The organism is Streptomyces sp. DT190 (genome assembly GCF_049846985.1).
GTDB lineage: Bacteria > Actinomycetota > Actinomycetes > Streptomycetales > Streptomycetaceae > Streptomyces.
Window position 1 is genome coordinate 457,103 of the sequence record NZ_JBNCNM010000001.1, and the last position, 57,671, is coordinate 514,773.

Consider the following 57,671-nt stretch of genomic DNA (forward strand, 5'->3'; position numbering starts at 1 on the left):
GGAGATCAATCGGGACGGTCACTTCGCTCCGGACAGTGCTCCGGCTCAGCAGCCCCGCGTCATTGTGCACAGCAGAGGCGGACTTTCCCAGGTGTCGGCACGCCAGGCCCGTGAACTGCACCGCTCGGAGGAGCTTCGTCGAGACCTGGTGATGGCCAGGAACGACAAAGCGGTCAGACTGGTGGCTGCCCTGCTGAAAGAGGGGGAGGAAGTCATTCCCCGGCTGTCTCGGGCCCAAAGCGCCAAGCTACGTGCCGAGATGATCGATGCGCGGAACTGGCTCCGGAGTCGCCTGGAAAAGAAGGGGGCGAAGCGAAGCCGGAAGGCGAAGGCCGAGCAATCAGCGAAGGCCTCGACTCGCGGCCGGGTCAGGAGTGGGAAGAAGCGGCAGAAGAGCCCGATGAACGGCGCCCGGCCTCTTCCCGGCCATGGCCAGTAGGCGATCGAGCCGAAGCGTGGGCGTGCGAAGGCTCGCTGTACTTGGGTCGCGCCCAGTGATGGTCGGGTGGAGTTGGAAGCGATGCAGGCCAGTCCTGGTGAGTGGTCTCGCGGGCAGGCCAACCAGGGGCCGCCCATGGTGACGCCGTGACAGCAGCGCAGGGCGACCGAAGAGCCCCGTACCTCCGCTGTCAGCGTCGTAACCTATCGTTCCCACCATGGCACTCACGGACATCACCGCTTCCAACGTCGCCCAGGCGATCGAAGAGTTCGACAGACTGGGGCGCGACGCCTTTCTCGAACAACACGCCTTCGGACGTGCCCGCCGCTATTTCCTGCAGCACAACGGCAAGTTCTACGATTCGAAGGCGATCTTGGGCGTTGCCCACGGCTACGCGGCCGGACACGAGGTGCTGGACTCCAGTGAATTCTCCGGGGGAGAAGGCCATGCCGTCTCGCTGCTTCGACAACTGGGCTTCACCGTGATCGACCGTCCCGCGAATGGATTTTGAGACGCCAGTACATTCCGGCTTGAGGTCAACGAACACCTCCCGGTGTGCCGTCCTTTTCGATGCCGGCGGCGTTCGAACCGATCGCGCTAGCTCTCCAGACGGACCGGCATCAGCATTGAGAACGTCAGCTCGTCGTCGACCCGGCGGATCGCGAGCGGTGCCGTGGGAGCGCCCAGTTCCAGGATCAGCTCATCCCTGGCGCCTGCGGCGAGCGCGTGCAGCAGGAACTCGCGGTTCACCGCCACGTTGTCCTGGTCGTCGTCACCGTCATCGCACACGATCACCGTCCCGTTCTCCGTCACCCGGAGCACGCTGAGGTCGCGCGGCTCGTCGTGCTCACGCGTTTCGCTCGCGCGCACGGGGCCGGTCCGCAACGCCTCGGCGAAGGCCGACGCATCGATGCGGGCCCGGCGACCGGCCGGCAGGTGGACGAGACGACGGTAGTCGGGGAAGTCGCTGCCCAGGCTCTGGCCCCCTGCCTGCCGGTCTGCGGTCTCCAGCCTCACACGTTCACCGTCCACCAAGACCTGGACGGATCCGTCGCCGGTCAGCAGCGCCCGCATCGCGTCGGCGAGCGGAAGCGGCACAACGACCTGTGCCCGAGGGCCGCCGTGCCCGAGCATGGGTGCCTGTGCGACGGCCATCCGGTATCGGTCGGTGGCCACGAGGTGAAGGCTCTCGCCCTCGATGTCGAACAGGATCCCGCCGAGCATCGGCAGCTCCGGATCGGTACTGGCCGCGAATCGGACCGAGTCCAGGGCGGCAGCCAGTTCCGATGAGGGGACGGACAGCTGAACGGTGGCGGTGCTGAAAGAGGTCATGGTGTTCTCCCGGTGGTCGATCAGTGTTCGGAGCGTGGAGAACTCGCTGCGGGCCTCGACCAGGCCCCGTTCGAGTCGGCGGAGGTGCGCCTGAAGGAGCCCGCGCACCAGGTCCGGGTCCGCGTTGGACCAGCCGGCCAGTACCAGACGGATGTCCGCCAGGGGCATGCCGGCCCGGCGTAGACAGGCCAGCAGCCGGGCCTCTTCCAGCTGCCCGGGCTCGTACCAGCGGTAGCCGCTGACCGGGTCCACCCAAGCGGGGACCAGCACGCCGGCGTTGTCGTAGAACCGGAGCGCACTGACGCTCAATCCGCTGTCCCGGGCCATTTCCCCGATGCTGCGCATCTCGCTCTCCACACCTGGAACTCTGAGCCCTCGACAAGGTTGAGGGTCAACCCGGGGCTGCGCCCGAAGTCCCGCCTCGGGCAGGGCAGGCCGTCTGTGTGGTGGCCGTACCCTGCATTCACCTGTGCGGCCACCAGAGCCTGGCATGCGTTGCCGGCGGCCATGTCCGCCCAGAACTCGACCCGCTGTTGGTCCCGCTTCAGGTAGTCCGTCCAGACGTACATCGTCGAAGGCGCCACACGTCGAGCGCCGGGCGCGGCACCGCCGCCTAAGCTGGCCGATCAGATTCCGGAGAAGCCAGGGGCCCAGGTGAGTCGCAGGCCGACAATGCCCGCAAGTGCCGCCCAGCGGGCATCAGAAGGGGGCTTCTCCAGCACAAGGATCGGGCGTATGAGGGTGCTGGGGAACGCGGTCCGTAGCTGGTGGGTGTAGTCGAGGATCTGTCCGATGCCCAAGCGGATCTGTTGGTCTTCCCGTGCCCCGGTCAGGCTCTTGATCTCGGCGACGAACACCTCATCACCGCGTGACCAACCGGCGTCGAACTCCGGAGCGCCCGGAGCGTACGTACATGCTTCGATGTCTTGGCGCGACAGGTGGGCGATAAGCGCGCCCATTGTCGCCTCGTGCGCGGTCGTCGCCTTGTCGAGACGGGTGAGGTCCAGCGTGAGATCACCGGACAGTCGTCGGCCCGTCTGTCTCACTTGGAGGGGGGCGGCCGAATGCGGCCCTCGGTTGTGGCAGCTGCGACGGGGCGAACGCGTCCGGCGCCCGCCCTTCTCAACTCCAGGCACGGCGCGGGACGCCCCTTGAGCAGCTTCGAGAAGCCGTTTGCGTCCACGACGCAGACGTGCCGTCCCCGGCTGCGCTCGGCCTCGACGTCCACGAGCGTACTGCTGTAGGCGCGACGGTCGTCGGTCACGACCTTGCTGGCCAGATCGCCGTAGACAACCAGGGTGACCTTCCGTGAGAAGTCCGTCTTGGGGATCGCTCCGTGTTGTCCTGATCTCTTGGCACAGTCTGTTCTGACCGTCCACGCGCCGTCGACGAGAACGTGGCCTGTGAAGCAGATCCTCTGGCCATTGAGCCCGCGAACTGTTCCTGGGCAGGGTCGGTCTGGCAAAGCTGCCCCCTCCCTCAGTCGTCGTTCGGCGGCAGCCAGCCGATGTGCCGCAGCACGGGCACGATCCGGAAGCAGCCGAAGGCGACCACCGGTGTCTCGTCATCCGCGGCGGGAAAGAACAAGGCGTGCTGAAGGGACTTCTCGTTCTGTGGGTCGTCCATGTCCACCGGAGGCAGATCGGGGCGGTCGAACGCGCTTTCCAGTCTGACCTCCTCTCGGGCGGTCAGCTCTCTGAGATGACGCAGTCCCACTTGGTCCGCCAGGTCTGCTGTCGTCAGCGACTTCTTGATCCGTGGCCTGTCATGCGTGTCGACGTACGTGGGGAACACCATGACGCGTAGTTCCCCATGCTTCGCGCCGGTGGAGATTCCCGAGCGCAGCCTGTTGTGCAGGTTGGAGAGGGCGGCGGGCATTTCCGGGACGACCGTGGGCTTGTAGAGCACCAGGTCCCGCTCGCCGTTCACCCAATGGTTGTCGTGCACCGTCAGCGTGGGTTGCCCGGGGAGCCGTAACTCCCACTCGATAGCGCTCGCTCGGGTCATCACGCCGGAACAAGTCGTGCCTGTCTTGTCTCTGCGTGTTCCGTCGTTGCCAATTAGTACCAGGTCGGTCAAAAGCTGCACGAGTCGTCTCCCCCTTTTTTTGACATGTCCAACCGCATTCAGTCCCGCCGCGCCAGATCCAGCGCCGCCACCCCCACGAACCAGTCCAGCACCTCGCAGATCGCCTCACCGTGCTCCGCGAAGACACTCACCGGGAAAGACGGACGCAGTTCCAGCTTGGCCTCGGGCAGGTCGATGCCGTCGATCTTGTTGAGGCGGTTCAGCAACTCCCGGCGCTGTTCCGTGTCGTCGAAAGGGGTGCGGGACTTCAGGTACTGGAAGACCACCTCGACCGTGCCGCTCACGGGATAGATTCCGATAGGCCAGAGCAGGTGCGGGCTACGGCTCGTCCCGGCGTCCAGCATCGGGAAGCAACTGGTCTCCTCGTACCGGCCGTAGTTGACGTAACCGCCCTGCCGGCGCCAGAAGTCGAGGGCCGCCCTGACACCGGGATACGCGTCCGGCCAATGCTCCTGCAATTGCGCCCGGAAGCGCTCGGCCGCCGCCGAGTCCTCTCCCTCGGGGAGCGGATCGTGCGAGACCTGTTGAGCGACGTCCTTGCCCAGCAAGGTGGCCAGTTCCGCGGCGGTCAGACGTTGCGAGCGGTGTGCCCGACCCCACGAGTCGAAGCGCACTCCTTCGCTGGTAAGAAGCTCCTGCGGCGGCTGCCGGTCTTCGCCGTCCGCCCAGCGGAAGGATGGTGAGATCTTGCCCTCCGCGGTGAGGACACGGTAGGCACCGATCACCGTCGGGTTGGCACCCAGGTAGGCGCCAACAGCCACAGGGTGGCTGCCGATCAGCTCGGCGACGTCGCCGTAGGTCGTCCATGTGCCGCTCGGCATCGCCACCAGCGCGGCCCGCAGCTCGGCCCAGCCCGGAGACTCCTCACCGGCCGGCTTGACCCCGCCGATCGGACCGGGCCACAGCTCCACCGCGCGCTCGGCCAGACGGTCCGCCCGCGCCAGGATCTCCGCCTTGCCCCAGCGCTGCGCCGAGGCGATCTCCAGGTTCATGCGCAGGGCGCTGGAGTCGAGGATCTGCTGCTTGCGTTCGAAGGGGTGATTGGACAGCTTGGCGTTGTCGCCGGTCAGCGTCAGGTTGCCGAGTGTGTGCACCAGCAGGTCGTACAGTTCCTGCGGAGTCTGGTTCGGCTCGGTCTCCTCGGCGAGCAGGTCGAACCACGCCGGAGCGGGGCGCTGCGGGAGTACGTGCTCCACACTGAGAGAGGCCTTGGCGAAGTCCACGGGCTCGGAGGCACGGTAACTCTCCTCCAAGCGGCGCAGGATGTAGCTGCGCTGAGGAGGACGCCCGCTCCAGTAGAACGGCTTGGTGCGGATCGCCTCGCGCAGTTCCTCGTCGCTCGGCCAGCGACGGCGCCGGCCGGACAGGAACCGCCGTACCGCCTCGGCGGCCGGTCGATCGGTCTCCAACTCCTTCGGTGCCTCCATGAAGATCCGGTTGAGGCCGGTCGTCGGCGTCTGGCAGATCAGGCGTCGTACCAAGTAGGACTCGACGTAGCCCAGCGCTTGCGCCACGTCGTCGGACGTCGTCCTGCCCGCCGCGACAAGGTCCAACAGGTGCAGGGCAAGCGGGTAGTGCGTCTGGCCACCCCAGGAAGCAAGGCGCTCCAAGACCGCGCGGAGGGCGGGGGACTGCTCGCGTGCGGGGTCGACAATGCGGAGAAACCTCCCGGCCCGCTCAGCCAGCTGCTCGATCTCGTGCTGCAGAGCGTCCTCGTCACCGGCCAGCGGCTGGAGCCGTTTCTGCTGCTCGCGGTAGATCTCGCTCTGCTTGGTCTTGTAGTGGCCGCGCACCACCAGGTCGAGCCAGACCAGCAGTTCGAGGTTCTTCGGGCCGAGGCTCTGCTGCATGGGCAGCCACAGTTCCTGGTAGATCCGCTCGCCTCGCCTGGGCAGCAGCATGAACACGTAGTTGCGCAACAGGTCGCTTTGACTGAGCCCGACACCCGTGTTGTTGATCGACTCGAAGATCCGGTAGACGTTGTCACCGGACTCGGCGGTGATCTCCACGATGGACAGCAGATCCTTGAGGACCGTCTCGACTGTGGCGGCCCACCGCTCGTCGCCCGTCTCGTGGCCCTCGGCCAGCGCACCGCGGAAGAATCGGTAGGCAGCCCCGATGTTGTCGCCGCCGCCGGCGTCGGCCCGGGACTGGACACAGGCGGTGTACGCCTCACGGTCCGCTTGCGTTGGCAGCAACCGGTAGTGGTCCGCACCTTCGTGGAACTCGTTGACCAATATCTGGCGGTGCACCCGGTCGACCCCGCGCGCGTCACCGGACTCCTTCAGATGGTCGCGCAGCGCCGCGAAAGCCAGCATCAGCGTGGTCAGCCGCTGCTGCCCGTCCACCACCAGCCACCGCTGTACCCCGCCCGCCTGGATCTGGCCAGGTGCGAGCACCACCGAGCCGAGGAAATGCGGAGCGGCCGTCTCACCGGCCAGATGCTGCTCGACGAGTTCCCCGACGTCTTCCCAGAGCCGCTGGAGCTGCTCCCTGCCCCAGCTGTACGTGCGCTGGTAGAGCGGCACCTGGAACTGCTTGTCTCCTTGGACGAGCTTGAGGAAGGTGATTTCCTGGGCGCGCATGCGCCTCCTTTCCTACGGCCATCCCTGCCGGGGTGCACAGGCCCGGCCCGTTCATGTGTGGTGTTTTCGGGCCAAGGGGCGGCTGTCCGTTGAATCTATGCCTGTTCAGGCCTTGTTGTCCGCCGATGTCAGGACTGACCGACTGGAGATGCGCGGCATCGTCTCGTTGGGGGAGCGCCGCAGCAACTTGATGCTGCGGCCCTCCACCCACGCGTTCCATGCCTTGAGGTAGTAGAGCAGATGCTCGCGCGAGTCGTCGCGGCGCCGATGTGCGTTGCCCAGGGCCAGGTTGAGCATGGTGTTGCGCAACGTGAGACGCGGGTCGCCCGGCTCCAGGCGTGCGCCGGTGACGACCCCCTCCTCCCAGGCAGACTGGTCGATGTCGGGCCGGGCCTCGGTGGTGACGTACCAGCCGATCGTCGCCGCTGTGACCGTGATGCGGCACCCGCGGTTCAACGCGATGCCGTGCTGCAGGGCGTCCCGAATGCCGGGGTGTTTGCCGAGCAGATCCAGGAGCTGGTCGTTGCTCGTGACCGACGATCCCCCGCTCCACGAGGAGTTGGGAACGTTGCGGTAGAGGTGCAGTCCCCGCAGGGCGGCCGCCAGATGGGTCGCGTTGGTCTCGCCCGCGAGGGCGAGCGTGTCGCGGCCGGTGCGCTTTCGGCCTGTGTCCATCACGGTGAACGCCGTGCGCGGCACACCGTGCGTGACGGTCAGTTGTACGGTGACGCCCGCCTTGACGATGGCCGCCAGGCGGTGCTGTCCGTCGATGAGAACGCCGTCCTCGTCGAAGGCGATGCCTTGATGAGTCAACTGCCATTCACCGCGCTGGATCTGTCCGGCCAACTGCTGCACCGTGCTCTTGCTGAGCGGCCGGTTGCTGGTGTTGCGGGTGAGCCACTCCGTCGCCAACTGGGGCGAGACGTCGACCACTTGCATGTGCATGCGCGATTACCTTCCTCCAGGAACGGCGCCTCGGTTACTGCATGGGTGACGCCATGAGGATCCTGCCGTGTGGTTGTGAACTTAGTCAATGGTTTTCCATCGATGGGTTTGGGCTTGACGGTAATACCTGAGGCCTCGTCGAGACGCTGCCTGATCACTCATCAGGGGTGTTGTGTGCCTGTTGGGCCCCGGAGTGGGGGTGAGTGTCGGAGCTTGCTGATAGGCTCGCCGCGTGTGCTCAGTTCACACTCAAGTCAGCGCGTCGGGGGGCGCCTTGTGGCCGACTTGGGGTGGCCGGGCGATGTCACTGAACGGGGCACAAGATGGCCCCTCAGCACCAGTGGGGTGGGGCGTGTGAGTCAGGATGAGAACAGGCTGAGCGGCGGTTGGCGGCCGGTGGGTTCCGTTTACCAATACGACGACGGCCTGTACGTACGGGTGGACGATGTCATGCCGTACGAACTGGCCGACGCCGACGACAGCCATGGTTACCGGCCGGGCGACGACCTGGTGCGCTGCACCCTGCATCTGAGCAACGGCACCGGGCGGCCCGTCGACATGGACGGGATCACGTTGCTGGTGCGCGGCGGGCCGTTCGGCAAGACGGGCCGTCAAGTGCGGGACTATCGAAGTGACGTGCTCGACGACGAGTTGGAGGGCACCTTGCGCACGGGACGCAGGGCCTCCGCGACGTGGGCCTACAGCATTCCGGCCGGCACCGCCGGTGATCTGGACATCGAGGTCCGTTTCCGGGGCGCGCACGACCGGGAGAGCGTCACCTTCACCACCGCGGCGACCACCGTGCCGGCCTACCTTGGCACCGGAGCAGTGTCCTTGTTCGTGGACGAGGGCTCGGCGGCCCAGCCCGTGGGTGACCTGGGCTGTCTGGTCGAGGGAGCCGGGCAGCACCACACCGGCCGTGCCACGCTCGACGCCGTCCCTGCCCAGTCGGCCGTTCCCCGGCGCCAGGCCACGCAGTCACACGCTCCGCAGCTGTCCGCCGACGAGCTCGACGCCACACGCGTGCGGCAGATCTTCCGGTTCCTCGCCGAGGCGGAAGAGTCGAAGACGCGCCCCGTGCGCACGCTCGACGGAGCGGCCGGTACCGTGTGGTTCGACGAACTGCCGGACGACGACGGCGTCGACGTGGTGATCGACGGTGTACTCGGCACCGACGAACCGGCCTGGCTGACCGTCGCCCGCCCCGAACGCGAGGACGCGCCACACCTCAAAGCCGTGCTCGCCCCCTGGGTCGACGAGAGCCGCATCCGCGACTTCAAGCAGACCCACGCCCCGCACCTGAGGCGGCGCATCGATCCCGAGTTTCCCGACTGGTCGCAGGGCATCCCGCTCGACAAGACCTACCACGAGCTGGACGATCACCCTCAGCGGCAGAAGATCGAGAAGCTGTACTCCGCGTGGGAACAGGAATGGCTTGCCTGGGCGGAGCGGCGCCGCGCGATAGACCCCCTCGTCAGGCTGTACGACCGGTTGCACAAGATGCACGAGGACGCCGCCAACCTCGGTGAGGCCTACGAACTCGTGCTTGGCCTGGGACGACTGACCTGGCAGACGCCCTCGGGGCAGCGGGTCGAACGGCACCTCGTCACCCACCGGGCCACTCTCCGGCTCGACCCGTCCACCGGCACGCTCACCGCCGCCCCGGACCCGACCGGTGCTGGCCTTGAACTCGAAGAGGGCATGCTCGAAGGAGCCCAGCACGTGCCGGGCCCCGTGCGGGAGAAGATCGTCGAGGTGCTGGAAGGTGCCTCGGACGTGACGGATCCCGCACACCTCGACGCCGTGCACACTGCCCTGCGCAGCTGGGTCAACGCCGCACACAGCGCCGGAAACTACGCACCGACCGTGGAGCGCGCCAAGCCGCGCAGCCTCGACATCCCGCAGGTGGGACTCACCCCCGCACTCGTCCTGCGTGAGCGCAGCCGCCGCTCAACCATGGACGCGCTCAAGGCCATCGCCCGGCAAATCGACGCGGGCACCCCACCCACCGAACTGCTCGGCTACATCGCCGGCCGGGGCGGTGCGCTCACCGCGGCTGATCTAGCGGCGGCGGAGGACGACGGCACGGCCAACGAGAGCGACGAGATGTACTTCGCGCTGCCCGCGAACGAGGAACAGCGCACGATCGCCGAACGTCTGCGCGCCAACCGGCTCGTCGTCGTCCAGGGCCCTCCCGGCACCGGCAAGACGCACACCATCGCCAACCTGGTCACAGACCTGCTCGCCCAGGGTAAGCGGGTCCTCATCACCAGCCAGACACCACGCGCCCTGCGCGTGCTGCGGGACAAGCTGCCGGAGTCCATCCGCGACTTGTGTGTGAGCCGAACCGAGGACGGCGCCGCGGCCCAGCGGGAGCTGGAGGCGTCCGTGCACAGGATCCTCAGCGAGTACGCAGGTTACGACGAGAAGGCCTCCAGGAAGGCGATCAAGGCCCTACAGGCACGCCTCGCCAAGGCCCGCGCTGCCCAGCAGGCCACGCTGCGCGACCTCGCGGTGCTGCGCGAGCAGGAGACCCACCGCTTCGAGGCGGAGATCGGCGACTACAGCGGCAGCCTCCAGGAGAACGCCGAGCGCCTCACCGCGGAGGCGGAACGACACGACTGGCTCGGCCCGGTCCCACAGGAGCAGCCCACCCTGGATGCAGGCGAGGCTCTACGGCTGCTGCACACCACCCGTGCGTACACCCCACATCACCAGGCCTTGGCCGCCGAAGTGCCTGGACCCTCCGCACTGCCGGGCCCCGGTGACTTCGAGGAGGCCGTGCGGGTCGTACGGTCGGCCGAGGAGGCGCACGCCGCCGCGCACCAGGATCCCCTGTGCGCTGAGTACGACACGGCCGTCAGGAGCCTGAGCGAGACTGAACAGCAGCGGCTCTCCTCCACCCTCGACGCTTTCTCCGCCGCACGCGCCCGTGCCGCCTCCCTCACCGCGCCGGCGGGCGACTGGGCAACAGCGCTCCTGAATCAGGTGACCGAGGGTCAAGACTGGCAGGCACGCAGCCGCCGGGCCGCTGTCACCGAGGCCCTGGCAGCCGTCGACGCCTCGCTCGCCACGCTGGGTACGGCCATGGTCAGCGGCCTGGAGCAGTACGACCCGGCCACAGCGCTCGCCCAGGCCACCGTCCTGCTCGACGGACTCGGTCAGGGGCAGAAGCTGCGCGGGCCCCTCGGCATGCGCTCCAAGCTGGCGAAAACGGTCGGCGCCTTCGCGGATGCCGTACGGGTCGACGGACGGACCCCGGAGGACGTCGCGACGGCGGCCGTCATCCTCGCCCGCGTTCAGCTGGAACTGCGTCTGGCGCAGGTGGAGTCCGAGTGGGGCACACCCATCGCCGCCTGGCAGGGGCACGGGCCGCGCCTCGCACGGCTGCGTCAGGACGCGGAGGTGCTCGACGCGCTGCTCGCCGTCGCCGCCGCGCGCACTGAGGTGCTGACCGCCGCGGCCACCTCGCCGGCACTCGCCGTCGCCACCTGGCATGACGCGTCCGTCGAGACCGCCGTACGCACTCTGCTGCGCGCGGCGACCACGCTGCGCGCGGCCGAACAGTCCCGCAAGGTCATCGCGGACACAGAGGACCTGCTGCGGGCCTGGAGCGACCGGCCCGGTGTCGCACCCGCGGTCGTCCGCGCTGGCGAGGCCGTGCGCGGCCGGGATCCCGACGGCTACCGCTCGTTCAGTGACGAGATGGCCGAGGTGCGTGAGGCCGCCCGGCTGCGGGCCGAACAGGACGCGGCGCTCACCCGTGTCCGCGAGACCTTCCCGGCCCTCGCCGAGCGCATCACCGGCACACATGAGGACACCGCCTGGGACACCAGACTGCCCGCGCTCGCCGAGGCCTGGGCCTGGTCCGCGTGGCGCGAACGCATGGAACGGCTGACCGACCCCGAGGCCGAGCGCACCCTGCGCAGGAGGCTGACCGAGGCCGACGACGAAGCCCGCATCATGCTCGCGCGACTCGCCGCCGCCCGTGCCTGGCACCGCTGCCTCGGCCTGCTCACCGGCGACCAGTCCCGGGCGCTCAGCGCCTACCAACAGGCCGCCCGGCGCATCAAGGGCAAGTACCAGCACCGCTACCGGCGCGACGCACAGGCCGCCCTGCGCAAGGCGCAGACGGCGGTGCCGGCCTGGATCATGCCGCTGCACCAGGTCGCCGAGACGGTGCCGATGGACCGGCCCGGCATGTTCGACGTCGTCATCGTCGACGAGGCCAGCCAGTCGGGCCTGGAGGCCATGCTGCTGAGCTGGCTCGCCGACCGGATGGTCGTCGTAGGTGACAGCAAGCAGGTCAGCCCGTCCAACGTCGGACTCAAGCAGGACGAGTACTTCCACCTCAGAGATCGTCTGCTCACCGCGCTGGAGCCGGACGTCCGCAGCCTGTTCGGTCCGGAGTCCAGCTTCTTCGACCTCACCGAAGCGCTGTCGGCGGGCCGCGGCACGCTCATGCTCAAGGAGCACTTCCGGTGCATGCCGGAGATCATCTCCTTCTCCAACGACCTCTGCTACGACCGTGATCTGCTGCCCCTGCGGCAGTACGGTGCCGACCGGCTGCCCCCGGTCCGCACAGTGTACGTCGAGCACGGCGAAGCCATCGGCGCCAACTCCCGGCTGACCAACGCCGTCGAGGCCGAGGCCCTCGTCGACGCGATCGTGCGCTGTTGTGCCGACCCCGCCTACGACGGGAAGACCATGGGCGTCATCAGCCTCCGCGCCAGCAAGGGGCATCTGACGGAGCTGGAGAACCTGCTCGCCGAGCGTCTCGACTACGAGCAGCGAGAGGAGCGGCGCATCCGGGTCGGCGATGCCGAGGACTTCCAGGGCGACGAGCGGCACGTCATGTTCGTCTCGTCCGTCAACTCGCCGTCCACCGCCGCCGGATCCGTCCCGGGCGGCTTCAACGGCAAGACTTACGAACAGCGGATCAACGTGGCTGCATCACGCGCTCAGGATCAGGTATGGGTGTTCCACAGTGCGCGCGTCGAGCAGTTCCATGAGAACGACCTGCGACGGCGGTGGCTCGACCACCTCACCCGGCCCGCGGAGGACGTAACCACCGCGGTCGAGGGTGGGGTCCTGCCCGACGTCAGGCACGAAGCGTTCGACAGTCTGTTCCAGCAAAAGGTGTATTTGGAACTGACGGTGCGGGGCTATCGGGTCCGTCCGGGATACAAGGTGGGCCGCTACACCATTGACCTGGTCGTCGAGGGCGGGACGCGCCGCCTCGCGGTCGCCTGCGACGGCGACGCCTTCGCCGAGGGCGAGGACGCCTCCACCGCCGCGGCCAGACAGCGTGACCTGGAACGCGTCGACTGGACGTTCGTCCGGATCCGGGGCAGCCGCTTCCACCTCGACCGTGAGCAGGCGCTGGCGCCGCTCTGGGCCGAGCTGGAACGCCTGGGCATCGAGCCGGTGCGGGCCGAGGTCGAGGACGCGGGCACCGCAGGCGACACCGAGCGCACCGGTACGGAGCCGGCCGCCGAAGGCGTGGCGACCGAGCGGCGGAGCGAAGAGGGCGCGGAAGCGGGCGGGGCGGAAACGGTGACCGCGACCGCCGCCGTCCCCGTCGGGGTGACCGCGCCGAGACCCGCCGATCCGCGTGAGTCGCTGCGTGGTCCTGCCACGAACGCGCCGCCCGCTGCAGGGAACCAGCGCACGGTCCCCTCGGGCGCAAGCGGGGGACGCACCGACGACCAGAGCCGGGCCGCCTCCCGGCCCTCCGCCCGCCCCGCCCGGTCGGCCCAGCCCGAGGTGGCGCCGACCGCGGAAGTGTGGAGTTCCATGCCGGTCCGGGAGATCCCTGCCGCGGCTTTCCAGCGGCTGGTCCGTGAGGTACAGCAACTGCAGGTGGTCCTCGACGCTCCCGACGAGATCCCCGACGTGGCCGATGCGGCACAGGTCGTGTTCCTCAGAAAGAGCCAGGCCGACCAGCGTGACCGGCGCACGAAGCGCCTCGCCTTCCTGCGGACGTTCCTCGACGCCGTCGGTGTCGGGCGGGAACCGGTCGTCCCGGACGTCGTGATCCCGGGCTCCCTGCTGGTCCTGGAGTTCGACGGCGAGACCGACGAGGACACCCTGTACACCGTCGCCGAACTGCCCGCCGAGGAGGCGGACATCGTCTCGCCGTCGTCTCCCCTCGGGCATGCGTTGATGTGGCAGCCCGCCGGACGCGAGATCTCGTACGACGCGTCCCAGAGCAAGAAGCGCACGGTCGTCGTCCGGGGGATCCGGGTCTGAGCACGGCAGCCTGCCCTGTCGCCCGTACCGTACGGGCGACAGGGCAGGCCGCCGTGTGTCTCAGCCGGCGACCGGGTCCAGCAGGCGGCTGCGCTCTCCGCTCCAGGAGATCGCCAGCGCGTCACGGGCTCGCGTGCAGGCCACGAAAAGCAGACAGTGCTCGGCCAGCAGATCCGAACGGTGCTGTACGGCGTCCTCGTCGGCGGGCGTCACCTGCGGAGCGAAGGGAAGGACGTTCGACGTCACGCCCACGACGGCCACGCAGCGGAACTCCAGTCCCTTCATCGCGTGCATCGTCGCCACGCGCACGCCCGACACCTCCGGCCCAGGGTCGTCCTTGACCGCGACGGCTGGGACGCCCTCCCGGCGCAGGCGGGCTATGACGGCGTCGACCAGCGTGTTGAACCGGGCGCACACCGCCACGTCGGAGGGCTTGACCCCGTCCTGGTCCACCCAGATCCGGATCTGTTCCACCAGTGCGCGCAGCTCGTCGTCCTGGCTGGCGTGGCCCCGGGCCACCGGAACCCGGCCGTGCAGCTCGGACCGGTAGCCGCGCAGCGAGTCGCGGCCGCCCTCATCGTCGTCGTCCTCACCGAGCCGACCCACTGGCTGACCGTCCAGAAGCGATGCCGACCAGCGCAGGATCTCCTCCGTACTGCGGTAGTTGACGCGTAGCCGGGTCGTGCGCCCCCGCACGTTGATGCCCAGCGAGCGAAGCGAGACCCGGGAGTCGTAGATGCGCTGGTGGGGGTCGCCGACGAGGAACATGTCGTCGGCCTGTTCGGCGACGCAGGCGCGCAGCACCCGCCACTGGGCCGGGTGCAGGTCCTGCGCCTCGTCCACCACGACGTGACGGTAGCGCGGCCCCTGCTCGGACAGGATCCGGGCGGCCTGGTCGCACAGCATCGTGTATGTCGCCGAATCACGGGAGGCGAGGTCTCCCGTGAACCGTTCCATGACCCGCCACAGCCGTGCCCGCTGCACCCTTCCCACCTGCGTGCCACGTCCCCTGCGCACACACCGTAGGTACTCCTCGGGCGTCCGCAACCCCTGCGCGAGGACGACGTTGCGGAACTCCTGGGAGAGGAAGCGCTCCGACCAGGGCAGGTCCTCGCGCGCGGCGGCACGGGTCCAGGCGCTCTTCTCGGAAGCCGCCGACAACGGCTTCGGTGAGCTGCCCCGCGCCTCCCGTATGACCCGGGCGGCCAGCGAGTCCACCGTCGTGACATCGACCCGGTCGAGCAGGTGGGCGTCGGCGTCGCCGATCAGGAGGGCCAGACTGTCCCGCAGGGCGGCCGCCATGGCGTTGGTGAAGGTGGTGAGCAGGATCCGGTCGCCCTCGCGCCCTGTGCGCAGCAGATGCCGCACCCTGTGCAGCGCGACGACGGTCTTGCCGGTACCGGGACCACCCGTCACCTGGGCGGGTCCGTTAAAGCCGGGATGGTAGGCGTACCGGCGCTGCGCGGGGTGCAGGAAGACGCGCCAGCGGGTGAAGTCCTCGGTGAGGATCCGCTCCAGCTCACCGGGACCGGTGACTTCCACCATGTGGTTGGGCGTGTTGAGGATCGCCTCACTGAGGGTGACGGCCGGCCGGTCCTCGGCCGTGCGTACCGTCTGCCCGCGTGGAGCGATCAACTGTTCCCAAACGTCCTCGGGTGAGTAGTCGGCCGCCAGGTACTCCAGCACCTCGTACTGGTCGGCCGGCATCATGGGCGGCGCCATGACCGTCAGGTCCTCGGCCGTGACGCACACGCGCGCCAGCCGCAGGACCTGCTCGTCGATGCCCAGGTCGCGCAGCACGGTGTCGGAGTGCCGGGCGAAGAGACGGGCCGGGGTCTCGACCGCCTTCGTCTCGAAGTAGGTCTCCATCTGTTCGAGGGCCTCGACGTTGCGGACCTCCAGGCCGCCGGTGGCGCCATTGACCGAGTAGGCGCGCTTGCAGGCCCAGCTGATCGCCTCGTCGTGCGGAGCGACCCGCAGCAGCGTGTACAGCTCGCTCCCGTCGTCCGGTGCGAGGAGAACCCCCCGGTAGAACCTGGTGATCCGGATGGTGCGGATGCGGGGGTCGCGCGCCCTTTCGAGCTTCTCCAGATGCAGTCCCTTGCTGGCGTGCAGCTGAGGCACGGTCAGGCTTCGGAACATCTGGATGGCGTCGTTGACCTCTTTCTGGACCGGTCTCTGCAGAGAAATCAGGTCCGCGACGAAGTCGTCGGAGAGGGCGAGACGGGGCATGGGCGTCCTCGGGTCGGGGGCGACGGCGGGCGAGACCAGACTAGATACAGATCCGGACGCTGGGCGATGGAGATCAGAAGAATCGTTGTGTGAACTCAGTCAACGCTCTATATTTTTGATGTCTGTCACCCCATCGGCGCACGCCCGTGCTCCAACGGACCTGTCCGAAAGGACCACCGTATGCCGGCCCAGCCTGCCCAGGCCGCTGTCCCGCACCCCCTCGACGAAGTTCCTCAGACCTTCCGCGCAGGGGACTCCCACAAGGTCCGGGACGCGCTCGTGACCTACATCCGCAGGGATCTGCTGGGCCCCTGGGACGGTGAGACCGAAACCCTGCCGAGCGCCTCGTCAGGGCCGCGCGACCGGTACCTCGTCGGTATGCTCGGCCCACGCCCCGAGGCCGTCACCACGGATCGGATCGCCCGTGCGGCAGCACAGAGCGCGGACGGCGAGTCGGGGGACGAGCAGGAAGGTGACGACAGCGACCTGGAGGACCGGCTGAGCCCGCAGGCCGCCGGGCACATCTGGGCGTCGTCGATGGGACTGTCCTTCACTGTCCCGGCCTCCGTCGGCACACTCAGCGCCACCGTCCGCTGGGGGCGCTACACGCAGTCGGACGAAGCCACCGACCGGGGGACGACCCGGAGGGTCTGGTCGCGTGAGCCCGTCGAACATCTGGTGGATATCGACGTCACGGGCGCGGCCGACCGGGCCGTCGAACTCGACGGCAAAGCCGTCGTTCTCGACGTGCAGGTACGCCGGCACACCAGCCGCACGGGCGCCGAGGACCTGCGCATAGTCGAGCTGGCCCTGGTGAACCGACAGCCGGACAGCCGTGAAGCACGAGACGCCCACTGGCTCTTCCAAACCGAGATCGACGTCACCGCCTTTCCCGACGACCAGGCAGCGGTCTTCCTGCCGGTCGACGATCCCCTCGACCCGGCGAGCACCGGCAGCGCGCCCGAGGACCCCGAAGAGCGGCGGCTGCGCCTCCTGTACCGGGACAGCCTCAGCCACGCCAAGGGCCGCAACGTGGCCGTCCACGCACACGTCCGCGACGGGGAACGCAACGCCCACCGCCTGATCACGGTCTGGCTCCCCGAGTACGACGTGCGGGCCACCACCGCGCCGACAGTCGAGGAACAGGACCTGCTCCAAGGGCTGGAGCTGGGCATGGACGAACTGGCCGCGCTCGCCGTGCCCGGCCGCCGGACCGAACTCAGCGCGGCCCTCGCGCCGCTGGCCGACGGGTACGGCACCTGGCTGGAACAGCAGCGCCATGCCGCCCGCTCGCTCCCCGACGACCTGCGCGCATCGGCCGAAGTCGCGATCGACCAGGCGCTCGAGGTCTGTGACCGCATCACCCTCGGCATCGACCGGCTCGTGGCCGACGACACGGCCCTCTCCGCCTTCAGGTTCGCCAACCGGGCCATGGCCCTGCAGCGGCGCAACACCGCCATCGCGGCGGCTCGCGCCGGTCGCGAGAACGACCCCCTCTCTTACCGGGAGGCCCGCGAGGAGGTCTACGGCAAGGGCAAGGCGGCAGCCAGCTGGCGTCCGTTCCAGCTCGCCTTCGTCCTGCTGAACATCGCCTCCCTCACTCAGCCCGGACACCCGCACCGCGGCACCGGCCGCAAAGCCCTCGTCGACCTGCTGTTCTTCCCGACCGGCGGTGGCAAGACCGAGGCCTACCTGGGCCTTGCCGCCTACACCTTTGCGCTCAGGCGCCTCCAGGGGACGATCGGCTCGGGAGCGGAGGCCCGCAGCGGCGAGGCCGGGGTGGGCGTGCTCATGCGCTACACCCTGCGGCTGCTGACCGCCCAGCAGTTCCAGCGGGCCGCCGCCTTGGTGAGTGCCTGTGAGGTCTTGCGCCGCGAGGAGTTCAAGCGGGACCGGCGATGGGGCGCAACTCCGTTCCGTATCGGGCTCTGGGTGGGCACCTCCGTCTCGCCGAACTGGTTCGAGGAGGCGAAGGAACAGATCGCCGAGGCCAAGGAGAGCGCCAGCGACAAGCACGCCCGCGTCCTTCAGGTCCTCACCTGCCCCTGGTGCGGCAGCGGACTGACCGCCCGCTCCCACATGGAGTACGACGAAGCGCGCCGCCGGATCCTGCTGTACTGCCCGCGCGGGGAGGGAGAGGACCGCTGCCCGTTCTCCCGCCGCGAAGCCTTGGGCGAGGGCATCCCCGTACTCACCGTCGACGAGGAGATCTACAGGCTGGCGCCCTCACTGCTGATCGCCACGGTCGACAAGTTCGCCCAGCTCCCGTGGAACGGCTACGCGGGCCTGCTGTTCGGCCGGGTCACCGAGCTCTGCCCCCGCCACGGTTACCGTCACGACGACCTGGACGCCAAGACCGGCTGCGGGGGCCGGCACAACGCACGGGGCGAACTGCCCGGCGTCACAGCCCAGCCCGTCACGCGGCTGCGTCCCCCTGACCTCATCATCCAGGACGAGCTGCATCTGATCTCCGGAGCACTCGGCACCACCGTGGGGCTCTTCGAGGCCGCCGTCGACCAGCTGTGCACCTGGAGTTTCACTGACGCCCACGGACAGCGCCAGGAAACGGGCCCCAAGATCGTCGCATCCACCGCGACCACCAAGCGGGCCGCCGACCAGGTGCGCGGTGTCTTCGGCCGCGAGGTCGCCGTCTTCCCGCCCCAGGTACTGGACGTCGGCGACACGTTCTTCTCCCGCCAGGTGGAACTGAGCCGGGAGAACCCAGGCCGCCGCTACCTCGGTGTATGCGCGCACGGAACACGACTGAAGGCCGCCGAGATCCGCGTCGCGGAGATCCTGCTGCTCGCCGGACAGCAGCTCTTCGACGACTACGGCAGGCCGGCTGATCCGTACATGACCCTCGTCGGCTACTTCAACGCGACCCGCGAACTCGCCGGCATGCGGCGGTACATGGATGACGACATCACCACCCGTGTGCGGGCCAACGGCAGCCGCAAGGGACAGGACACGCTGTCGGACCGCATCGTGAGCCGAGCGGGGATGCTCAACATCCAGGAGCTGACCTCACGCATCTCCTCCGCGGACATCGGGGCTGCCCTGAAGCGGCTGGAGATCGAGTTCGACCCCGAGCGTGACACCTCGGTGCGACGGCGTGCCTTCATTCGCGAGTACGCGGCTGCCATGAAGGAGAAGCGAGAGCCCCGCGCCTCCATGACTCCGACCGTCCGGCAGGCCGTCGACGTCGTCCTCGCCACCTCCATGCTGCAGGTCGGCGTCGACGTCTCCCGCTTCGGCTTGATGCTGGTCGTCGGCCAGCCGAAGAACACCGCCGAGTACATTCAGGCGTCCTCCCGGGTGGGCCGCGACGCCGCGCGCCCGGGCCTGGTGGTGACCCTCTACAACTGGTCGCGCCCTCGCGACCTCGCGCACTACGAGGACTTCGAGCACTATCACGCGACGTTCTACCGCCAGGTGGAAGCCCTCTCCGTCACCCCGTACACCCGCCGCGCGCTCGACCGCGGAGTTGCCGCGACCTACGTCGCCGCGCTGCGGCACGCCGCCTATGACACCTCCCGCAACCTCGACGCCCACCACGTCGACCTCGACGGACCGCTGGCCCGGGACGTGGAACGGCGGCTTCTGGAACGCGCCGAACGGGTCGGAGGCGACCGGCCCCGCCAGTACCTGAGCGAACGCCTCGACCGGCTGAAGGACGAATGGCGCCGCAAGCGGGACGAAAGCAGCTCGGCGCTCGGCTACCGCAAGGAGAAGCACAAAACGACTGTCGTGAACGGACTGCTGAGGCGGGCGGACGGATCCCGATGGACCGAGCTGACCGTCGGCATGTCGATGCGTGAGACGGAGAACGAGATCAACCTGCTCCTGGCCGGTGGCGGTGCGTTCCTGGAAGAGCCCTCGGGCAGCGGCCCCGACTGGACCTTCGGCACGCCCGCGACCGACGCCGACTCCGACACCGACCCGGACACGGCGATCACCGTGGACAGCGACGAGTACGGGCCCGTCACGGCCGACGAGGTCAGGAAGGCACAGCGATGAGCACCCATGGCAGCAACCGCAGGGTCGGCGCCGTACGGCCGAGCCACCTCATGTTCACCGCAGGTGTCGGCGCCCTGGTCGACCTGCCCAACTTCTCGGTCCTCATCCGGGGAATCGACTCCTGGAGCCACTCCGGCGTCACCGACTACGACATCGACGAGCCCCGGCTCCGCGCCGCCGTCAACCGCTCCCTGCAGCGCTACGGACGTGGACAGGTCGAGCAACTGCGCGCCGCACCCTGGCTCGAGGGCGCCGACACGGACCCGAAGGGCTGGGCGGCCCAGGGAGTCGGCGTGCCCGTCACGCCCTTTCCGCAGTGGCTGCGCTGCACCGCGTGCAATGTGCTGGCCGCCATCGACTCCGGGGAGTTCGCCTTCGCCAACTCCAACCCGCGGACACCACACGAGGCGAAGTTCGTCCACGACTGCAAGCGAGGCAAACCGCTCGCCGTGGCCGCCCGCTTCACCCTGGTCTGCACCGCCGGCCATCTCGACGAGTTCCCGTACACCGCGTACGTCCACCACGGGCAGGCCTGCGACAAGACGCCGCGCCCCAAGCTGCGCATGAAAGACCACGGCGGCAACCAGGCCGCCAACGTCACCATCGAGTGCGTCGCCTGCGGCGTGAAGCGCAACATCCGGGAAGCCATGGGCGAACGGGGACGCCGCAACCTGCCTTCGTGCCGCGGACGGCACCCGCACCTGGGCACCTACGAGCCGAACGGCTGCGCGCAGGAGCCGGTCCTGATGGTGGCAGGCGCCTCCAACCAGTGGTTCCCGCTCACCCTCAGCGCCCTGGCGCTGCCCAAGGCGCAGGGCGGAGACATCGACAAGCTCCTCGACGACCACTGGCCTGACCTCGAACTCATCGAGGATCGCGGTCAGTTCGACTTCATGGCGCGCATGCCCAAGTTCGGCTTCCTGAAGGACTTCGACGCCGACGCGGTGGTCGCCGCCATCACCGCGCGCAAGCAGGGTGCGGCTGGACCGGCTCCCTCCGCGCCCGACGTCCAGGCCGACCTCTTCGGCCCGGAATGGGACGCGCTCTCCGGACCCGTCCCTGCCCCCAGCGACGACTTCGCGCTGCGGCAGGTCCCGGTGCCGGCCCTTCTGAGCGAGCTCTTCGCCGACATCAGGCAGGTCGAGCGGCTGCGCGAAGCACGAGCGCTGATCGGTTTCACCCGGCTCGATGCGCCGGACCCGGAATCCCCGGAGATCGGCACGCGCGTCGAACTGTCCCGCGGGGTCCGGAACTGGGTGCCGGCGAGCGAGGTGCGCGGCGAGGGCATCTTCCTGCGCGTACGGGACGGCCTGATGGCCGAATGGGTGGCCCGTATGGGGAAGTCTCCGCAGATGGAGGCGCACAGAGAGGCCTACGCGCGATTCCGTGCCAACCGGAAGTCGGACCGCAAGACGAGCGACTTCGACCCCTATTACGGCTGGCCGGGAGCACGGTACATCGCCCTGCACACTCTCTCCCACCTCCTGATCCGCACGATCGCCCTGGAATGCGGCTACAACTCCGCCTCACTCGCCGAACGGATCTACGCGGGAGACGAACAGAACCCGAGAACGGGCATCCTCATCTACACCGCCGTTCCGGACTCCGAGGGCACCCTGGGCGGTCTGGTCTCCCTCGCGGAGGAGCACGAATTCGACCGGATCGTGCGCCGGGCCCTTACCGACGCCGGTCACTGCTCGGCCGATCCGCTGTGCGCCGAGCGGTTGCCGCACGACCCGGCCGACTTCCTTCACGGAGCCGCGTGCCACGTCTGTCTGTTCGTGTCGGAAACTACGTGCGAACGCGGCAACCGGTTCCTCGACCGTCGTTTCCTCGTTCCGCTGGCCGGGGACAAGGAACCGGTGCTGACGCCGGTCGGTCTGCTGCCGTGAGCCGACCCGCGTTCGAGGTCGCAGCGGAGGCCACAGTCGAGGCCCTCGGACTCTCCCGCAGCAAGGACCTCGTCGGGTTGCTCGCGCAGGCACGCTCCAGGGAACGGATACTGACCGAACTGGCGACACCGGGAGTCGGCGATGCCGTCGCTCGACTCTGCGACGCGATCGAGTCGGAGTCGGTGCCGCCGGCCGAAGCGGCCGCCTATCTGCGCGGCTACGTAGCCGCCCGGCAGCGGGCTCGGGACGCGGTCCTGGTCCGCACGGTGTGGAGTGGCCCCTCGACACCTTCCGTACCCGTCCGCGCAACGGCCCAGGTGCTCGTCGAGGTCATCGGTGCGGCCCAGCACGAACTGCTGGCCATGACCTACGCGGCTCGTCCGTATCCCGCCCTGACACGGGCCCTGACCGAGGCCGCGGACAGGGGCGTGCGGACGCACGTCGTGGTGGAGACGCTGGCCGGAGCCGGCGGACTTCTCTCAGGAAAAGAGCCCGCCGACGCGTTCTCCTCGGTGCCCGGACTGCAGTTGTGGGTTTGGGCTCGGGACCCGGCCCGACAGGCCCGCTCACGCCAGCATGCCAAGCTTGCCGTCGCCGATCGCCGTACCCTCTTCCTCGGCAGTGCCAACCTCACCGAGTCCGCCGCTCGACGCAACATCGAAGCCGGTGTGCTGGTCACCGGTGGAGAAGCCCCGCGACGCGCGGCCGAACACATTCTGGAGTTGCAACGGCTCGGCGTACTGAAGCCGCTTCGACCCTGAACGGGCAAGTGACCTTGGTTTTCTGGAAAAGCCGCTTTGTGTGCTCAGGAGACCCCCTGCTTCTTCGGCGAATACGGCACCAGCAGATTCTTCGTCTATTGGCGGGACAAAAAGGCTCATAACTGCACCGAGTCATTTCGTGCATCATGGGGTCTTTTTCTGGGGGGGCAGTGGAGAGCGAACGGATGCGCGTGACGCCGCCGGATTGGCCAACGCCTTGGGCGCCCGGTCACCCCGCGCCTGTGCCGCGGCGAGTTCGCAAAGGCCGTCACGGATCTACGGGAGTTCCTGGAAGCCCTTGCTTCCCCGGCAGGACGGAGGGCATTGCGCCCATCACCTGACATGGGCGCTGCTTCAGTCCGGCGGCGAGTTGGAGGCCGACGAACTGATGGCATGGTGTCTGCGCGTGCTGAGGCAATAAGCGCCGTGGCCTCGGAACGCGGCCGCGCTGCACTCCGCGGGAGTCGTATGGCTGGCCTTGGGGTGTCTGCGCAGCGCGGAGATCTTGTCCTCCGAGGTGCTGCGGATCGCTCCTGGTGCCAGCCTCCGTGTTCTGTACGCCGTAGAGGACCCTGGCCCTCGTGGCTGCGGAGAGCGGCGACAGGCAGCGTGCCCTGAGGCTGTACGAGGCGAGCGTGCAGGCGCGGCGCCGCCAGGACACCGAGCCGGAGGCCCCTGGCGGCATGGGATGGAACCGGCGGCGCGTGCCCGGAACGGCTGTCGGTGGCGGCGCGGTAGGCTGCCGTCGCCGATGCTTGTAGGTGGCATGGATAGCGGCTGGTCGCGTACGCGCTCGGCGCAGGGAGCGCCGAGGACCGATCGAGGCTCGATGTCCGTGCCATCGCTGAGCGGCCCCGGCTCACAGCAAGGGAGCCCACGGTGGCCGAACTCGTCACCGGAGGGCTGATCAATTGGCAGATCGCGGTTAAGACCGACCTTTCGATCCACGCGGTCGCCACGCACCTGGACAAGATCCGCGACGAGCTGGGCCTGCGCTCTCGCATGCAGATCGCACTGTGGGCAACCGCACGGACCGAGGGTGGGTACACAGCCCGGCCGCGAGCAGCTGAAACAGGACAAGCTGCGCCAAAGGAAGGCCAGACCACAAGCGTCTTCCCACCTTCAAGCAGTCCACATACCGGGATCTGAAACCAAGGGACAGTCTTCCAACTGTCGGCATGGTGAACTGGGCAGGCCAACCGGCTGAAAAGCCGCCGAGCTCGGTGCCCGCGTCCTCGCCCCGGCGAGAACGCCGGGTAATGCCTGCAGCTGGTCGAGATCCGCATCTAGTGACCGGCCGGACGCGCCCTCACCGAGTTGTCGCGGCTGAGCACAGCGCGGTCCGGTCATGTCGGGCTTGCCTGGCGTGACACAGATCTCGGTGCGGTTCTGCCGCACGTGTCCATACCCTGCTCAGGACTCGTGCCCGAGTGAGGTGAAAGGACCGTTACTGGCGCAGCGATGTCAGCAAGCGGTCAGCGTGAATCCGTCAATGACCGGTGGGCGTCAGCTGGGGAGCGAGCCACTGTAGGCTGGAAAAAAGGCCCTTGACCTGCGGAAAGCAGGCAGGGAGCTCAATTCAGGGAGTTCTGAATGCTTCGCACTCTGTTCAAGTCCAAGATCCACCGCGCCACCGTCACCCAGGCCGACCTGCACTACGTGGGATCCGTGACGATCGACGCCGATCTGCTCGACGCCGCCGACCTGTTGCCCGGTGAGCTCGTGCACATCGTGGACATCACCAACGGGGCCCGCCTCGAGACGTACGTCATCGAGGGCGAGCGCGGCTCCGGCGTGATCGGGATCAACGGGGCCGCGGCCCATCTGGTCCACCCCGGCGACCTCGTGATCATCATCAGCTACGCCCAGGTGACGGACGCCGAGGCGCGGGCACTAAGCCCCCGCGTCGTGCACGTGGACCGCGACAACCGGATCGTGGCCCTGGGCGCGGATCCGTCCGAGCCGGTGCCGGGCTCGGACCAGCAGCGCAGCCCGCAGGCCGTCGGGGCCTGACCGGGGCGACAGGAAGCAGGAGCGTGTCCATGAGCGACCCGGAGATCCGTGACGACCGCGAGGCGGGCCGCCTGGAGGCCGTGGCCGACGGTGAAGTCCTCGGCCACATCGAGTACTTCGTGCTCGACAGCCCCGAGCCCGCCCTCGTCCCCGTCCACACGATCGTCGAGCCGGCCCACGAGGGGAAGGGCATCGCGGGTTCACTCGCACACGAGCTGTACGCCGTGGCCGCCCGTGAGCAGCGCGTCGTCGCCCCGCTCTGCCCCTACGTGGCCAAGTGGTCCGCACGCCACCCCGACGAGGCCCCGCCGGCCGGTGAGCCGCTGATGGCAGCGGCGAAGGAGTGGCTGGACGCCCACCCCGGCCGCTTCTGAGCCGAGATCTGCTCCGTCCCGCGCCGCGGGCGCCGCGCGCCCTGGTGGTGCGGCGCCCGACGGGCGCAGGCGTCCGTGGTGGGGCGTCCCCGGCGAGGCGTGCCCCCACCTGGCCCTCACCCCGTCCCGCCGCCGGGTGACTGCCGAAGCGGGTGCCGGGTAGGCGGGGGAGTAGTCCAGAGCCGGAGTCGTCCCACTGGCTGGAGGACCTGATGACGAACCCGTATCCCGACCCCGTGCCGCCGGCGCCGACGCCGGGCCCGGATCCCCGGCCACCGGAGCCGCCGGGGCCCGACCCGGTGCCCAACCCGTCGCCCCCGCCGGGGCCCGAGCCGACGCCCCCGCCGCCGTCGCCCACGCCGCCACCCGGTCCGACCCCGCCCTCGCCGCCGGGGCCCGACCCCGTGCCGAACCCGCAGCCCCCGCCCGGTCCCGACCCGTCACCGATCCCGCCGGGACCGGATCCCGTGCCCAGCCCCGAGCCCGGGCCGCCGCTCTCCTGACGCCGGCGGCCACGGCATGCGAACGGGGCCGGTGGACAGCCCCGCAAGGCGTCCACCGGCCCCGTCACGCTGTCAGGCCAGGCCAGGCCAGGTCCGGCCGCCGGACCGGCCGGGCCCCGCGCGCGGCGCTACGCGTCGACCTCCGACCGGTCCCCGCCCCACAGCGTGTGGAACGAGCCGTCCCGGTCCACCCGCCGGTAGGTGTGCGCACCGAAGTAGTCCCGCTGCCCCTGCGTCAGCGCCGCCGGCAGCCGCTCCGCCCGCAGGGCGTCGTAGTACGCGAGGGCCGCGGCGAAGCCGGGCGTCGGCACGCCCTGGCGGGTCGCGGCGACCAGCACCTCGCGCCAGTCGTCCTGGGCGTCCGCGATCTCTCGCGCGAACGTGTCGTCCGACAGCAGGCTGGGCAGGTCGGGCCGGGCGTCGTAGGCCGCGCGGATCCGGTCCAGGAAGGCGGCCCGGATGATGCAGCCGCCGCGCCACAGCGCGGACACCGCGCCCAGGTCGATGTCCCAGCCGTACTCACCGCGCGCCGCGTCGATCTCGTGGAAGCCCTGCGTGTACGACACGATCTTCGACGCGTACAGCGCCTGCTCCACCCGGTCGGCGAACGCCCGGGCCTCCGCCTCGCTCAGCGGCTTCGCCTTCGGGCCGGCCAGCCCCCGCGAGGCCTCCCGCAGCGCCGCGTGGCCCGACAGCGACCGCGCGAAGACCGCCTCGGCGATGCCGGACACCGGGACGCCCAGGTCGAGGGCGATCTGGACGGTCCAGCGGCCGGTGCCCTTCTGCTCCGCCTGGTCCACCACCACGTCCACGAACGGCTTGCCCGTCTCCGCGTCCACGTGGGACAGCACCTCGGCCGTGATCTCGATCAGGTAGGAGTCGAGACGGCCCTGGTTCCAGGTGCGGAAGATGTCCGCGATCTCGGCGGGGGAGTACCCGGCGACGTCCCGCAGCAGCTGGTACGCCTCGCCGATGAGCTGCATGTCCGCGTACTCGATGCCGTTGTGCACCATCTTCACGAAGTGCCCGGCACCGTCGGGGCCGACGTGGGAGACGCACGGCGTGCCGTCGGCCGCCTTGGCCGAGATCTTCTCCAGCATCGGGCCCAGCGAGTCGTAGGACTCCTTCGGGCCGCCCGGCATGATGCTCGGGCCGTTCAGCGCGCCCTCCTCGCCGCCGGAGACGCCCATGCCGACGAAGTGGATGCCCTGCTCGCGCAGGTCCCGCTCGCGGCGCCGGGTGTCCGCGAAGTGCGCGTTGCCGCCGTCGATGATCATGTCGCCGGGCTCCAGCAGCGGCGCGAACTCCTGGATCACCGCGTCCGTCGGGTCACCGGCCTTCACCATCACCACCAGCCGGCGCGGCCGCTCCAGCGCGGCCACGAAGTCCTTCGCGCTCTCGCACGCGATGAACTCGCCCTCCCCGCCGAACTCCTCGACCAGCGCGTGGGTGCGCGAGGGCGTCCGGTTGTGCACCGCCACCGTGTAGCCGTTGCGGGCGAAGTTGCGGGCGAGGTTGCGGCCCATGACCGCAAGGCCCGTGACGCCGATCTGCGCTGTACTGCTCATTCGGTTCGCTCCTAAAGACCTCGGTATCGGTGCTGCCGGCGGACCCCCGCCGGCGTGACCCCCGCCGACCATCCTGACGTGCCGCTCCCTCGACCGCACGCGCGGGTCGTACGACGTCGCGCAGGACGATACGCACGGAAGCCCCCGTCGCACTCAGCCGAGGCACGCGTCCCCGCGTACGCCGCACCCGTGCACCGGGTGGCGTACGCGATGCACCGCCGGGGCGCACGTCGCGCAACAGGGGCCTCATACCGGCCATTCGAACCTCCGGGCGGCCGATAGGCGTCTTGTTCTGGCCGGTTCGCAGCGCTTACTTTTGCCCCTCCTGACGCATGTCTAGGGGGGCAATCGATGGCCGTACGCGGCCGGCACCGCCGGTATCAGCCGAACAGGATCAACCGCGCCTCACTCACCGTCACCGCGGGCGGCGCGGGCATGGCGCTCCCGTTCATGGGCGCCGGCACCGCCCAGGCGGCGGACGTGGACACCTGGAACAAGGTCGCGGCCTGCGAGTCGAGCAACGACTGGAACATCAACACGGGCAACGGCTTCTACGGCGGGCTGCAGTTCACCCAGTCCACCTGGGAGGCCTACGGCGGCCGGGCCTACGCGGCCCGGGCGGACCTGGCCACCAAGGACCAGCAGATCGCCGTCGCCGAGAAGGTGCTCGACGGGCAGGGCCCGGGCGCCTGGCCGACGTGCTCGGTGCGCGCCGGACTGACCCGGGGCGGCGGCGAGCCGGACATCCGCCCGGTGGCCGAGCGCACCAAGCAGCGCGAGACGAAGAAGAAGACCTCCCTCGAGGAGGTGCGGCCGCAGTCCACACCGCAGTCCCGCGCGGGCAGCGCCGAGATGTACACCGTGGTGCACGGCGACACCCTCTCCGGCATCGCGGACGACCGCGAGGTCCGGGGCGGCTGGCGCGGCCTGTACGCCGCCAACCGCGCGACGATAGGGGGCGACCCCGACCTCATCGTGCCCGGCCAGCGGCTCGCCCTGCGCGGCGAGGGAGCCACGAGGACGCGCCCCGAGCACCGGCCGGTCCCGTCGGCGAAGCCGAGGAAGCCGGCGGCGGACCGGGCCGGGGACCGCGCGGAGGAGCGTGCCGAGAGCCGCACGAAGGAGCGCGCCAAGGAGCGGCCGAAGGAGGCCGGGAAGGAACGCGCCGCCCGGTCCACGGCCACCCGGCAGGGCCTGGTCGCCCCGGTCGGCGCATCCCTGGGCACGCCCTACCGCAAGGCCGGCTCCGCCTGGTCGAAGGGCTACCACACGGGCATCGACTTCCCCGTGCCCACGGGAACGACCGTGAAGTCGGTCGCCTCGGGCACCGTCGTCAACGCCGGGTGGGGCGGCTCGTTCGGCTACCAGGTGGTGATCCGGCACGGCGACGGCCGGTACAGCCAGTACGCCCACCTGTCGGCGATCTCCGTACGGGACGGGCAGACGGTGACCGCGGGCCAGCGCATCGGCCGCTCCGGCTCCACCGGCAACAGCTCGGGCCCGCATCTGCACTTCGAGGTGCGGACGGGGCCCGGTTTCGGTTCGGACGTCGACCCGGTGGCCTATCTGAGGGCCGGCGGCGTCAGGATCTGATCCGCACCCGGTGCCGGTCCACGACCGGCATCGGCACGTACGGGATGCCGTAGAACGGCACGTAGGAGAGCGGGCGTTCGTCGCCGGCCGGCACCGGCGGCACCCCGCTCTCGTACGGACCGGCCGGGACGGCGGGTGCCCCCGCTCCCACCAGCACGTCCTCGACGAGGACGCCTTCGGCGAGCACGTCCTCGACCAGCTCCGGCAGGTCCTGCGGGGCCGGCTCCGGGGCCGTACCGCGAGCGAAACCCGCGTCCGCCGGGACGGGGCCCTCGGCGGCGGCCCCGACCAGCCCGGCCCGCTCGCCCGCGGGGCGGTCCTGCGCGAGCCGCTCCGTCGTCAGCAGGATCAGACCGCCGGCCGCCACCACACCACAGCCCAGCGCGAGCACCGTGCCCGCGGTGCCGTAGCGGAACGTCTCACCGAACATCGTGATGCCGACCGCGGCCGCCACCACCGGGTTCACCACCGTCAGCGTCGCCAGCGGGGCCGTCAGCCCGGCACCCCGGTAGGAAGCCTGCGACAGCAGCATGCCGGCCGTGGCCAGGACGCCGATCACGGCGAGGGACGGCAGGTCCGCCGCCGACACACCGCCGGTCCAGTCGACCGCCACCGTCTTGGTGAACACCGAGGACATGCCGAAGGCGATACCGGACGCGGTCGCCAGCAGCATGCTGCGCACCGCCGGGTGCCGGTGCGCGGCCCGCGCGGCGATCATCAGCGCGACCACGACGCCCGCGGTGACCAGGGCGACGGCCACCCGCTCGGCCGCGTCCAGCGACTGCGCCTCGGAGGCGGCGACCAGGGACAGCAGACCGGCCAGGCCGACCGTCGCCATGATCGCGCCCCGCCAGGCCGTGCTGCCGGCCCTGCGGCCGACGAACAGCGCGGCCATGGGCAGGGCCACCACGATGGTCAGCGCGCCCAGCGGCTGCACCAGACTCAGCGGCCCGTACGCCAGCGCCACCACGTGCAGCAGACCGCCCAGGCCGTTCAGCGCGACCGCCGCCCACCAGTCCGGCCGGCGCAGCGGAGCGTACTGCTCGCCCGGCGAGGACTCCGCCACCCGCTCCTGCACGATCGCCCCGCCCGCGTAGGCGACCGCGGAGACGAGGGAGAGCACGACGGACAACGCGAGGGCGCTCATCGGCTGTTCCTCTGCGTCAGGCGGGGGCGCTCGGCCCGGCGCGGCGAATGGTCGGCTTTCATGACCAACACCCTGCCGTGTCCGGGTGTTCCCGTCGTCGTCCCTGAGCACTCATTGGGTCCTACTGCCGATGGAGTACGAGGGATGTCCCGTCATCCCCAGGGTGGGCGGCCCGTGTCGGGGGCCACCTGATCGCGTCCCCTAGGGGCCTTGGTACTACTGCTGTCCGTGGACCTCGACCCCGGCCTTGCCGCCCTCCGCCCGCTCGGCGGCTTCTTCGTGCTGCGCACGCAGAAAGCGGCGGCGGGGCCTCTTCCCACTCTCGCACAGGCCTACGGACGGACGGCAGCGGATACAGGGGGAAATCCCCTGATTTTTCGGGTCCGCAAGGTCGCGCTCGCCCTGGGCACCCCGGAGGCCCGGGTGGCCGCGTCCGTGGCGCACCAGGGACTCGCCGCCCGGCTGTGGTCGATCACCCTCGGCTGCGCCGCCCTGTACGGCGAACTGCCCGACCTGGACGCCCGCCGGCTGCGCTGGGACCCCGACGGCAGTGCCCCCGACGATCTGTGGCTGTCCGGCGTGCGGCCGCTGCCCGCCGATCCGGACCGCCTCGCCGAGGTCGTCCTGCACGGGCATCTGACACCGCTGGCCACGGCCCTGCGCGCCCACTACCGGCTCGCACCGGGTCTGTTGCGGGGCAACGCCGCCTCGGCGCTGGCGGGCGCCGCCCGGGAACTCGACCGCTGGGCCCGGCGGCACGACCGTCCCGACGCCGCGGCCCTGGCCCGCTCCCTGGCCGGGCGGCTCCTCGGCCATCCGCTGCTCACCGGCGCCGGGACCCTCACCGGCACGGCCTTCCGGCGCCGCAGCTGCTGCCTGTACTACCGGGTGCCCGGCGGGGGCGTCTGCGGCGACTGCTGCTTCCCGCGGCCGCCCCGCTCTTCCCCACGCGCCCCATCTGGGTGACCATGAAAGGGAACGGCCGCTGAGAGCAGGGAGTTGCGGGTGCGCGTCGGACTGCTGACCCGGGAGTACCCGCCGGACGTGTACGGCGGTGCAGGCGTCCATGTCGAGTTCCTGGCCCGGGAGCTCAGACCCCTGGTCGACCTGGACGTGCACTGCTGGGGGGAGGGCCGGGCCGACGGCGTGCTGCGCCACCGCCCCTGGTCGGCGCTGGACGGCGCCAACGACGCGCTGCGCACCTTCTCGATCGACCTCGCGATGGCCGCCGCCCTCGAAGGCCGCGAGCTGGTCCACTCCCACACCTGGTACGCCAACCTCGGCGGCCACCTCGCCAAGCTGCTGTACGGCATCCCGCACGTGATGACCGCGCACTCCCTGGAGCCCCTGCGCCCCTGGAAGGCCGAGCAGCTCGGCGGCGGGTACGAGCTGTCCGGCTGGGCCGAGCGCACCGCGATCGAGGCCGCCGACGCGGTGATCGCCGTCTCGGGGGCCATGCGCGAGGACATCCTCGGCTGCTACCCGGCGCTGGACCCGGAGAAGGTCCACGTCGTGCACAACGGCATCGACACGCGCCTGTACCGGCCCGACCACGGCACGGACGCCCTGGACCGGGTCGGCATCGACCGCTCCCGCCCGTACGTGCTGTTCGTCGGTCGCATCACCCGCCAGAAGGGCGTGCCCCATCTGCTGCGCGCGGTGCGGGACATCGACCCGGCCGCGCAGGTCGTGCTGTGCGCGGGCGCACCGGACACGCCGGAGATCGACCGCGAGTTCCGGGAGCTGTTCGCGGAGCTGAGCGAGGTCCGCGACGGCGTGTTCTGGATCCCGAAGATGCTGCCCCGCCCGGAGGTCATCCAGCTCCTCACGCACGCCGCGCTGTTCGTCTGCCCCTCGGTGTACGAGCCGCTCGGCATCGTCAACCTGGAGGCGATGGCCTGCGGCACGCCCGTGGTGGCCTCGGCGGTCGGCGGCATTCCCGAGGTCGTCGACGACGGCTCGACCGGTCTGCTCGTGCCGGCCGGCGACGGCTTCGAGGAGGGGCTCGCCCGGGCCATGGACACCGTCCTGGGCGATCCGGCGGCCGCCCGGCGGATGGGCGAGGCCGGGCGGGAGCGCGCCGTCGGCGCGTTCGGCTGGGACGCGGTGGCCCGCCGCACGGTCCGGCTCTACGAGGAGATCGTCAAACAGGCTTAGTGGGTACTGCTCAGGGGCAGGCATCGGGAAATCGGCGTGAGGGGAGCGGCCATGCGTGGTGGTGGTCCTTCGGTCCTGGGGATCGTGCTGGCGGGCGGTGAGGGCAAGCGGCTGATGCCCCTGACCGCGGACCGTGCCAAACCGGCGGTGACGTTCGGTGGCACCTACCGCCTGGTCGACTTCGTCCTGTCCAACCTGGTGAACGCCGACGTGCTGCGCATCTGCGTCCTGACGCAGTACAAGTCGCACTCGCTGGACCGGCACATCACCACCACCTGGCGGATGTCCAACCTGCTCGGCAACTACGTCACGCCCGTCCCCGCCCAGCAGCGCCTCGGCCCCCGCTGGTACCTGGGCAGCGCCGACGCCATCCTGCAGTCCCTGAACCTGATCTACGACGAGCGCCCCGAGTACGTCGCCGTCTTCGGTGCCGACCACGTCTACCGCATGGACCCGCGCCAGATGCTCGCCCAGCACATCGAGAGCGGCGCGGGCGTGACGGTGGCCGGGATCCGGGTGCCGCGCACCGAGTCCTCGTCGTTCGGGGTGATCACGCCCGGCTCCGACGGGCAGACGGTGGAGCGCTTCCTGGAGAAGCCGTCCGCCCCGCCCGGGCTCCCGGACGACCCCAACTGCGTCTTCGCCTCGATGGGCAACTACATCTTCACCACCAAGGCCCTCATCGAGGCGCTCAAGCGGGACGCCGAGGACGAGTCCTCGGTGCACGACATGGGCGGCTCGATCCTGCCCCAGCTCACCGACCGGGGCGACGCCGCGCTGTACGACTTCAGCGCCAACCACGTGCCCGGGGAGACCACCCGCGACCAGGGCTACTGGCGGGACGTGGGGACGCTGGACGCCTACTACGAGGCCCACATGGACCTGATCGCCGAGCGGCCCGCCTTCAACCTGTACAACCGCAGCTGGCCGATCTACACGCACTCGTACCAGCTCTCGCCGGCCCGCTTCAACGCGGGCGGCATCGCCAGCGAGTCCATCATCAGCGCGGGCTGCCTGGTCCGCGGCCAGGTCACCCGGTCCGTGCTGTCGCCCGGCGTCGTGGTCGACCCGGGGGCCGTGGTGCAGGGTTCGGTGCTGCACGACAACGTGCACATCGGCCGGGGCGCGGTGGTGCGCGGCGCCGTCCTCGACAAGAACGTCGAGGTCCCGCCGGGTGCGACGATCGGTGTCAACCCGGAGCGCGACGCGGAGCTCTACACGGTCTCCAAGGGCGGTGTCATCGCGCTGGGCAAGGGGCAGCTGGTCACCTGACGAGACACCGCCGAGGGACTTTGTCCTGCCTCTGGACGAAGCGCGGGATCCGTGTTGTCATGCCAACGTCTTGTACATGACAACGTTGGCATGGAGGTTCCGTGCGTCCCCGACGCCTCAGCAACCGCCTCGCGTTACTGCTCGCCGCGCTCCTGGCCCTCACCGGCCTGAGTGCCGTCCCCGCGCTGGCGGACGACCCCGCCGAGATCCACGGCCTCAAGGGCGAGTACTACACCCACTCCGCCCCCGGCGCCTTCGACTTCCACACCCTCAAGGCGACGACCTTCGACCAGGATCTCGACTTCGACAACCTGGAGCCGCGCCTGACCTTCACCACCGGCCGTTCGGACGACGTCAGCGTCCGCTGGACCGGGAAGATCGTCCCGGTTAAGACCGGGCCGCACACCTTCTCGGTCAGTGCCGACAACGGCTTCCGCCTCTGGATCGACGGCCGGCTCGCCATCGACCACTGGGTCGACGACTGGGACCGTGAGCAGACCTCCGAGCCCGTCGACCTCACCGCCGGCCGGGCCCACGACATCAAGGTCGAGTACTTCGAGCACTACGGCGGCTCCAACTTCCACCTGCGCTGGACCCGGCCCGGCGCCGCCAAGGCCCCCGTCCCGCAGTCGGCCTTCCGCCTCCCCGAGGGCTTCGACTACGACGGCGCCCTCGCGGCCACCGTGCAGTCCACCGGCCGCACCCTCAAGCTCGACTTCGCCCAGGCCCTCGCCGCACCCCCGGCGGGCTTCACCGACCACCTGGACGCCGTGATCGGCGGCGCGAAGTGGCCCCTGGGCGAGGCGCGCCCGGACCCGTCCGACCCGACCGCCCTCCTGGTCGCCCTCGACGAGCCGGTCGTCGGCAACAAGACCGGCACCGCCCGCGGCGCGGCCGACGTCCGCTACGACGGGGAAGGCGGCCTCACCGACGCCGAAGGCAACGTTGTCACCGCGTTCTGGACCAGCGGCCCGAACCACTCGACCCACCAGCTGCGCACCCGCTGGGCCGACGAGGTCGGACCGGACAACGCGCTCCCGGAGTACCCGCGCCCGCAGCTGACCCGGGACGACTGGCGCAACCTGAACGGCCGCTGGCAGTTCGCCGCCGCCGAGGAGGGCGAGCAGCCGCCCGTCGGCCGCACGCTCAAGGAGCGCATCCTGGTGCCGTACCCGGTGGAGTCCCAGCTCTCCGGCATCGAACGGCACGAGGACCGCATGTGGTACCGCCGCACCTTCACCGTCCCCGCCGACTGGCGGATCGGCTCCGGCCAGCGGCTCAAGCTCAACTTCGGCGCCGTCGACTGGCGCTCGGAGGTGTACGTCAACGGCACCCGGGTCGCCACGCACGAGGGCGGCTACGACAAGTTCAGCGCCGACATCACCGACGCGCTCAAGCCCGGCCGCACCCAGGAGCTGATCGTCGGCGTCTACGACCCGACCGACGCGGCCTCCGGCGAGAACCCGCCGCTCGGCAAGCAGCGCCTGGACCCCAGCGGCATCTGGTACACCCCGTCCTCCGGCATCTGGCAGACGGTGTGGATGGAGCCGGTGGCCCGCGACCACGCCGACTCCCTCAAGATCACGCCCGACGTGGCCGGCGAGCAGGTCACCGTGGAGGCCCGCGGCGTCCGGGACGGCGTACCGGTGACGGCGACGGTGTACGACGGCCGGCGCAAGGTGGCCGCCGCGAGCGGCCGCACCGGCGGCCCGCTGACGCTGACCGTTCGCGACCCGCACCTGTGGTCACCCGACGACCCCTTCCTCTACACGCTCAAGGTGAAGGTCGGAGCGGACCGGGTCGGCAGCTACTTCGGCATGCGCTCCATCGCCGTCGAGAAGGTGAACGGCGTGCCGCGCACGGTCCTCAACGGTGAGCCCGTCTTCATGATGGCCACCCTCGACCAGGGCTTCTGGCCCGACGGTCTGCACACCGCGCCCACCGACGAGGCCCTGGCCTACGACCTGAAGGCGCACAAGGAGCTCGGCTTCAACTCGGTCCGCAAGCACATCAAGGTCGAGCCGGACCGCTGGTTCTACTGGGCCGACCGGCTCGGGCTGCTGGTGTGGCAGGACATGCCCGCGATGACGGCCGGGGTGAACCCGAGCGCCACCTCCCGCGCCCGCTACGAGCGCGAACTGAAGGAGATGATCGACGAGCACGCCAGCAGCCCCTCGGTCGTCATGTGGGTGACCTTCAATGAGGGCTGGGGCCAGTACGACGTGGGCCGGATCGCCGAGCAGGCCAAGGCCTGGGACCCGACCCGCCTGGTCAACGGCCAGTCCGGGCTGAACCTCGGCGCGGACGGCGGCACCGGCGACATCATGGACGAGCACGGCTACCCGAGCCCGGCCCTGCCGCCCCGCCCCGACGGGGAGCGCGCCCTGGTCAGCGGCGAGTACGGCGGCCTCGGGCTGGCGGTGCCCGGCCACGCCTGGTCGGTGCAGCAGTCGTACGTCGACGTCGACCCGGCCACCTACACCGAGGACTACCTGGAGAAGCTGGACGAGGTCCGGGCGCTGGTCTGCAAGGGCAGCAACGGTGCCGTGTACACCCAGATCGCGGACGTCGAGGGCGAGCTGAACGGCTTCCTCACCTACGACCGCGCCGTGATGAAACCCGACACGGCCCGGCTCAGGACCGCGCACGAGGCGCTCATCCGTGACGCCTCCCGGGTGACTCCCACGGGGTGCCCGGCGCCGCAACCTGTGCTGGACTGACCGCACATGCACCATGAGTCCCGCCCCTTCCATCGGGGCGGGACTTAATCCGCTGTTAACTGAGCGTAGTCTGATCGTACTTGACCGTAATCGGCTGTGGGCGATTGACTGCTGACCCACCCGTCGTCCACGCGAGGCAAGCCCTTGACTGCTGACCTGCTCGCTCCCCTCGACCTGGCGTTCTGGAACATCGAGTCCGCCGACCACCCCATGCACCTCGGCGCGCTCGGGATCTTCTCCGCGCACTCGCCCGCCGCGGGCGCCCACGCGGCGGACCTGCTCGCGGCCCGCGCCGCCGGCGTCCCGGGACTGCGGATGCGGATCCGCGACGTGTGGCAGCCACTGCCCTCCGCGCTGCGCCGCCCGCTCGCCTTCGGCGGGGCGGCGCGCGAGCCGGACGCGGACTTCGACCCGCTGCACCACGTGCGGCTGCACGCGCCGGCCGGCGACTTCCACGCGGAGGCCGGACGGCTCATGGGGCGCCCGCTGGAGCGCGGCCGGCCGCCCTGGGAGGCCCATGTGCTGCCCGGCGAGGACGGGGCCTGCTTCGCGGTGCTGTTCAAGTTCCACCACGCCCTCGCCGACGGGCTGCGGGCGCTGACCCTCGCCGCGGGCGTCATGGACCCGATGGACCTGCCCGCCCCCCGGCCCCGCCCCGCCGCCGAGCCGCGCGGCCCGCTGCCCGACGTGCGCGACCTGCCCGGTCTCGTGCGCGGCGCCCTCTCCGACGCCGCCCGGGCCCTGGACATCGGCGCCTCCGTGGCCCGCTCCTCCCTCGACGTGCGCTCCACCCCCGCGCTCACCTGCGAGCCGAGCGGCACCCGGCGCACCGCCGGCGTGGTCCTCGACCTCGACGACGTGCACCGCATCCGCAAGACCGTCGGCGGCACCGTCAACGACGTCCTCATCGCGGTCGTCGCCGGTGCCCTGCGCCGCTGGCTCGACGAGCGCGGCGACGGCAGCGAGGGCGTCGCGCCCCGTGCCCTGATCCCGGTCTCCAAGCGCCGTCCGCGCACCGCCCACCCGCAGGGCAACCGGCTCTCCGGGTACCTGATACGGCTTCCGGTGGACGACCCGGACCCGCTGGCCCGTCTCGCCTCGGTCCGCACCGCCATGGACCGCAACAAGGACGCCGGCCCCAACCGGGGCGCGGGCGCCGTCGCCCTGCTCGCCGACCACGTCCCCGCGCTGGTGCACCGGCTCGGCGGACCCGTCGTCGGCCAGGCGGCGAGGCTCTGGTTCGACATCCTCGTGACCAGCGTGCCCCTGCCCAGCCTGGGCCTGAAGCTCGGCGGCCACCCCCTCACCGCCGTCTTCCCCCTCGCCCCGCTGGCCCCGGGCCACTCCCTCGCGGTCGCCGTCTCGACCTACCGCGGCGCCGTCCACTACGGCCTCGTGGCCGACGGCGAGGCGGTCCCCGACCTCGACCTGTTCGCGACCGCCGTGTCCAGGGAGGTGGCCACGCTGACCGAGGCCTGCCGGCCGTGAACCCGCCTGTTTGGCGGTGCGGCCCCGGGCTGAAGTAAAATCCGCCGTTCGAAAGCAGGCGCGACCGGCGCGCCGCGACGGCAGAGCAGGGAACGCAGCGGCGATGACGGTGACAGAGGACGGCCCGCAGGCCATGGACGAGGCGAGCGGGCTCCCGTACGGGCCCGGCATCGACCCCGAGCGCCTGGCCGTCTGCCTCAGCGTGCTCGAGGAGCTCGACAAGCTGGAGGTCGACCACCCGGACGCGATCGCCGTGCGCCGGGCCACGGCGGGCATCTACCGCACGGTCAAGCAGCGCCGCCGCCAGGAGCGCCGGGCCGCCAAGACCGCCCACGACAAGGCGGTCACGGAGGCCACGGCGACCGGCTCCGCCCAGCGCATCGACGACGAGACCGAGGGCCTGCTGCCCTCCTCGCGCACCGAGGAGGGCACGATCGCGGGGATACTCCAGCGCCCGCGCTCCTGCTACACCTGCAAGACCCGCTACGTGGAAGTCGACTACTTCTACCACCAGCTCTGTCCGGACTGCGCCCGCCTGAACCGCGAGAAGCGCGACGTCCGGGCCGACCTCACCGGCAAGCGCGCCCTGCTCACCGGCGGCCGCGCCAAGATCGGCATGTACATCGCGCTCCGGCTGCTGCGCGACGGCGCCCACACCACGATCACCACGCGCTTCCCCAAGGACGCCATCCGCCGCTTCAAGGCCATGGACGACTCCGCGGACTGGCTGCACCGCCTTGAGGTCGTCGGCATCGACCTGCGTGACCCGGCGCAGGCCGTCGCCCTCGCCGACTCGATCGCCGAGGCCGGGCCGCTCGACATCCTCGTCAACAACGCGACCCAGACCGTGCGCCGCCTGCCGTCCGCCTACGCCGCCCTGGTCGAGGGCGAGAGCGCGCCGCTGCCCGCCGGTGAGCTGCCCGCCCACCACGTCATCGGCGCGTTCAACTCCGGCGCGGTCGACGGCCTGGCCGCGCTGCCGCTGGGCAGCAGCGGCCTCGACGCGCAGCAGGTCGCCGACCTCGCCCTGGTCGCGGGCAACGCCAGCGTGGAGCGGCACCTGGACGGCACGGCGATCGACGCGGGCGGCCTGGTCCCCGACGTCGTCGACACCAACACCTGGGTGCAGACCATCGAGCAGATCTCCCCGGTGGAGCTGCTGGAGACCCAGCTGTGCAACTACACGGCGCCGTTCATCCTCATCAGCAAGCTGCGCCCGGCGATGGCCGAGGCGGCGAGGAAGGCGGCGAGCGGGCGGGCGTACGTCGTCAACGTGTCGGCGATGGAGGGCGTCTTCGGCCGCGGCTACAAGGGCGCGGGCCACCCCAACACCAACGCCGCCAAGGCCGCGATGAACATGGTCACGCGGACCAGCGCGCAGGAGATGTTCCAGACCGACGGCATCCTGATGACCTCGGTGGACACGGGCTGGATCACGGACGAGCGGCCGCACTACGACAAGTTGCGGCTCGCCGAGGCGGGCTTCCACGCCCCGCTCGACCTCGTCGACGGCGCGGCCCGGGTGTACGACCCGATCGTGCGGGGCGAGGCCGGGGAGGACCTGTACGGGGTCTTCCTGAAGGACTACGCGCCCGGGAAGTGGTAGGGCCGGGTCCTCAGTCGACGGCCCCCAGGCGGGAGTTGCGCGCCGCCAGCAGCTCCAGCACCGTGCGCCAGTCCTCCAGCACGCCGGCGTCGAAACCGGCCGTACGGCCCTCCTCGGCCGCCTGGCGCAGGGCGAGCAGGTCGTCGTCGGCCCCGGCGTCCCGGCCGGGGCGGTCGCACACCAGCCGGAAGACCCGCTCGCCGAGCAGGGCGCGCACCGCGTCGGCGGCCTGAGCGGACCGCCCGGCCGGGTCGCCCGGCCACAGCAGCCCGCCGAGCGGCCGTACCAGCCCGGCCACTTGGAGCTCCTTGTCGGCCGGGCGGCTCCGGCGCAGCAGGGCGGCGGTGCGCAGCGCGTGGTCGTGCAGGTCGACCGGCGGCCGGCCGCGCGCCGGGACGTCCCGGGTGCCCCGGCACGCGTACAGCAGATCCATCAGCTCCTCGACGCTGCGCAGCTCCATGCGCCGGTCCTCCCGCGAGACAGCCGTTGCCGTACCGCAGCAGACCATGACGAGCTTTCGGCTCGGCCAACGCCACCTGAACTGCGCCGGCGGCTGGAAAGCGCCTCCGCCTCCGTACGCCGAAAGGGTGATATGCGAAGCGGCTCTTTTGTGAACGAATCGGTGCGTAAACCCGAGTTGAACGCCCGATGACGCGCGATCGTTACCGGTTGTTTTCAGCCCCATCGAGCGGTGCCCCGCTCATTTGGTTAGTCTGATGCGGACGGACAGCCACACGGGGTCCTACCCACACCCACGGTCCGTCATGGGACCAGCCGGTACACCACGGCCTGCTCTCCCGTGAGTCGACCGGCGCCACCGCGTCCGAACTGCACATGACACACAACCCGAGCGGGGCGTCAGGCGCAGCAGGACCGGCGCGTACGTCCCGAGGGTGACCGACACATAAGGAGTGCGCGGTGACACCGGAGAAGACGAATCGCGATCAGCGCCCCAAGGAACGCGGCGAGCGCGCCGGCCGACGGGTCGACGAGCTCGGCAGCCTCGACGTGTGGGCCCGGTCGGCCCCGATCCGCCTCGCGGGCTACGAGGACGACCTCGCGGAGCCCCATATCCTGCCCAGCGTCGACTGAGCCGGACGCGGACCCCTCAGCGACCACCGCGCATGGGCGTGTCACACTCGCACCCATGCTGATCAGGGAAGCAACGGCTGACGACTGGCCTCGCATCTGGCCGTTCTGGCACCGCATCGTCGCCGCGGGCGAGACCTACGCATGGGACCCGGGAACCTCCGAGGAGGAGGCCCGGGTCCTGTGGATGAACCCCGCGAAACGCGTCTACGTCGTCGAGGACGACGGCGGCGCGGTCGTCGCCTCCGCCTACCTCACCCCCAACTACGCAGGCCCGGCCGCCCGTGTCGCCAACGCCGGGTTCATGGTCGACCCCGACCGGGGCGGGCGGGGCTACGGCAGGGCTCTGGCCGCACACCTCCTGACCGAGGCACGCGCCGCCGGCTACCGGGCCATGGTGTTCAACGCCGTCGTCGAGACCAACCCCGCCGTGCGGCTGTGGACCTCCCTCGGTTTCACGATCCTCGGCACGGTGCCCGAGGCGTTCGACCACCCACGGCACGGCCCGGTGGGACTGCACATCATGTACCGGGCCCTGTAGGGCAGGGGGGCGCGAGGGCGGCGCGCCCGCCGCCCTCGGCCGGGCCCCGCAGGCCCGTCAGGGACGGGCGTAGGGGCGGGTCATGATCTCCATGTTGTGGCCGTCCGGGTCGGCGAAGTAGGCGCCGCGACCGCCGAAGAGGTCGTTGACCCGGCCGGGCTCGGTGTGGCGCGGGTCGGCGTAGTACGTCACCCCGAGCGCCTCCAGCCGGGCGATCATCGTGTCGAACTGCTCGTCGGGCACGAGGAACGCGTAGTGCTGCGGCTGGATCGGCTCGTCGCTCTTCTCGTAGTAGTCGAGGGTCACGCCGTTGCCCAGGTCGACGGGGAGGAACGGCCCGAAGGGCGCCGCGACCTCCAGGCCCAGGACGGTCGCCAGGAACTCGGCCGACAACCGGCGGTCGGAGGCGTAGACGACGGTGTGGTCGAGGCGGGCGACGGTCGTCGGCAGCTCGGGGCGGTGTTCTGCGAGGGACATGAGTGGATTCGTCTCCGGTTCACTGGTGGTGAGGACGCGCCGCGAGGGGCGCGGGAAGAGGGAACGCGGAGACGTCAGGCGGGGCTCGCGCCCGCTCCGGCTCTCGGCCGGGCGGGGTCGCCCCCGCCGCCTTCATGCCGAGGCCGGGCGCCTCACTCGTGCATGGCCTACGGCCGACCCGGCAGTCACCCGGCCGACCCTAGCCGACCGGCGCGGTGCGCCGCCACGGATTTCTGGCCTCCAACTGCCCGGCCACGGCCAGGAGTCGGTCCTCCGTCCCGGGGCGCCCCACCAGCTGGACCGCGCAGGGGGCGCCGGAGGGCAGGGTGCCGCAGGGGACGGCCATGGCGGGCCAGCCGGTGAGGTTCCACGGGGGCGTCAGGGGCGAGTGGCTGGTGTTGACCAGGAGGTTGGCCAGCCAGCCCCGCTCGTGCCAGGGTCCGGCCTTCGGGGAGCGGCGGGCCAGCGCGGGGGTGAGCAGCACGTCGTACTCGGCGAAGAACGGTTCGAGGCGGTGCCGCAGCCGCTCCCGGGCCGCCCCGGCACCGGCGGCGCCCACGAAGGGCCGGCCGAGCCGCGCGTGCACCCGGGTGCGGCGCGTCAGCAGGCGCGGGTCCAGGGGCCGGGCGTCGGCCGCCGTGCCCGCCGCCCAGTGCATCAGGGAGGTGGCGGCGAGGGACAGCGGGTAGGGCGGGTCGGCGCGCCGCACCCGGTGGCCCGCCCGCATCAGCAGCCCGGCTGCATCCCGCGCGGCCGCCGCGTAGGGCCGGCTGACGGTGACACCGGCCAGCGGACTGCGCAGCGACACGGCGACCTTGAGGGCTCCGGGCGGCGACGGGGGTGTGGGCTCGGTCCCGGCGAGGACCGCGAGCATCAGGCGGGCGTCCTCGACGGTCGTGGCGAGCGGCCCGTTCTCCGACAGACCGAACCAGTCGCTGTCCCCGGACCCGGTCGGGACCATCCCGCGGCCCGGCTTGATGGTGACCAGACCGCAGTTGGCGGCGGGTATGCGCAGCGAGCCCATGCCGTCGTTGCCGAGCGCGATCGGCACCATCCCGGCCGCCACGGCGGCCGCGCTGCCGCCCGAGGAGCCGCCCGCCGAGCGCGCCGGGTCCCAGGGGTTGCGGGAGGTGCCCAGCACGCCGTCCGTGGTGCCGAAGACGCACAGTTCGGGCACGTTCGTCAGACCGACGACGACCGCGCCCGCCGCCCGCAGCCGGGCCACGGTCCCGTGGTCCCGCGCGGCGGGTGCGTCGGAGGTGGCCGCCGAGCCGACGCGGCGGGACTCGCCGCGCACGGCCAGGTTGTCCTTGACGGCCACCGGCACGCCGGCCAGGGGCAGTTCGGCGAGGTCGCCGCGGGCACCCACCTCGTCCGCCTCGGCCAGGGCCCGCGCGGCACGCACCGCGCGGAAGGCGCCCACCCGGCCGTCGAGCCGCTCGATCCGTTCGAGGTGCTCGGCGACCACCTCCCGGGGCGTGACCCGCTTGTCGCGGACGGCGGCGGAGATGTCGGCGGCGGTGCGGCCGGCCCAGGTGGTCACAGAGGCTCCTCGAAAGGGCGGGGGAACGGGGCGGGGAAGCGGGGCTACTGGTGAGTACGTAGGGAGAACTGTGCACCGGCCGGGGGCGCACGTCGAGATCCCGGGCCGTTTCGCGCCTGGGCACGCCTCGGGCGGCGGAGGTGCGGACCGCTCCGGCGGGGCGTGGGGGGCTCAGCGCAGGTGGCGCGCGAAGAAGGCCTCGGTGACGGTCATCTCGGCCGGCCACCGGGGCCCGAAGGTGTGGCCCTCACCGGCGACGGTCCGCAACTCCACGTCCTTGCCCGCCTCCCGGAACACCCGGGCGGCCTCCCGCGACCAGGCGAGGGGGCAGGTGTCGTCGGCGGCGCCGTGCTGGATCAGCAGCGGCTCGGTCAGGCGGTCGGCGTAGGTGAGGGGTGAGACGCCGCGCCAGAACGCCGGGTCCTCCTCGGGCGTGCCGTGCTCGTCCTCGATCTCCTTCACGATCGGGTCGCCGTCGGGCCGCTGGAAGTGGTCGATGTTCTCCTGCGGGCGGGCGCTCACCGGCGCGTACGCGACGGCCGCGTCGAACAGGCCGGGCGCCACCACCAGCGTGTTGTACACGACCCCGCCGCCCATGGAGCGCCCGAACAGGCCGAGCCGGTCGCCGTCGATCTCCGGGCGACCGGAGTCACGCAGGGCCAGGGCGGCGCCGATGACGTCCTCGGTGTAGCCGAGGCGCAGGTTGACGTCGTTGTCCGGATCGTCGTCCGAGCCGGCGTGGTTGCGGTAGTCGGTGTGCAGCACGACATAGCCCTCGCGGGCCAGGCGGTCCTGCTCGCGCGGCATGCCCTGCCCGCTGAAGTAGACGTCCGGGTCGATGTAGCCGTGCGCCAGCACCAGTGCGGGGAACGGGCCCTCGCCCTCGGGGATGTTCATGATCCCCGAGACGGTCAGGCCGTTCGCCTCGTAGGTGACGGCGTAGCGGGTGTAGGCGGAGGTGCGGGCGAGGACCTCGCCGAGCCGCAGGTCGGAGCCGGTGTGCTCGCGCCGCATCAGGGCCGGGAGGGAGACGGGGTCGACCGGGCCGGGGGAGGGGGAGGCGCTGCGCGGGCTCGGGTCCGCCGCGCTGCTCGCGGTCGCCGCGGCGGTGGTGGGCGCGGCGGGTCCGTCGCCGCCGGTGCAGCCGACGGCGACGGTCAGCAGCAGTCCGGCGGCGGCACAGGCGGTGCCCCTCAGGCGCATACCGTCCATTGTGCCGCCGCGGCCCCGCCGGCACGAGGGACCGCGTCCGGCCCAGGTCGTGTCCGTACAGTCCCGTCGTCCGCCCGCAGGGCAGGAGGGACTTCGCGGACACGGCCTAGGACCCCCCGCGCGCCGGCCCCGTGCTGTCCCGCTCGATCAGTGCCGGCACCGGCACCCGCACCGTGCGGGCCGGGCCGCCGTCCAGCAGGGCGGTCAGCTCCCGCGCCGCCGTGCGGCCGAACTCGACGCTGTCCCGGGAGAGCGCGGACAGCCACGGCTTGACCAGGCGGCACAGGGCGGAGTCCTCCCAGGCCACGACCGAGACGTCGGCCGGCACGGTGAAGCCCAGCTCCGCCGCGGCGGCCACCCCGGCGACGGCCATCACGTCGTTGTCGTAGATCAGGGCGGTCGGGGCGCCGGGCCCGTCCAGCACCCGCCGGGTGACCGCCGCGCCCGCCGCGTCCGAGTAGTCGGTCGGCACCGACTGCACCTCGGACAGGCCCCGCCGCTCGGCCTCCGCCCGCAGCGTGCGGATCCGGCGCTCGGTGTGGGCCAGCCCGGGCAGCCCGGCGATGTGCGCGATCCGGCGGTGGCCCAGCGTGTACAGCGCGTCCACCAGCGCCGCCATCGCGCCCGCGTCGTCCGCCCACACCGTCGACAGCCGGGGATGCCGCTCGTCCGGGGTGCCGCCGATCACCACGGCGGGCAGCCCGAGTTCGTCGAGGAGGCCGGGCCGGGGGTCGTCGGTGCGGGGGTCGACCACGAGCACCCCGTCCACCCGGTGCTCGGCCCACCACCGCCGGTACACCGCGCACTCGTCGTCGATGTCCTCGGCGATCTGGAACAGCAGCCCGAGATGCCGCTCGGCCAGCACCTCCTGGATGCCCGAGACGAGTTGCAGGAAGAACGAGTCCACGCCCAGGGTCCCCGCGGGCCGCGCCAGCACGAACCCGACGGTCGCCGCGCCCTCCCCGGACAGGGCGCGAGCCGCGGTGCTGGGCCGCCAGCCCAGCTGCTCGGCGACCCGGCGGACCCGGTCCCGGGTGACCTCGGAGACGCCGGGCCTGCCGTTGAGCGCGAAGGAGACCGCGCTCTCGGAGACGCCGGCCCGCCGGGCGATGTCCTTCATCGTCGGCCGCCGCGCCGGCGAGCGCTTTTCCGCCACGCTGCTTCTCCTGTCCGCACCTTACGGCGCTGAGCACTAATGCGCTTGAGTGCACAGACCCTAAAGCGCATTAGTGATCGAGCGCAAGATAGCTGATACGCCCACTCTGACCTGCGGCGATGCTGAACTAATGACATTAGCTGAGCGGAATCCATTGACTTCCCCGAACGCGGCGATGCAAGGTCTGCCCCGGCGCCCTTTCCGCCACCTTCCCGCCACCCCGTCCCCAAGGAGCCGGTCCCGTGCGCATCTCCCGCAGAGCCTTCGCCGCCGCTGCCGTCGCTGTCCTGCTGCCCCTCAGTGCCTGCGGTTCCGGGGGCGGCGAAGGCGGTTCCGGCGACGCCTCGGGCAAGATCGAGGGCGACATCACGTTCCAGACCTGGAACCTGCGCGCCAACTTCAAGCCGTACTTCGAGGGCCTCATCGCGGAGTTCGAGAAGAAGCACCCGGGCACCGACGTGAAGTGGGTCGACCAGCCCGCCGAGGGCTACGCCGACAAGATCAGCGCCGACGCCGCGGGCGGCACGCTGCCCGACGTCGTCAACGTCTCCCCGGACCTGGTCGCCCCGCTGGCCAAGGCCGGCCTCGCCCTCGACCTGGACAAGGCGGCCCCGCAGTACCGCAAGGAGTACCTGCCCGGCGCCTGGGACGGCCACCGCGTGCCGGGCCTGAGCGGCACCTACGCCTTCCCCTGGTACCTCAACACCGGCCCGCTGTTCTACAACAAGGCCCTGTTCGAGGAGGCCGGGCTCGACCCGGAGAAGCCGCCGAAGACGTACGGCGAGCTCTTCTCCTCCGCTCTGCAGCTGGCCGAGAAGAGCGACGGCAAGGTCGCCACCCTCGCCAACGTGCCCACCATCGAGGACTTCGGCCGCTACGGCGTCCCGCTGATGAACAAGGAGGGCACCGCCTTCACCTTCGACGACGCCAAGGGCGTCGAACTGCTCACCAAGTACAAGGAGCTGTACGACGCCAAGGCCCTGGACCCGCAGGCGCTGACCGCCACCCCGGAGTCCTCCGGCAAGAAGTTCCTCACCGGGGCGGTCGCCATGAACCCCGGCAGCGCCCTCGACCTCGGCAACTTCAAGAAGCAGGCGCCGAGCCTGTACAGGAACATCGGCATCACCGACCAGATCACCAGCACCGGGCACGTCAACATGTACGTGATGGGCGTGATGGTGAACTCCCAGTCGCAGCGCAAGCCCGCCGCGGTCGCCTTCGCGCACTTCGTGACCGACGCGGCGCACCAGATGTCGTTCGCCAAGAAGGTCGCCATCTTCCCCAGCACCGCCGGCTCCCTCGACGACCCGTACTTCACCCGGCAGGACGGCACCGACGAGACCCGTGTCCGGGTCGCCGCCGCCAAGTCCCTGAAGACGGCCGTCAACTACACACCGGTGCTGTTCAGCGAGCAGATGAAGATCGCGCTGCGCAACGAGGTCGCCAAGGCGCTCCAGGGCAAGCAGAGCCCGAAGGAAGCGCTCGACAACGCTGTCAAGGAGTGCGACCGGCTTCTGAAGCAGCAGGGCTGACCCACCATGGCTCTCTCCGGCATCTCCCGGGTGCGGCGCCAGCTTCCCACCAGCCCCTGGCTGTTCGCCGCGCCCGGTCTGCTCGTCATCAGCGCGTTCGTGCTGTACCCGTTCGTCTCCACGGTGGTGAACTCCTTCACCGACCGCCGCACCCTCATACCCGGCCGGTTCGTCGGACTCGCCAACTTCCGCGAGCTGCTGCACGACGACATGTTCTGGATCGGCCTGCGCAACAGCACGCTCTACGTCCTCGGGGTCGTCCCCCTCCTCGTCGTCCTGCCGCTGCTGCTCGCCCTGCTGGTGCAGAAGAACATCCCCGGCATCACCTTCTTCCGGTCCGCCTTCTACACGCCGGTCGTCGCCTCGATCGTCGTGGTCGGGCTGATCTGGGTGTGGCTGCTCGACGAGCGCGGTCTGGTCAACTCCCTGCTGGAGACGGTCGGGATCGGCCGGGTCGGCTTCCTCAGCGACCAGTGGCTGCTTCTGCTGAGCGCCATGGCCGTCACGGTGTGGAAGGGCCTCGGCTACTACATGATCATCTATCTGGCGGCGCTCGGGAACGTGCCGCGCGAACTGCACGAGGCCGCCGCCGTGGACGGCGCGGGCGCGGTGCGCCGCTTCCTCACCGTCACCGTGCCCGCCGTGCGCTCCACCATGGTCCTGGTCGGCGCGCTCTCCTCGGTCGCCGCGTTCAAGGTGTTCTCCGAGGTGTACCTGCTGGCCGGCCCGAGCGGCGGCCCGGCCGGCGAGGACACCACCCTGGTCATGCTGGTGCAGCGCACCGGCACCGGTCTGAGCGGCCGGGTCGGCTACGCCTCGGCGATCTCCGTCGTCGTCTTCGCCGTCACCGTCGTCCTGATGCTGCTGGTGCTGCGCGCCGACCGGAAGGACGAGTCGTGAGCCTCCTGGAGAAGACCCGGGCCCCCGAGCAGCCTCGCGCGGCGCGCGAGCCCCGCGTCACCGACGAGCACGGCCGCCGCGTGCGCGGGTGGGAACTCGCCCTGCGCTACGTGCTGCTGCTCGCCGTCCTGGCGCTGACCATCGGCCCGTTCCTGTGGCAGCTGTCCACGTCCCTCAAAGGCCCCACCGAGGACATCTACAGCTCCCCGCCCACGTTCCTGCCGGGCGATCCGACCCTGCACAACTACGCGCGGGTCGCCGACACCATCCCGGTGTGGGACTACGCCCTGAACTCCCTGAAGGTGGCCACCGCCAACGTCGTCACCAACTGCGTCGGCGCGGCCCTCGCCGGTTACGCCCTGGCCCGGCTGCGCTACCGCGGCCGCCGCGCCGCCACCCTGGCCTTCGTGCTGGCCATGCTGGTGCCGGTCGAGGGCATCATCATCGCCCAGTTCACGACCATGCGGGACCTCGGCCTGAACAACACCCTGATCGGCGTGGTCCTGCCCGGCTGCATCGGCGCGATGAACGTGCTGCTGATGCGCAACGCCTTCCTCAACCTGCCCTACGAGATCGAGGAAGCGGCCTTCGTCGACGGCGCCAACGTCTGGCAGCGGTTCCTGCGCATCGCGCTGCCGTCGGTCAAGGGCACCCTCGCGGTCGTGGCCATCTTCGCCTTCATGGGCGCCTGGGACGACTTCCTGTGGCCGCTGATCGTGCTGAGCGACCCCTCCAGGTTCACCCTCACCATCGGCCTCAACTACCTGCACGGCACCTTCGCCAACGACGAGCGGCTCGTCGCCGCCGGCACGATCATCGCCGTCGCGCCGCTGATCGCCCTCTTCGCCTGCCTCCAGCGGTACTTCTTCCGCGGTGTCGGCGAGGGCGCGGTGAAGGGCTGAGGACCCGGGCCGGACGGCCGACCCCCCACCGACACGCAAGGACACCGCATGCCTCCTGCCGTGCGCTTCGGCGTCAACTACACCCCCAGCGAAGGGTGGTTCCACCACTGGCTCGACTTCGACCTCGACTCCGTCCGCGCCGATCTCGACTCCATCGCCGCGCTCGGCCTGGACCACGTCCGGGTCTTCCCGCTCTGGCCGTACTTCCAGCCCAACCGCACGCTCATCCGCCCCCGGGCCGTCGAGCAGCTGGTCGCGCTGGCCGACGCCGCCGCCGAACGCGGACTCGACGTCAACGTGGACGGCCTGCAGGGGCACTTGAGCAGCTTCGACTTCCTGCCCGCCTGGACCCGGACCTGGCACCGGCGCAACCTGTTCACCGACCCGGACGTGGTCGACGGCCAGGCGACCCTGCTGCGCACCCTCGCCGCCGCCCTCGCCGACCGGCCCAACTTCATCGGCATGACCCTGGGCAACGAGGTCAACCAGTTCTCGGCCGGTCCCCACCCCGACCCCGACCGGGCCACCCCCGACGAGATCGACCTCTGGCTCGGACGGATGCTCGCCGCCTGCGAGGAGGGCGCCCCGGGCCGGCTGCACCTGCACGCCGAGTACGACGCCACCTGGTACCAGGACGACCAGCCCTTCACCCCGGGCCAGGCCGCCCGGCAGGGCGCCGTCACGGCCGTGCACTCCTGGGTCTTCAACGGCACCGCCCAGCGCTACGGCCGCGCCTCCGTGCCCAGCGAGCACCACGCGGCCTACCTCGTCGAGCTGAGCAAGGCCTGGGCCGGCGACCCGCACCGGCCGGTCTGGCTCCAGGAGGTCGGCGCCCCCGCGCCCCTGGTCCCGCCCGAGCACGCCGCCGCCTTCACCGAGGCGACCGTGGCGAACGCCCTGGACTGCCCCGACCTGTGGGGCATCACCTGGTGGTGCTCCCACGACGTGTCCCGCAGCCTCGCCGACTTCCCCGACCTGGAGTACGGACTCGGCCTGCTCACCAACGACCGCAAGCCCAAGGACACCGCCCTGGTGCTGGAACGGGCGGCGCGCGGGCCGTCGTACACCCCGCCGGGCCGTACCACCGCGCTCGTCGTGCCCGCCGACCCGGCGGTCCGCTCACGGTGCGCCCCGGGTGGGCCCGTCTTCGAGGCCTTCTTCCGGCTGGTCGCCGACGGGGCCCGGCCCACCACCGTCCTCGACACCCGGGCCGCCGACCGGGAGCACCTGGCCGCGCGCGGCATCACCGAGACCGTCACCCCCGACCAGGTCCTCGAAGGAGGCACCCGCTCGTGAAACCCGCCCGACGCACGGTCCTGCTCGCCGGAGCCGCGGCCGCCCTGTTCCCCTCGCTCCCGGCCGCGGCGGCCCCGAAAGCGGCCGGGGCGACCCAGCCGTACGCCTCCTACTGGTATCCGGACTCCCTCCCCGCGGGCAGTCCCGGCCCCGGCATCACCTGGCGCAGCCTGAAGTCCTGGCGCGCCGAGACCGACCCGGACCTCGCCTTCAACGCGGCGTCCGTGCCCCTGGCGACCCGCTTCACCCCGGCCCCCGCCAACGCCACCGCCCGCGCGGGGCAGGCCCGCATCCAGTCGCTGGTCTCCTTCGGCCCCACCGCGGGCAACCCCTCCCAGGGCTCGGCCACCGCCGACTTCTACGCCCTCACCCACTGGGCCTACATCGACGAACTGGTCTTCTGGGGCGGGTCGTCGGGCGAGGGCCTGATCCTCGCCCCGAACGCGCCGATCGTGGACGCCGCCCACCGGCACGGCGTGCCCGTCCTCGGCAACGTCTTCCTGCCGCCGGTCGCCTACGGCGGACAACTGCGCTGGACCCGCGACCTCGTGCAGAAGGACGCCGCCGGACGCCACCCCCTCGCCGCACGGCTCGTCGCCGTCGCCGAGGCCCACGGATTCGACGGCTGGTTCGTCAACGCCGAGACCGGGGGAGGGGACAGCTCCCTCGGCGCGGACATGCTGAGCTTCATCCGCGAGCTGAAGTCCCTCGCGGCGGCCAAGGGACAGCGGGTCACCTGGTACGACGCGATGACCGTGAACGGCACGGTCAGCTGGCAGGGCGCGCTCAACGGTCAGAACGAACCGTTCTTCCGGACCTCCGACGACATGTTCGTCGACTTCCGCTGGTCCGCGGACAGCCTGGTCTCCTCAGCGAGCAGGGCTGAGCAACTGGGCCGCAGTCGCTACGAGTTGTGGGCCGGCGTCGACGTCGAGGCAGGCGGCTGGAACTCCACCGTGCGGTGGGACGCGATCGTTCCGACGGACCGGGCGCACATCGCCTCGGTCGGCCTCTACCGGCCCGAGTGGACCCGCAACCACCTGCCCGCCGACCAGCGGGGACCCGCCGCCTTCCACGCCGCCGACGACCGGTTCTGGACCGGCCGCTCCCTCGACCCGGCCCGGCCGGACGGCACGGACCCCTGGCGGGCGCCCGCCGTGTCCGTAGCCGACCGCTCGACCGTCACCTCGGTGCCCTTCGCCAGCGTGTTCAACACCGGGCACGGACTGCGCTGGTACGAGGACGGCGCGGTCACCTCAAACGCGCCCTGGAACCACCTCGGGCTGCAGGACCGGCTGCCGTCCCGGCGCTGGGTGGTGCACACCGGGGGCAGCCGCCCGGCCGTGTCCTTCGACTTCGAGGACGCCTGGCGCGGCGGCAGCAGCGTCCTCGTCGACGGCGCACTGACCGAGCCGGCCGTGCTCGACCTGTACGCCACCCGGCTGCCGCTCGCCGCGGACACGGTGGTCGAACTGACCCACCGCACCGACTCCGGCCGGGTGCGCGTCGAGCTGGCCGTCGCCACCGCCGAGCCGGGCACGCCCGGGGGGACACCGCCGTACACGTACCTGCCCGTGGACCCGGACGGTGCCTGGCAGACCTCGACCGTCCGGCTCACCGGCCTGACCGGCACCGTCCGCGCGATCGGGGTGCGGCTCACGCCGGTGGACGGCGGCGCGGTGCGCTGGCGGCTCGGCGGCCTCGCCGTCCGGACCGTCTCCCGGACCCCGGCCGCCCCGTCCGGCCTGCGCGTGAGCGCCGCGTCCGGAGGCGATCTGCGCCTCGCCTGGAACCCGGCCCCCGGCGGCACACGGCACTACACCCTGCACCGGGTCCTGCCCGACGGCACCCGCCGCTTCCTCGGCGGCACCTGCCAGCGGGCGTACTTCCTCGCCGGCCTGAAGCCCGAACAGGGCGAGCGCGCCGCACGGTTCGAACTGCGTGCCGTGGGGGAGCTCTACACCTCGTCGGCACCCGTCACCCTGACCCACCCCTGGTAACCACCCCTTCCCTGGGAGCACCCCGCATGCATGACGACCGCAGCCTGGTCGAAGCCCGCCTCAAGCGCGTCCTCGACGAGCGCGTCCGCCCCGCCGTGTACCCCGAGTCCGTACCGCTGCAGGTGGCGGTGTGGCACGCCCCCGGCGAGCCGGTGCCGGTCGCCGAAGGACTCGCGGCCGAGCCCGAGCCGATCGAGGTGGGCGCCCGGTGGGGTGCTCCCTGGGGCACCAGCTGGTTCCGGGTGACCGGGACCGTCCCCGAGGCGTGGGCGGGCCGGACCGTCGAGGCGATCCTGGACCTCGGCTTCGACGAGAACATGCCCGGCTTCCAGTGCGAGGGCCTGGTCTACCGGCCCGACGGCACCCCCGTGAAGGGCCTCAACCCGCGCAACCAGTGGGTGCGCGTGGGCGCCCCCGCCGAGGGCGGTGAGCAGGTGCGGCTGCACATCGAGGCCGCCTCCAACCCCGTCATCCTCGACTACCACCCCTTCCTGCCCACGCAACTGGGCGACAAGGAGACCGCGGGCAGCGACCCGCAGTACACCCTCACCCGCATGGACCTCGCCGTCTTCGACGAGACGGTGTGGCAGCTGGTGATCGACCTGGAGGTGCTCGGCGAGCTCATGGCCGAACTCCCGGTGGAGTCGGCGCGCCGCTGGGAGATCCTCAGGGCGGTGGACAGGGCGCTCGACGCCATCGACCTCCAGGACGTGAACGGCAGCGCCGCACGGGCCCGTTCGTGTCTCACCGGCGTCCTCGCCGCGCCCGCCGCGCCGTCCGCCCACCGCATCAGCGCCGTCGGGCACGCCCACATCGACTCGGCGTGGCTGTGGCCGCTGCGCGAGACCGTGCGCAAGGTGGCCCGGACGACCTCCAACATGACCGCGCTCCTCGACGACGAGCCGGAGTTCGTCTTCGCCATGTCGCAGGCCCAGCAGTGGGCGTGGGTGCGCGACCACCGGCCCGAGGTGTGGGCCAGGGTGAAGAAGGCCGTGGCCGACGGGCGGTTCGTGCCGGCGGGCGGCATGTGGGTGGAGTCGGACACCAACATGCCCGGCTCGGAGGCCATGGCCCGGCAGTTCGTGCACGGCAAGCGGTTCTTCCTCGACGAGTTCGGCATCGAGAACGACGAGGCCTGGCTGCCCGACACCTTCGGCTTCGCCGCGGGCCTGCCGCAGATCATCAAGGCGGCCGGCTCCAAGTTCCTGCTGACACAGAAGATCTCCTGGTCGCAGACGAACAAGTTCCCGCACCACACCTTCCGGTGGGAGGGCATCGACGGCACGCGGATCTTCACCCACTTCCCGCCGGTCGACACCTACAACTGCTCCATGAAGGGCGGCGAGATCGCCCACGCGGCCCGCAACTTCAAGGACAAGGGCGTCGCCCGCCACTCCCTGGCCCCCACCGGCTGGGGCGACGGGGGCGGCGGCACGACCCGCGAGATGGTCGCCAAGGCGGCCCGCCTGCGCGACCTGGAGGGGTCGGCGACCGTGACGTGGGAGACCCCGCGGGCGTTCTTCGAGAAGGCCGCCGCCGAGAACCCCGAACCACCCGTCTGGGTCGGCGAGCTGTACCTCGAACTGCACCGCGCCACCCTCACCAGCCAGGCCAGGACCAAGCAGGGCAACCGCCGCAGCGAGCACCTGCTCGGGGAGGCCGAACTGTGGGCCGCCACCGCGGCCGTGCGCACCGGGTTCCCCTACCCGTACGAGGACCTGGACCGCATCTGGAAGACGGTGCTGCTGCACCAGTTCCACGACATCCTGCCCGGCTCGTCCATCGCCTGGGTGCACCGCGAGGCACGCCGGACCTACGAGCGGGTCGCCGAGGAACTGACCGCGATCGTCGAGGCCGCGCAGCGCGCCCTGGCCGGCGAGGGCGACACCCCGCTCGTCTTCAACTCCGCCCCGCACACCCGGGCCGCGGTCCCGGCCGGTGGCGCGCGCACCCCGGTCGAGCCGGACCGCACGGCCCTCTCGCCCCGGCCCGGCGGCGGACACGTCCTGGACAACGGCCTCCTCCGGGTCGGGATCGACCCGCGGGGGCTCGTCGTGTCGGTGTACGACATCGAGGCCGACCGCGAGACCGTCGCCCCGGGCCGGGCCGCGAACCTGCTCCAGCTGCACCCCGACTTCCCCAACATGTGGGACGCCTGGGACGTCGACGCGTTCTACCGCAACACGGTCACCGACCTGACCGACGCCGACGAGGTCGCCCCCGACGGGGACGGCGTGCGGATCGTCCGGAGCTTCGGCGCCTCCCGTGTGACGCAGCTGCTCACCCTCGCGCCCGGGGAGCGGCGGCTGGTGGTGGACACCGAGGTCGACTGGCACGAGACGGAGAAGTTCCTCAAGCTCGCCTTCCCGCTGGACGTGCACGCCGAACGGTACGCGTCCGAGACCCAGTTCGGGCACTTCCACCGGCCGACCCACACCAACACCTCCTGGGAGGCGGCCAAGTTCGAGGCGTGCAACCACCGCTTCGTCCACCTGGAGGAGCCCGGCTGGGGCGTGGCGATCGTCAACGACTCGACGTACGGCCACGACGTGACGCGCACGGTCCGCACCGACGGCGACGGCGGCACGACCACCACCGTCCGCGTCTCCCTGCTGCGGGCCCCACGCTTCCCGGACCCGCAGACCGACCAGGGCGTCCACCGCTTCCGGCACGCGCTGGTGCCCGGCGCCGGCATCGGCGACGCCGTGCGGGAGGGCTGGCGGATCAACCTGCCGGAACGGCGGCTGACCGGCGCAGGCGAGGTGGCGCCGCTGGTGACGTGCGACCAGGACGCGGTGGTGGTCACGGCGGTCAAGCTGGCCGACGACGGCAGCGGGGACGTGGTCGTCCGGTTCCACGAGGCCTTCGGCGGCCGGGCCCGTGCCACGCTCACCGCCGGGTTCGAGGTGGCGGACGTCGCGGTCACGGACCTGCTGGAACGGCCGCTGCCCGACGCGCCGGCACCCGAGGCCGAGGGCGGCCGGATCGCCCTGCGGCTGCGCCCGTTCGAACTGATGACGCTCCGGCTGCGGCGCGCCTGAGAGCGAGGCGGCGCGCCCGGGAGGACTGCGGCGCGCCCGGCGGGGAGACGCAGGTCACAACCGGGCGTGTCACATCGGGGTGAGCAGCCGGCTCATAAGGGCGTAGGCACCGACAACGACGAAGGAGCTCACCATGAGCGCGCGTCTGGACGTCTTCGCCGGCGAGACCGGCAGGAAGCTCGTCAAGCAGTTCACCGCCGTGGGGCGGCTGGTCACGGAGTCATCGCTCCCGGCCGCCACACGGGAACTGGTCTCCCTGCGGGTGAGCCAGATCAACGGGTGCGCGGTCTGCATCGACATGCACACCAAGGAGGCGACGGCGGCGGGCGAGTCCGCCGAGCGCCTCCACCTGGTCGCCGGATGGCGGGAGGCCACGGTCTTCACCGAGGCCGAACGCGCCGCGCTGGACCTGGCCGAGCAGGGCACCCGCATCGCGGACGGGGCCGGCGGTGTCCCGGACGAGGTGTGGGCGCGGGCCGCCAAGCACTACCACGAGGAGCAACTCCTCGCGCTGGTCACCCTGATCGCCTTCATGAACACCGCGAACCGGCTGAACGTCATCATCCAGCAGCCGGCCGGCGACTACCAGCCGGGTCAGTTGAACTAGGGACGGCGGTCACCGGGCCTCGGGACGTTCCCGGGGCCCGAGCTGCGCCCGCAGCCACTGCTCCACCTCGCCCACGTGCGCGGCCGCCGCCGCGCGGGCCGCCTCGGGGTCGTGGGCGGCCAGGGCCCGGCGGATCGCCGCGTGTTCGCGGCGCGTACGGGCGAAGGCGCCCTCCTCCTGGTAGCCGCGCCAGACCCGGGCGCGGAACGTGCGGGACGACAGGCCCTCCAGGATCGCGGCCATCGTCTCGTTGCCCGCGGCCACCGCGATCACCCGGTGGAAGGCCAGGTCGTGGGAGATGATCTCCTCCGGATCGTCCGTGGCGTTCATCGCCGCCAGGTGCGCGTCCACCTCGGCGAGCTGGTCCTCGGTGATCCGCGCGGCGGCCAGCGCCGTCGCCGTCGACTCCAGGATCCGCCGGATCTCCAGCAGTTCCACCAGGCGCGGGCCGCGCGACAGGTCCGCCACGACGCCGAACGTCTCCAGCAGGTCGCCGGCCTCCAGCTGCGTCACGTAGATGCCCGAGCCGTGCCGGGCCTGAAGCACCCCCAGCACCGTGAGCGCGCGGATCGCCTCCCGCATCGAGCTGCGGGAGATGCCCAGTTGCGCGGCCAGGTCGCGCTCGGTCGGCAGCCGCTGGCCGGGTTCCAGCCGGCCCTCCGCGATCAGCGCCTTGATCCGCTCGATGGCGCGCTGCGTCACGGTGCCCTTCTGCGGGGCTGTCTCGTCGTCCACGCCACTCCTCCGGTCACCGCGCCTCGGCGCAGTCTAGCCACCGGAGTGATCCGACCACTGTGGCCCGGACATGGGATATACGGCGCAAGAGGGTGTTCGGACGGTTGATTGGTCTGATAAGTATGCGGACGTCTGCCCGGCCGGGCGGCAGCCGGCCGGGCCCGGGACTGAACCGGACCCACCCCGCACCGACCGACGAAAGGCCCGCCGTGCCCCCGACGCCCGCCCGCATCACCGCGGTCGACACCCACGACGTCCGCTTCCCCACCTCGCGCGAACGCGACGGCTCCGACGCGATGAACCCCGACCCCGACTACTCCGCGGCCTACGTCGCCTTGCGCACGGACGCGGCCGACGGACACGAGGGACACGGGTTCGCCTTCACCATCGGGCGGGGCAACGAGGTCCAGGTCGCCGCGATCGAGGCGCTGCGCGGACACCTCCTCGGCCGCGACCTGGACGAGCTGTGCGCCGACCCCTCCACCCTCAACCGCGACCTGGTCGGCGACAGCCAGCTGCGCTGGCTCGGACCCGAGAAGGGCGTGATGCACATGGCGATCGGCGCGGTCGTCAACGCCGTGTGGGACCTCGCCGCCAAACGCGCCGGGCTGCCGCTGTGGCGGCTGCTCGCCGAGGCCGAGCCCGAATGGCTCGTCCGCCAGGTCGACTTCCGCTACCTCACCGACGCCCTCACCCCCGGCGAGGCCCTGGCCCTGCTGCGCCGGGGCCGGGCGGGCGCCGGGGAGCGCACGGCCCGGCTGCTTCAGCACGGCTACCCGGCCTACACCACCTCACCGGGCTGGCTCGGCTACGACGACGACAAGCTCACCCGGCTCGCGGCCCGGGCCGTCGCCGAAGGCTTCACCCAGATCAAGCTCAAGGTCGGCGCCGACCTCGACGACGACATCCGCCGCTGCCGCGTGGCCCGTTCCGTCATCGGCCCGGACATCCGGATGGCCGTCGACGCCAACCAGCGCTGGGACGTCGGCGAGGCGATCCGCTGGACCGAGGCTCTCGCCCCGTTCGACCCGTACTGGATCGAGGAACCCACCAGCCCCGACGACATCCTCGGCCACGCGGCGATCCGCCGGGCCGTCGCCCCCGTCAAGGTCGCCACCGGCGAGCACGTGCACAACCGCGTCGTCTTCAAACAGCTCCTCCAGGCCGGCGCGCTCGACGTCGTCCAGATCGACGCGGCCCGCGTCGGCGGCGTCCCGGAGAACCTCGCGATCCTGCTGCTCGCGGCCAAGTTCGGGGTCCCGGTCTGCCCGCACGCCGGCGGGGTCGGCCTGTGCGAACTCGTCCAGCACCTGTCGATGTTCGACTACGTGGCCCTCACCGGCACGACCGAGGACCGCGTCATCGAATACGTCGATCATCTGCACGACCACTTCCTCGACCCGGTGGTGATCCGGCAGGGTCACTACACGGCACCCACCGCGCCCGGCTTCTCGGCCGCGATGCGGTCCGAGGCGCTGGCGCGCTACACGTACCCCGGCGGCGAGTTCTGGGCCGCCGACCTCGACGCGACGAAGAAGGGGCACGCCGCATGAGCGACTTCGAGGGCCTCAGGGCCCTGGTGACCGGCGGTGCGTCCGGCATCGGCCGGGCCACCGCCGACCTCCTGGCCGAGCGCGGCGCACAGGTCGCCGTCCT

41 protein-coding genes (2 of these 41 running past the window's edge) are annotated in these 57,671 nt (G+C 71.1%); 27 read left to right on the forward strand and 14 right to left on the reverse strand.

The annotated features are described in order from the left end of the window. A protein-coding gene (locus ACPXCS_RS01940; RefSeq protein ID WP_425946148.1) for a competence protein CoiA family protein crosses the window boundary here: on the forward strand, window positions 1-439 show its 3' portion. 1,124 nt of this gene lie to the left of the window's left edge; the window shows 439 of its 1,563 coding nt (coding positions 1,125-1,563); its start codon lies beyond the left edge, outside the window; the stop codon is at window positions 437-439. Window positions 440-656: 217 nt separating this feature from the next. Next, entirely contained in the window at window positions 657-950 is a 294-nt protein-coding gene (locus tag ACPXCS_RS01945; protein ID WP_425946149.1) for a hypothetical protein, read from the forward strand. Between the two features lie 86 nt (window positions 951-1,036). Here ACPXCS_RS01945 and ACPXCS_RS01950 read toward each other — a convergent pair whose 3' ends face one another. The 5 genes from ACPXCS_RS01950 to ACPXCS_RS01970 form a co-directional block, all read right to left on the reverse strand. Then, window positions 1,037-2,128, reverse strand: a complete 1,092-nt coding sequence (locus tag ACPXCS_RS01950) for a MerR family transcriptional regulator (RefSeq protein ID WP_425946150.1) — start codon at window positions 2,126-2,128, stop codon at window positions 1,037-1,039. A 269-nt stretch (window positions 2,129-2,397) separates the two neighbouring features. After that, window positions 2,398-2,817, reverse strand: a complete 420-nt coding sequence (locus ACPXCS_RS01955) for a hypothetical protein (RefSeq protein ID WP_425946151.1) — start codon at window positions 2,815-2,817, stop codon at window positions 2,398-2,400. Window positions 2,818-3,250: 433 nt separating this feature from the next. After that, window positions 3,251-3,859, reverse strand: a complete 609-nt coding sequence (locus tag ACPXCS_RS01960) for a hypothetical protein (RefSeq protein ID WP_425946152.1) — start codon at window positions 3,857-3,859, stop codon at window positions 3,251-3,253. A 38-nt stretch (window positions 3,860-3,897) separates the two neighbouring features. Further along, entirely contained in the window at window positions 3,898-6,444 is a 2,547-nt protein-coding gene (locus tag ACPXCS_RS01965) for a GmrSD restriction endonuclease domain-containing protein (protein ID WP_425946153.1), read from the reverse strand. A 105-nt stretch (window positions 6,445-6,549) separates the two neighbouring features. Further along, the gene (locus ACPXCS_RS01970) at window positions 6,550-7,389 is read right to left on the reverse strand and encodes a hypothetical protein (protein ID WP_425946154.1); all 840 of its coding nucleotides are present in this window, start codon (window positions 7,387-7,389) and stop codon (window positions 6,550-6,552) included. A 396-nt stretch (window positions 7,390-7,785) separates the two neighbouring features. Here ACPXCS_RS01970 and ACPXCS_RS01975 point away from each other — a divergent pair, with 396 nt between their 5' ends. Next, the gene (locus tag ACPXCS_RS01975) at window positions 7,786-13,641 is read left to right on the forward strand and encodes an AAA domain-containing protein (RefSeq protein WP_425946155.1); all 5,856 of its coding nucleotides are present in this window, start codon (window positions 7,786-7,788) and stop codon (window positions 13,639-13,641) included. Between the two features lie 60 nt (window positions 13,642-13,701). On the opposite strand, the gene ACPXCS_RS01980 is transcribed toward ACPXCS_RS01975, so the two are convergent. Further along, a complete protein-coding gene (locus ACPXCS_RS01980) occupies window positions 13,702-15,873 on the reverse strand; it encodes a UvrD-helicase domain-containing protein (RefSeq protein ID WP_425946156.1) in 2,172 nt (723 codons plus the stop codon). 180 nt (window positions 15,874-16,053) lie between these two features. Between ACPXCS_RS01980 and drmA the strand changes: the two genes are divergently transcribed. The 6 genes from drmA (at window position 16,054) to ACPXCS_RS02010 (ending at window position 24,930) form a co-directional block, all read left to right on the forward strand. After that, entirely contained in the window at window positions 16,054-19,890 is a 3,837-nt protein-coding gene (drmA, locus tag ACPXCS_RS01985) for a DISARM system helicase DrmA (RefSeq protein WP_425946157.1), read from the forward strand. Then, the gene (gene drmB, locus ACPXCS_RS01990; protein WP_425946158.1) at window positions 19,887-21,782 is read left to right on the forward strand and encodes a DrmB family protein; all 1,896 of its coding nucleotides are present in this window, start codon (window positions 19,887-19,889) and stop codon (window positions 21,780-21,782) included. The genes drmA and drmB overlap by 4 nt, the downstream gene beginning before the upstream one ends. After that, a complete protein-coding gene (drmC, locus tag ACPXCS_RS01995; protein ID WP_425946159.1) occupies window positions 21,779-22,543 on the forward strand; it encodes a DISARM system phospholipase D-like protein DrmC in 765 nt (254 codons plus the stop codon). The genes drmB and drmC overlap by 4 nt, the downstream gene beginning before the upstream one ends. 840 nt (window positions 22,544-23,383) lie before the next feature. After that, window positions 23,384-23,692: a helix-turn-helix domain-containing protein gene (locus tag ACPXCS_RS02000; RefSeq protein ID WP_425946415.1), complete on the forward strand. Its 309-nt coding sequence runs from the start codon at window positions 23,384-23,386 to the stop codon at window positions 23,690-23,692. Between the two features lie 444 nt (window positions 23,693-24,136). Further along, window positions 24,137-24,556 (forward strand): aspartate 1-decarboxylase, encoded by a 420-nt coding sequence (gene panD / locus ACPXCS_RS02005; RefSeq protein WP_425946160.1) that lies wholly within the window; start codon window positions 24,137-24,139, stop codon window positions 24,554-24,556. A gap of 29 nt (window positions 24,557-24,585) precedes the next feature. Continuing rightward, window positions 24,586-24,930 carry a GNAT family N-acetyltransferase gene (locus ACPXCS_RS02010; RefSeq protein ID WP_425946161.1) on the forward strand — a complete coding sequence of 115 codons (345 nt, stop codon included), beginning with the start codon at window positions 24,586-24,588 and terminating at the stop codon, window positions 24,928-24,930. Window positions 24,931-25,561: 631 nt separating this feature from the next. Here the strand turns inward: ACPXCS_RS02010 and gndA are convergent. After that, window positions 25,562-27,001: an NADP-dependent phosphogluconate dehydrogenase gene (gndA, locus tag ACPXCS_RS02015; protein ID WP_425946162.1), complete on the reverse strand. Its 1,440-nt coding sequence runs from the start codon at window positions 26,999-27,001 to the stop codon at window positions 25,562-25,564. Between the two features lie 351 nt (window positions 27,002-27,352). On the opposite strand from gndA, the gene ACPXCS_RS02020 reads away from it, so the two are divergent. Beyond that, complete coding sequence (locus ACPXCS_RS02020; protein WP_425946163.1) at window positions 27,353-28,594, forward strand: peptidoglycan DD-metalloendopeptidase family protein; 1,242 nt, start codon at window positions 27,353-27,355, stop codon at window positions 28,592-28,594. Here ACPXCS_RS02020 and ACPXCS_RS02025 read toward each other — a convergent pair. Further along, the gene (locus ACPXCS_RS02025; RefSeq protein ID WP_425946164.1) at window positions 28,584-29,741 is read right to left on the reverse strand and encodes a DMT family transporter; all 1,158 of its coding nucleotides are present in this window, start codon (window positions 29,739-29,741) and stop codon (window positions 28,584-28,586) included. The genes ACPXCS_RS02020 and ACPXCS_RS02025 overlap by 11 nt on opposite strands. Before the next feature lie 228 nt (window positions 29,742-29,969). On the opposite strand from ACPXCS_RS02025, the gene ACPXCS_RS02030 reads away from it, so the two are divergent. The 6 genes from ACPXCS_RS02030 to ACPXCS_RS02055 all read left to right on the forward strand — a co-directional run bounded on the left by ACPXCS_RS02030 (window position 29,970) and on the right by ACPXCS_RS02055 (window position 38,984). Further along, window positions 29,970-30,707, forward strand: a complete 738-nt coding sequence (locus ACPXCS_RS02030) for a (2Fe-2S)-binding protein (protein WP_425946165.1) — start codon at window positions 29,970-29,972, stop codon at window positions 30,705-30,707. A gap of 39 nt (window positions 30,708-30,746) precedes the next feature. Then, entirely contained in the window at window positions 30,747-31,898 is a 1,152-nt protein-coding gene (gene glgA, locus ACPXCS_RS02035; RefSeq protein WP_425946166.1) for a glycogen synthase, read from the forward strand. 51 nt (window positions 31,899-31,949) lie between these two features. Continuing rightward, complete coding sequence (gene glgC, locus ACPXCS_RS02040; RefSeq protein WP_425946167.1) at window positions 31,950-33,170, forward strand: glucose-1-phosphate adenylyltransferase; 1,221 nt, start codon at window positions 31,950-31,952, stop codon at window positions 33,168-33,170. Between the two features lie 101 nt (window positions 33,171-33,271). Continuing rightward, entirely contained in the window at window positions 33,272-35,890 is a 2,619-nt protein-coding gene (locus tag ACPXCS_RS02045; protein WP_425946168.1) for a PA14 domain-containing protein, read from the forward strand. A 144-nt stretch (window positions 35,891-36,034) separates the two neighbouring features. Beyond that, window positions 36,035-37,378, forward strand: coding sequence for a wax ester/triacylglycerol synthase family O-acyltransferase (locus ACPXCS_RS02050; RefSeq protein WP_425946169.1), 1,344 nt, complete (start codon window positions 36,035-36,037; stop codon window positions 37,376-37,378). Between the two features lie 103 nt (window positions 37,379-37,481). Then, window positions 37,482-38,984, forward strand: a complete 1,503-nt coding sequence (locus tag ACPXCS_RS02055; protein WP_425946171.1) for an SDR family NAD(P)-dependent oxidoreductase — start codon at window positions 37,482-37,484, stop codon at window positions 38,982-38,984. Window positions 38,985-38,994: 10 nt separating this feature from the next. Here ACPXCS_RS02055 and ACPXCS_RS02060 read toward each other — a convergent pair whose 3' ends face one another. After that, the gene (locus tag ACPXCS_RS02060; protein ID WP_425946172.1) at window positions 38,995-39,444 is read right to left on the reverse strand and encodes a hypothetical protein; all 450 of its coding nucleotides are present in this window, start codon (window positions 39,442-39,444) and stop codon (window positions 38,995-38,997) included. Between the two features lie 458 nt (window positions 39,445-39,902). Between ACPXCS_RS02060 and ACPXCS_RS02065 the strand changes: the two genes are divergently transcribed. Beyond that, the gene (locus ACPXCS_RS02065; protein ID WP_184852796.1) at window positions 39,903-40,076 is read left to right on the forward strand and encodes a hypothetical protein; all 174 of its coding nucleotides are present in this window, start codon (window positions 39,903-39,905) and stop codon (window positions 40,074-40,076) included. 55 nt (window positions 40,077-40,131) lie between these two features. Then, on the forward strand, window positions 40,132-40,614 hold the full coding sequence (locus tag ACPXCS_RS02070) for a GNAT family N-acetyltransferase (RefSeq protein ID WP_425946173.1): 483 nt from the start codon (window positions 40,132-40,134) through the stop codon (window positions 40,612-40,614). A 57-nt stretch (window positions 40,615-40,671) separates the two neighbouring features. On the opposite strand, the gene ACPXCS_RS02075 is transcribed toward ACPXCS_RS02070, so the two are convergent. From ACPXCS_RS02075 to ACPXCS_RS02090, 4 genes are all read right to left on the reverse strand, one after another. Continuing rightward, a complete protein-coding gene (locus tag ACPXCS_RS02075) occupies window positions 40,672-41,091 on the reverse strand; it encodes a VOC family protein (RefSeq protein WP_425946174.1) in 420 nt (139 codons plus the stop codon). A 199-nt stretch (window positions 41,092-41,290) separates the two neighbouring features. After that, on the reverse strand, window positions 41,291-42,634 hold the full coding sequence (locus tag ACPXCS_RS02080) for an amidase (RefSeq protein ID WP_425946175.1): 1,344 nt from the start codon (window positions 42,632-42,634) through the stop codon (window positions 41,291-41,293). 171 nt (window positions 42,635-42,805) lie between these two features. Further along, window positions 42,806-43,837 carry an alpha/beta hydrolase family protein gene (locus ACPXCS_RS02085; RefSeq protein ID WP_425946176.1) on the reverse strand — a complete coding sequence of 344 codons (1,032 nt, stop codon included), beginning with the start codon at window positions 43,835-43,837 and terminating at the stop codon, window positions 42,806-42,808. Between the two features lie 115 nt (window positions 43,838-43,952). Then, window positions 43,953-44,966, reverse strand: coding sequence for a LacI family DNA-binding transcriptional regulator (locus ACPXCS_RS02090; RefSeq protein ID WP_425946416.1), 1,014 nt, complete (start codon window positions 44,964-44,966; stop codon window positions 43,953-43,955). 278 nt (window positions 44,967-45,244) lie between these two features. Here ACPXCS_RS02090 and ACPXCS_RS02095 point away from each other — a divergent pair, with 278 nt between their 5' ends. The 7 genes from ACPXCS_RS02095 to ACPXCS_RS02125 all read left to right on the forward strand — a co-directional run bounded on the left by ACPXCS_RS02095 (window position 45,245) and on the right by ACPXCS_RS02125 (window position 55,280). Next, on the forward strand, window positions 45,245-46,534 hold the full coding sequence (locus tag ACPXCS_RS02095; RefSeq protein ID WP_425946177.1) for an ABC transporter substrate-binding protein: 1,290 nt from the start codon (window positions 45,245-45,247) through the stop codon (window positions 46,532-46,534). A 6-nt stretch (window positions 46,535-46,540) separates the two neighbouring features. Further along, the gene (locus ACPXCS_RS02100) at window positions 46,541-47,434 is read left to right on the forward strand and encodes a carbohydrate ABC transporter permease (protein ID WP_425946178.1); all 894 of its coding nucleotides are present in this window, start codon (window positions 46,541-46,543) and stop codon (window positions 47,432-47,434) included. Continuing rightward, window positions 47,431-48,336, forward strand: a complete 906-nt coding sequence (locus tag ACPXCS_RS02105) for a carbohydrate ABC transporter permease (RefSeq protein ID WP_425946179.1) — start codon at window positions 47,431-47,433, stop codon at window positions 48,334-48,336. The genes ACPXCS_RS02100 and ACPXCS_RS02105 overlap by 4 nt, the downstream gene beginning before the upstream one ends. Window positions 48,337-48,384: 48 nt before the next feature. Further along, window positions 48,385-49,632 (forward strand): glycoside hydrolase 5 family protein, encoded by a 1,248-nt coding sequence (locus tag ACPXCS_RS02110; protein WP_425946180.1) that lies wholly within the window; start codon window positions 48,385-48,387, stop codon window positions 49,630-49,632. Then, a complete protein-coding gene (locus tag ACPXCS_RS02115) occupies window positions 49,629-51,632 on the forward strand; it encodes an endo-beta-N-acetylglucosaminidase (RefSeq protein ID WP_425946181.1) in 2,004 nt (667 codons plus the stop codon). The genes ACPXCS_RS02110 and ACPXCS_RS02115 overlap by 4 nt, the downstream gene beginning before the upstream one ends. Before the next feature lie 26 nt (window positions 51,633-51,658). Then, window positions 51,659-54,673 (forward strand): alpha-mannosidase, encoded by a 3,015-nt coding sequence (locus ACPXCS_RS02120; protein WP_425946182.1) that lies wholly within the window; start codon window positions 51,659-51,661, stop codon window positions 54,671-54,673. 133 nt (window positions 54,674-54,806) lie between these two features. Further along, window positions 54,807-55,280, forward strand: coding sequence for a carboxymuconolactone decarboxylase family protein (locus ACPXCS_RS02125; RefSeq protein WP_425946183.1), 474 nt, complete (start codon window positions 54,807-54,809; stop codon window positions 55,278-55,280). A gap of 9 nt (window positions 55,281-55,289) precedes the next feature. Here ACPXCS_RS02125 and ACPXCS_RS02130 read toward each other — a convergent pair whose 3' ends face one another. Beyond that, entirely contained in the window at window positions 55,290-56,015 is a 726-nt protein-coding gene (locus ACPXCS_RS02130) for a FadR/GntR family transcriptional regulator (RefSeq protein ID WP_425946184.1), read from the reverse strand. 209 nt (window positions 56,016-56,224) lie between these two features. Here ACPXCS_RS02130 and ACPXCS_RS02135 point away from each other — a divergent pair, with 209 nt between their 5' ends. Next, the gene (locus ACPXCS_RS02135) at window positions 56,225-57,568 is read left to right on the forward strand and encodes an L-fuconate dehydratase (RefSeq protein ID WP_425946185.1); all 1,344 of its coding nucleotides are present in this window, start codon (window positions 56,225-56,227) and stop codon (window positions 57,566-57,568) included. Continuing rightward, window positions 57,565-57,671: the 5' end (the start) of an SDR family NAD(P)-dependent oxidoreductase gene (locus ACPXCS_RS02140; protein ID WP_425946186.1), read on the forward strand. Its footprint extends 649 nt past the window's final position; only the first 107 of its 756 coding nucleotides appear in the window; it begins with the start codon at window positions 57,565-57,567; its stop codon lies beyond the right edge, outside the window. The genes ACPXCS_RS02135 and ACPXCS_RS02140 overlap by 4 nt, the downstream gene beginning before the upstream one ends.

What these genes read in the sequence shown, in the direction of transcription:
- ACPXCS_RS01945 (WP_425946149.1), top strand. Translation starts at nt 657, where the DNA reads ATGGCACTCACGGACATCACCGCTTCCAACGTCGCCCAGGCGATCGAA.
- ACPXCS_RS02110 (WP_425946180.1), top strand. Translation starts at nt 48,385, where the DNA reads ATGCCTCCTGCCGTGCGCTTCGGCGTCAACTACACCCCCAGCGAAGGG.
- ACPXCS_RS02070 (WP_425946173.1), top strand. Translation starts at nt 40,132, where the DNA reads ATGCTGATCAGGGAAGCAACGGCTGACGACTGGCCTCGCATCTGGCCG.
- gndA (WP_425946162.1), bottom strand. Translation starts at nt 27,001, where the DNA reads ATGAGCAGTACAGCGCAGATCGGCGTCACGGGCCTTGCGGTCATGGGC.
- ACPXCS_RS02025 (WP_425946164.1), bottom strand. Translation starts at nt 29,741, where the DNA reads ATGAGCGCCCTCGCGTTGTCCGTCGTGCTCTCCCTCGTCTCCGCGGTC.
- ACPXCS_RS02100 (WP_425946178.1), top strand. Translation starts at nt 46,541, where the DNA reads ATGGCTCTCTCCGGCATCTCCCGGGTGCGGCGCCAGCTTCCCACCAGC.
- ACPXCS_RS02090 (WP_425946416.1), bottom strand. Translation starts at nt 44,966, where the DNA reads ATGAAGGACATCGCCCGGCGGGCCGGCGTCTCCGAGAGCGCGGTCTCC.
- ACPXCS_RS02125 (WP_425946183.1), top strand. Translation starts at nt 54,807, where the DNA reads ATGAGCGCGCGTCTGGACGTCTTCGCCGGCGAGACCGGCAGGAAGCTC.
- ACPXCS_RS01970 (WP_425946154.1), bottom strand. Translation starts at nt 7,389, where the DNA reads ATGCACATGCAAGTGGTCGACGTCTCGCCCCAGTTGGCGACGGAGTGG.
- glgC (WP_425946167.1), top strand. Translation starts at nt 31,950, where the DNA reads ATGCGTGGTGGTGGTCCTTCGGTCCTGGGGATCGTGCTGGCGGGCGGT.
- ACPXCS_RS02055 (WP_425946171.1), top strand. Translation starts at nt 37,482, where the DNA reads ATGACGGTGACAGAGGACGGCCCGCAGGCCATGGACGAGGCGAGCGGG.
- ACPXCS_RS02085 (WP_425946176.1), bottom strand. Translation starts at nt 43,837, where the DNA reads ATGCGCCTGAGGGGCACCGCCTGTGCCGCCGCCGGACTGCTGCTGACC.
- ACPXCS_RS02075 (WP_425946174.1), bottom strand. Translation starts at nt 41,091, where the DNA reads ATGTCCCTCGCAGAACACCGCCCCGAGCTGCCGACGACCGTCGCCCGC.
- ACPXCS_RS02010 (WP_425946161.1), top strand. Translation starts at nt 24,586, where the DNA reads ATGAGCGACCCGGAGATCCGTGACGACCGCGAGGCGGGCCGCCTGGAG.
- ACPXCS_RS02060 (WP_425946172.1), bottom strand. Translation starts at nt 39,444, where the DNA reads ATGGAGCTGCGCAGCGTCGAGGAGCTGATGGATCTGCTGTACGCGTGC.
- drmB (WP_425946158.1), top strand. Translation starts at nt 19,887, where the DNA reads ATGAGCACCCATGGCAGCAACCGCAGGGTCGGCGCCGTACGGCCGAGC.
- panD (WP_425946160.1), top strand. Translation starts at nt 24,137, where the DNA reads ATGCTTCGCACTCTGTTCAAGTCCAAGATCCACCGCGCCACCGTCACC.
- ACPXCS_RS02020 (WP_425946163.1), top strand. Translation starts at nt 27,353, where the DNA reads ATGGCCGTACGCGGCCGGCACCGCCGGTATCAGCCGAACAGGATCAAC.
- ACPXCS_RS01965 (WP_425946153.1), bottom strand. Translation starts at nt 6,444, where the DNA reads ATGCGCGCCCAGGAAATCACCTTCCTCAAGCTCGTCCAAGGAGACAAG.
- drmA (WP_425946157.1), top strand. Translation starts at nt 16,054, where the DNA reads ATGCCGGCCCAGCCTGCCCAGGCCGCTGTCCCGCACCCCCTCGACGAA.
- ACPXCS_RS01980 (WP_425946156.1), bottom strand. Translation starts at nt 15,873, where the DNA reads ATGCCCCGTCTCGCCCTCTCCGACGACTTCGTCGCGGACCTGATTTCT.
- ACPXCS_RS02120 (WP_425946182.1), top strand. Translation starts at nt 51,659, where the DNA reads ATGCATGACGACCGCAGCCTGGTCGAAGCCCGCCTCAAGCGCGTCCTC.